Below are 57671 nucleotides of genomic sequence, written 5' to 3'. Positions count from 1 at the left end.
ACCGGCTTGCCGTGAACGGCCACGACGTGGTCGTCTTCGACGCCCGCATAAAACCCGGTGGACTTAACGAATACGGCATCGCCACCTACAAGGCGACGGACGACATCGCCCAGCGCGAGGTGGACTACGTGCTCGCCATTGGCGGCATCGAGGTCCGCAACGGCCAGAGGCTCGGCCGCGACTTCACCCTTGGGGAACTGACCGACAATTTCGATGCCGTCTTCCTCGGCATGGGCCTTGCCGGCGTCAATGCGCTTCAGGTCGAGGGCGAGCAGCTTGCCGGCGTCGATGACGCCGTCGACTTCATTGCCGCCCTGCGCCAGGTCGAGGACAAGGCCGATATCGCGATCGGCCGCCGCGTCGTCGTGATCGGCGGCGGCATGACGGCGATCGACGCCGCCGTTCAGGCCAAACTGCTCGGCGCCGAGGAGGTGACGATCTGCTACCGCCGCGGCAAGGAGCAGATGAACGCTTCGGAATTCGAGCAGGACCTCGCCACGTCCAAAGGCGTGATGATCCGGCACTGGCTGCAGCCGAAGAGAGTCGTCGGCAAGGACGGCCACGTCGCCGGTATCGAGGTCGAATACACCGAGATCCGGGACGGCAGGCTTGTCGGCACCGGCGAGACCGGCATCCTGGCCGCCGACCAGATCTTCAAGGCGATCGGCCAGACGTTCGACCCGATCGGTGTCAGCAACCTGCAGCTTGAAGGCGGGCGCATTGCAATCGATGCGGAAGGCCGGACCTCCGTGGCCCGCGTCTGGGCGGGCGGCGACTGCGTCAAGGCAGGCGAGGACCTGACCGTCACCTCGGTCGCGCAAGGGCGCGATGCTGCTGATTCGATCAACCGGACGCTTGCCGCTGGCGCACGTCCCTCCGTTGCCGTCGCCTGAAGGGAGAACGAACCATGGCTGATCTCCGCAACAATTTCGTCGGCATCAAGTCCCCGAACCCCTTCTGGCTGGCCTCCGCCCCGCCGACCGACAAGGCCTACAACGTCGAGCGCGCCTTCAAGGCGGGCTGGGGCGGCGTCGTTTGGAAGACGCTCGGCGAGGAAGGCCCGCCGGTCGTCAACGTCAACGGCCCGCGCTACGGCGCAATTTGGGGCGCCGACCGCCGGCTCCTCGGCCTCAACAACATCGAGCTCATCACCGACCGTCCCCTGCAGATCAACCTGCAGGAGATGAAGCAGGTGAAGATGAACTGGCCGGACCGGGCGTTGATCGCCTCGATCATGGTGCCGTGCGAGGAAAATGCCTGGAAATCCATTCTTCCGCTGGTGGAAGAAACAGGCGCCGACGGCATCGAACTCAACTTCGGCTGCCCGCACGGCATGTCCGAGCGCGGCATGGGTGCGGCCGTCGGCCAGGTGCCGGAATACATCGAGATGGTGGTGCGTTGGTGCAAGCAGTACACGCGCATGCCGGTCATCACCAAGCTGACACCGAACATCACCGACATCCGCAAGCCGGCGCGTGCCGCCAAGGCCGGCGGCACCGACGCCGTGTCGCTGATCAACACGATCAACTCGATCACCTCGGTCAACCTCGACACCTTCTCGCCCGAGCCGTCGATCGACGGCAAGGGCAGCCATGGCGGCTATTGCGGCCCGGCGGTGAAGCCGATCGCCCTCAACATGGTGGCCGAGATCGCCCGCGATCCGGAAACCTACGGCCTGCCGATCTCCGGCATCGGCGGCGTGACGACCTGGCGCGACGCGGCCGAGTTCCTGGCGCTCGGCGCCGGCAACGTACAGGTCTGCACCGCGGCCATGACCTACGGCTTCAAGATCGTCGAGGAGATGATCACCGGGCTCTCCGACTGGATGGATTCCAAGGGTCACAAGACCCTGGACGACATCACCGGCCGTGCCGTGCCGAACGTCAGCGACTGGCAGTACCTCAACCTCAACTACGTCGCCAAGGCGCACATCGACCAGGACGCCTGCATCAAGTGCGGCCGCTGTCACATCGCCTGCGAGGACACCTCGCACCAGGCGATCACCTCCATGGTCGACGGTATCAGGCATTTCGAGGTGATGGAGGACGAGTGCGTCGGCTGCAATCTCTGCGTCAACGTCTGCCCGGTCGACAACTGCATCACCATGGTGCCGCTGGCCGCCGGCGTCCTTGACCAGCGCACCGGCAAGCCGGTCGACCCGAACTACGCCAACTGGACGACCCATCCGAACAATCCGATGGCCCGCCAGGCCGCGGAATAGTTCCACCCCGCAGCTATCCCAGGCCCCATCCTCATGGTGGGGCCTGGGCACCGGTCCATGCGCCAAACGTTCGCATACCGGCACTCGGGCCGATGCCCAAACATCCGGGCGACGCCCTGCCTCACCTCATGGCGGCGGGCAAGATTTCAGCGAAATTTCAGAACCCGTTCCAGATTTTCTGCACCGATGAGGCCACACTCCCCTATCCGATGGAGGGAGTGGCCATGACGACGCACCGCCACGAACGCACCGCATATCAAGACCGCAGGGATGAACTGATCGACCTGATCGGTTCCGGCATCACCGCCTATCCCGGCAGCGAGATGGGCTATCTGCTCGACATGCTGTCCGACGATGCCACAGAGGCTTCTGCGCCGACGCCCCTGCGCGCCTGGTCCTGGCGAGAAATGTTTACGTTTGGAGCCGTCCTGCGCTTGACTTGATGGCCGCGCGGGGCTCCGATGGAGGGGGTGTTCCGCGGGGACTCCATCGGTGGACGAGAGTGGCGATCAACGGCTGTTCCGCATCGGTGACTGCGTGCTGGATCTCGATTGCGGCACGCTGGTGCGCTCCGGCACGCCGGTTTCGGTCCGCGCCAAGACCTTTCTTCTGCTCTCCCATCTTGCGCGGCATCGCGGCAAGGTTCTTTCCAAGGATGCGCTGCTCGACGCCATCTGGCCGGACGTTTCGGTCACTGAGGATTCGCTGACGCAGTGCATCTGCGATGCCCGAAGGGCGCTGGGCGGCGAGGCGCAGCAACTGCTTCGGACGGTCCCGCGGCGCGGCTACGTTCTGACACTCCCCGACGCCACCGAGCACCCGCCGGCCGTTTCGCCCGAAGAACCCGCCCATGACGCGGCCCTGCATCTCTCGCAGGAACCGACGGTCGCCGTGCTTCCCTTCAAGAATGCGGGCAACAATCCGGATGACGCGCTGTTCATCGATGGTATCGTCGAAGAGATCACAAACGGGCTGGCGCGCTTCAAGACCGTTGCGGTGATCGCCCGCAATTCCGCCTTCGCTTACCGCAGCGAGCCGGGCCCGGCGGGCGAAACGATCGGTAAGGCGCTGGGTGTCGATTTCGTGGTGGAGGGATCGGTGCGCAGGCTCGGTTCGCGCCTGACCATCGCGGCATCCTTGAGCGAGGCGCGCGACGGCCACCGCCTCTGGGGTGAGACGTTTTCCGGCGACGGCAGCGACCTTTTCGCGTTGAACGAAATTATCGCCTACCGCATCATTTCGCGGCTGCTAGCGAACATCGAAGGCGCGGTCCTGCAGCGCCCGGCTGCACCGACACCGGAAAACATCGACGCTTTCGAGCATCTGACGCGCGGCATCGCCCTGCTGCGCAGTTACGGCGAAGGCGTGAACGAACGCTCCCGCATCCATTTCCTTCGCGCCGTCGAGCTCGACGAGCGATACGGTCTCGCCCATGCCTATCTCGCGCTGACAGATCTCATCATCAACGGCTACGGCGGGTCGCCGCGCGACGTCATTGTCGCCTGCCGCGACCGGGTGCTGACGGCGCTTGCGCTGGCTCCGGAGGAAGCCCGATGCCATCGCATCATGGCGGTCGTCCTGCTCTGCCTTCGCGAGCACGCGGCGGCCGAGCAGCATCTGCGTCGCTCGCTGGACCTCAACCCTTACGACGCCGACACGCTGGCGCAGATGGGCTATTTGCTGACGATGCGCGGGCGTCCCAACGAGGCGCTGGAGTGGATGGATCGTGCCGTTCGCCTCAATCCAATCCATCCGCAGTGGTATCACTACGATCGGTCGATACTGCTCTACACGATTGGTGAATACCGGAAGGCGGCCGAGGAACTGGTTAGCATTCCCCAATGCGGCGTTCTGCACGACATACGGCTTGCAGCCTGCTACGCGATGACGGAAATGCACGCAAAAGCCGCCGCGCAGATACGGCAGATTCTCCAAGCAAAGCCCGGCCTATCGATTGAGGAGACTATCAAGACGCGGCTGGAGTTCGAGCGGGATGAGGACATCGAGCATATTCTGCGCGGCGTGCGGCTGGCGCTGGATTGCTTTTCCCGTGACGATGGTTCCTAGACCGGACATTGCGACAATCCTCAATTTGTAAGAACCGTAAGGGGGAGCACCTGCCTGGAGTGACACCCCGTCCGTCATGGAGGGTTTGCGGATAATCGACCTCCCGGAACAAATACCCCTGACGGTACGTGTCACCCATGCTAAGCCGGCAAAGTTTCGCACAACCGGAAGCATCTTCGTGGATCGGACGACGCAGCACACCAGACAGGCCGCTTCAAACCCGCAGGTATCGCGCCGGGAGCGGCTCTTAGGCCACCTTGCCATGCTGCTCTTCTCCGTGCTCATCGCCGGCTCCTTCTCCTTCGGCAGGCTGGCGACACAGCACATGGATGCGGGTCCGTTGATGCTCTGGCGTTATCTCCTGACCATGCTGGTGATGGCCGTCCTTGCCTTCGGCATATTCCGCGCTCCGTTTGCTCTGCCAAGGGAAACCTGGCGCTTCCTGGTCCTCGGCGGACTGATCGCCTTCTACATGCTGACGATGTTCATCGCGCTGGAGTTTACGGATCCGGTCTCGACCGGAGCCGTCTTCACGCTCATGCCGTTGCTGAGCGCCGGCTTCGCACTGCTCTTCCTCGGCCAACGCACCCGCTCGGGCGTCCTGATCGCCCTGGTGATTGCGGCCATTGGCGCTGTCTGGGTCATTTTCCGCGGCGAAATCGACGCGATGCTCTCCTTCGATGTCGGTCGCGGCGAAATCATCTTCTTCATCGGCGTCGCGGCACACGCCGCCTATGTGCCGCTGCTACGCAAATACGGCCGGGGCGAGAACCCGTTCGCCTTCGGCTTCTGGGTCACGGTCGCTTCCACCCTGTGCCTGCTGCCCTTTGGCGCGCGGGAGCTCGCGGCGACCGATTTCGCCACGCTGCCTCTGGTCGTCTATGGCGCCGTTGCCTATCTCGCCGTCATGACCACGGCGGTTACATTCCTCCTTCTCCAATACGCCTCCATGCGGCTGCCAGCGCCGAAGGTACTTGGATACGGCTACCTGACGCCGAGCTTCATCATCGTCCTCGAAGGTCTTCTCGGTCACGGCTGGCCCCATGCAACCGTGTTCGCCGGCGCCCTCGTCACCGCCTGTGGCCTTGTGGCCATGGCGCGCTTGCCGGACTGACGACACGCCCTGGCTGCGAAGGAACGTCGCACCCCATCGCAATTCAGAAAAATTTCACAGCCATGGTGTCAAAGGGGGGCGTTCGCTGCCTTAGCTGGCGCGGCGGGGCGAAGTTGGGGGCATCATATGACTGACGACAGCTGGTCCGTATCGGGCCTGCCGGCGAGTTGGGCGCGCGTTGCGCGTGATGCATTGCTCGTTGCCGGCGTCATCTTTTGCGCAGCACTGTTCGGCATCCTCACCAGGCCCGTCGGTTTTCTTGCAGCGTTCTGGCCCGCAAACGCGGTCTTGCTCGGCATCATGATCCGCAGTCCACGCCTGGCCTCCTTTTCCGGCTGGACCGGCGCCTTCGCCGGCTACGTCGCGGCCGATCTGGTGACTGGCGGATCATTCGGCCTGACCTTGTGGATGACCTGCGCCAATATGGCCGAAGCGGCCGTCGGCTATCTGTTGTTTCGGCGAATCTCCGTGGATCACCAGCGCCTGCGCTGGCCGCAATCGTTCATGCTCCTCTTCGCCGTCTGCTGCAGCGCCGCCGCCGCAGGCGCCTTTATCGGCGCCGGTGCGGCGAGCCTGGCATTCGGACGCGATTTTGCGATCGGCCTGGAGTACTGGTTCGGCACGGAACTCGCCAATGCCATCGTCGTGCTGCCGGTCATCCTGACCGCGCCGCGGCCGCGCGACATCCCTTGGCCGAGGCGAATTTTCGCGACAGTCGAAGGGACGCGCGATGTGATGCCGGTCGCAGCCCTTGCCGTCTCCATCCTGCTTGGCAATCTGATTGAAGGTCCCGGCTCGTTCGCCTTTCCGGTCCCGGCGCTGCTGTGGTGTGCCGTCAGCTACTCGCTGTTCACCACCGCCGTTCTCACCCTTATCTTCAGCATGTGGGGCATGGTGATCGTCACCGGGTCTTTCGCGACGCTGCCGGCCCACATCGACCTGCTCACATGGGGCAAGTCGATCCGCCTGGCGCTTGCGCTGATCGCACTGGCACCCCTCACCGTCGCCAGTGTCACCACCACGCGCAACGAACTCCTCAAACGCCTGCAGGATTCGGTCGATCACGACGCGCTGACACGCGCCCTCACCCGCAGCACATTCATCGATCGAAGCGAACGCCTGCTGGAAGCGGATGCCACCAGACCCGGCTTTGCCGCGGTGCTGATGCTCGACGTGGATCGGTTCAAGTCCGTCAACGACCGCCACGGCCATGCTGGCGGTGACGCGGCGCTCGTTGCCTTCGCCGGTTCGGTTACCGAAGCGCTTCGCAAGGAGGACCTGTTCGGCCGGCTGGGAGGCGAGGAGTTCGCCGTCTTCTTCCCGGATACGATGCGCGAGGAGGCCGCCGCGATCGCCGAGAACATCCGCCGGACGGTCGAAGAACGGCTGGTCGATGTCGGCAACGGCAACCGCATTCCGATAACCGTCAGCGGCGGGCTGGCCTTCCAGACCGATACAGCCAAGCCCTCTCTGGACGCCCTTCTGGCTCAGGCCGACACCGCGCTCTATCGGGCAAAAGCCGACGGACGCAACCGCATCGTTGTTTTCACGACAGCATGTCTTGCGAAAGTGGGAACCGGCGAAGGAACAAGCCCCTAAACAGTGACAAGCGGCCGGTGATCAGGAAGCCTGGTCCCGCACCTGCAAGCCGCCGATGAAGAGCTGCTCGAGAAAGCGAGCGGCATCCTCGAAACGGCCATCGCCCGCCTGATCCTGCCCCAATACCGCGCGCACCTGCACGTCGAAGTCGGCGTAGTGCTGGGTCGTCGACCAGATCGAAAAGATCAGGTGATAGGGATCGCATTTCGCGATCTTGCCGGCCTTGGCCCAGTCGAGGATCACTGCCGCCTTCTCGTCGACGAGCGCCTTGAGCGGTCCTTTCAGCTCGTCCTCGATGTTGGGCGCGCCCTGCAGGACCTCATTGGCGAAGAGCCTGCTTTCGCGTGGGAAATCCCGCGCCATCTCAAGCTTGCGGCGAATGTAGCTGCGGATTTCCGTTACCGGATTCCCCTCTGCGTCAAACTCGCGAAGGGGGTCAAGCCAGGTGTCCAGCACGCGCGTGATCAATGCGCGGTGCATCGCCTCCTTGGTGCGGAAATAATAGAGCAGGTTCGGCTTCGACATGCCTGCAACCTCGGCGATCTGGTCGACCGTCGCCCCCCGATAGCCATGCAGCGAAAATACTTCCAGCGCGGCCTCCAGGATTCGCTCTTCCTTTTCCTCCTGAATTCGCGTGCGCCGCTGTGTCTTCGCCGCTCTCGGTAGAACCATCTTGCCTCTCAGCTTTTGCCCGAACAGAAAAGTGCAGTCAAAATCACCAGTTTAGCCCATGCCATTTTTCTGGGCCAAGCCCGCGGCTTTTCGCTTTTTCGACTTGAGTGCCGCAATGGAAGCTGTAATGTTTACCAACCGGTCAAATTATCGGCGAGTTGCGCTTCAAACGCAACGGCTGTTCGGAGGCGCACAAAAACAAATCGCGCCCCATTGTCCGGCGGGAACACATAGGCGGTTGCGCAAGGAGCCGCTCGATAGAAATGGGAGCTAGTGACATGGCCGCACCCGGCGAGAACATGCGCGTCAATGCCGACCGCCTGTGGGATAGTCTCATGGAAATGGCGAAGATCGGCCCCGGCGTCGCCGGCGGCAACAACCGCCAGACCCTGACCGACGCGGATGCCGAAGGCCGCAGCCTTTTCAAACGCTGGTGCGAGGCCGCCGGCATGAGCATGTCTGTCGACAAGATGGGCACGATGTTCGCCACCCGCCCCGGCACCGATCCGGATGCGCTGCCCGTTTATATCGGCTCGCACCTCGACACCCAGCCGACCGGCGGCAAGTTTGACGGCGTGCTCGGTGTGCTCTCCGGCCTCGAAGTCGTCCGTTCGATAAACGACCTCGGCATCAAGACGAAACACCCGATCGTCGTCACCAACTGGACCAATGAGGAAGGCGCGCGCTTTGCCCCCGCCATGGTCGCTTCCGGCGTCTTTGCCGGTGCGCTGACGCTGGACTACGCCTATTCGCGCAAGGACCCTGAGGGCAAGACGTTCGGCGACGAGCTCAAGCGCATCGGTTGGGTTGGGGATGAGGAAGTCGGCGAGCGCAAGATGCACGCCTATTTCGAGTACCACATCGAGCAGGGCCCGATCCTCGAGGCCGAGAACAAGCAGATCGGCGTCGTCACGCACTGTCAGGGCCTGTGGTGGCTCGAGTTCACACTGACCGGCCGCGAGGCGCATACCGGCTCGACGCCGATGAACATGCGCGTCAATGCCGGGCTTGCCATGTCGCGTATCATCGAGATGGTGCAGGCCGTGGCGATGAAGAACCAGCCGGGCTGCGTCGGCGGCGTCGGCCAGGTCCTTTTCTCCCCCAACTCCCGCAACGTGCTTCCCGGCAAGGTCGTCTTCACCGTGGACATCCGCTCGCCGGACCAGGCGAAGCTCGATGGCATGCGGGCGACGATCGAAGCGGAAGCGGCAAAGATCTGCGAGGCGCTCGGCGTCGGCTGTTCCGTCGAAGCGGTTGGCCATTTCGACCCGGTCACCTTCGACCCGACCCTCGTTTCCGCGGTACGCAAGGCAGCCGAAGCCCTCGGCTACAGCCACATGAACGTCATTTCCGGCGCCGGTCACGACGCCTGCTGGGCGGCCAAGGTGGCGCCGGCCACGATGATCATGTGCCCCTGTGTCGGCGGCCTCTCGCACAACGAGGCCGAGGACATCTCCAGGGAATGGGCCAGTGCCGGCGCCGACGTGCTGTTCCACGCGGTGATCGAGACGGCAGGGATCGTCGAGTGAAACAACGGGCGGTGCGAAAGCGCCGCCCTTTTTCGTCATGGCAGCTTGCCGTCCATACACAGTTGCGAAGGTAGAAAGACATGAGCACAGTCATCAAGGGCGGCACCGTCGTCACCGCCGATCTGACCTACAAGGCCGACGTCAAGATCGAGGGCGGCAAGATCGTCGCGATCGGCCCGAATCTTTCCGGCGACGAGGTGCTGGACGCGAGCGGCTGTTATGTCATGCCGGGTGGCATCGACCCGCACACCCATCTCGAAATGCCCTTCATGGGCACCTATTCCTCCGACGACTTCGAGAGCGGCACGCGCGCGGCGCTCGCCGGCGGCACGACGATGGTGGTCGACTTCGCGCTCCCCTCGCCCGGCCAGTCGATGCTCGAAGCGCTGCAGATGTGGGACAACAAGTCCACTCGGGCCAACTGCGACTACTCCTTCCACATGGCGATCACCTGGTGGAGCGAGCAGGTCTTCAACGAGATGGAGACCGTCGTCAAGGACAAGGGCATCAACACCTTCAAGCACTTCATGGCCTACAAGGGCGCCCTGATGGTGGATGACGACGAGATGTTCTCCTCGTTCCAGCGCTGCGCCGCACTCGGCGCCCTGCCGCTTGTCCATGCCGAAAACGGCGACGTGGTGGCGCAGATGCAGGCGAAGCTCCTCGCCGAAGGCAACAACGGCCCCGAGGCGCACGCCTATTCGCGCCCCGCCGAGGTCGAAGGCGAGGCCACCAACCGCGCCATCATGATCGCCGACATGGCCGGCTGTCCGGTCTATATCGTCCATACCTCCTGCGAGCAGTCGCACGAGGCGATCCGTCGGGCCCGCCAGAAGGGTATGCGCGTCTACGGTGAACCGCTCATCCAGCACCTGACCCTCGACGAGACCGAATACTTCAACAAGGACTGGGACCATGCCGCCCGCCGCGTGATGTCGCCGCCCTTCCGCAACAAGCAGCATCAGGACAGTCTTTGGGCGGGCCTGGCCTCGGGCTCGCTGCAGGTGGTCGCAACCGACCACTGCGCCTTCACCACCGAGCAGAAGCGCTTCGGCGTTGGCGATTTCACCAAGATTCCGAACGGCACTGGCGGCCTCGAGGACCGCATGCCGATGCTGTGGACGCATGGCGTCAACACCGGCCGGATCACCATGAACGAGTTCGTCGCCGTCACCTCGACCAACATCGCCAAGATCCTCAACATCTATCCCAAGAAGGGCGCCATCCTCGTCGGCGCCGATGCCGACATCGTTGTCTGGGATCCGAAGCGGTCGAAGACGATTTCCGCCAAGGCCCAGCAGTCGGCGATCGACTACAACGTCTTCGAGGGCAAGGAGGTGACGGGCCTGCCGCGCTTCACGCTGACCCGCGGTGTCGTCGCGATCGAGGAGGCGGCCGTCAAGACCCAGGAAGGTCACGGGGAATTCGTCCGCCGCGACCCCTTCCCCGCCGTCTCCACCGCGCTGTCGACCTGGAAGGAAGTCACTGCACCCCGCAAGGTGCAGCGTAGCGGCATTCCGGCAAGCGGGGTCTGATGGCGCCCCGGACGGTTGCTTTGATCTTCATGGCCGGCTGTTGCATCTGGGGTCAGGCCCAGGCGCAACAGCGCTTTCCCGATGGCTCCTACGGCGACGCGGACGGCTGTCGTTACGCCCTGACCGGCGAAACGACAGGCTCCGACCTTTTCTTTCTTCTGGATAAGGAAGGCATCACCACCTCCGTTTCCTACTGCGCGTTCAAGGACGAAGTGAAGAAGAGCGGCGACGCCTTTACGGCAACAGTGGCCTGCCACGCAGAAGACGACGACGCGGCGGAAACTGAGTCGATTGCGATTGTTCCGGCTGTCGACGGATCGGTCACCATCACGTTCTCCGACGGGACGGCCTGGGGACCGCTGGTGCAATGTCGATGACACGTCCCGAATCGTTAGACCGGCACCAGCCCGTCCAGTTCCGGCAGCAGCACGACGCTTTCCTGCTCGTGCGGATCGGTGCGGGCAATCACCGCCGAACAGGGGGCGTCGGAGACGTTCGCTGGCAGGTGCGGCACGCCGGCAGGAATGTAGAACATCTCGCCGGCCCTGACGACGACGTGCTGTTCCAGCCGCTCTCCGTACCAGGTGTGCGCCTCACCAGAGAGCACGTAGATCGCCGTCTCGTGGCTCGCATGCAGATGTGCCTTGGCGCGACTGCCCGGCGGAATCGTCAGAAGATGCATGCAGATGCCTGTCGCGCCGACCGTCTCGCGCGCAATCCCCTCGAAATACGAAAGCCCTTGCTTGCCATCATAGCTGCCGCCCGGGCGGATGACGCGGCAGGTCGCTGTTTCACCCCGTTCCATCGCCCTTCCTCCAACAATCGAGTGTGAAGTCACGTGTCCGATCTAGCCATGAAGACAATGCCGATTGCAATGCGCCCGACAGGCATGCAGTCTGGTTACGCCAGCGCCACCGAGGGTAATGGAATGAACAAGGCATCCGCATCCTCCGTCGTCTGCGCAACAAATCTCGGCCTGACCTTTGAGACCGCCGATGGCCCGGTGAATGCGCTTTCTGACGTAAATCTCACGGTCGAAAAAGGTGACTTCGTCTCCTTCATCGGCCCGTCCGGCTGCGGCAAGACCACATTTCTGCGCGTCATCGCCGACTTGGAAAAGCCGACGTCGGGCACGATCACCGTCAACGGCATGACGGCGGAAGAAGCGCGCCACAAGCGTGCCTATGGCTACGTCTTTCAGGCCGCGGCCCTCTATCCCTGGCGCACGATCGAAAAGAACATCGCCCTGCCTTTGGAAATCATGGGCTATCCGGCCGCCGAACAGAAGGAGCGCATCGCCCGCACGCTCGATCTCGTCAATCTCGCCGGTTTCGGCCGGAAATATCCCTGGCAGCTTTCCGGCGGCATGCAGCAGCGCGCCTCGATTGCCCGCGCACTCGCCTTCGACGCCGACCTGCTGTTGATGGACGAGCCCTTCGGCGCGCTCGACGAAATCGTCCGCGATCACCTGAACGAGGCGCTGCTGAAGCTTTGGGAACGCACGAACAAGACCATCTGCTTCGTCACCCATTCGATCCCGGAGGCGGTTTATCTTTCGACCAAGATCGTCGTGATGAGCCCCCGCCCCGGCCGCGTTACCGACGTGATCGACTCGACGCTACCGAAGGAGCGCCCGCTCGACATTCGCGAGTCGCCCGAATTCCTCGAGATCGCGCATCGCGTCCGCGAAGGCCTGCGCGCTGGGCACAGCTATGAGGATCACCGGTAAATGAATCCGCAGTTCATCCTCTGGCTGACCGGCTCCATGGCCGTGTTTCTTTCGGCGGCCACCGCCTCGCGCGCCTACGTGTCGAACAACAACCTGCTGATGCTCGTCTTCTCGCTTGGGCTTTACTGCGTCGGCAACCTGATGATGGTGCGACTGATGCGCGAAGGGGGGCTCGGGCTTGCCATCTCGGCGTCCGCGATCGCGCAACTGCTGCTGATCAATATCATCGCCTTCGTCGTCTTCGGCGAGCGGCTCAGCAGCACACAGCTTGCCGGCGTCGGCCTCGGCGTGCTCGCCATGGGGCTGATGCTGATGCCGGCGGCGGAACGGAGCTGACGATGGAACAGCAAAGCTTTTTCAAGGACCGCCTCGTCCCCATCGGCACCGTTATCGTCGCGATCATCGCGCTCTGGTACGTCTCCGCCGTCTTCCTCAACGCCCCGTTCGAGCGCGACACGGCTGCACGCAACGGGACGACGATCACCTTTACCGAATTGCTGCCGAAGACCATGGCGCAGGAACGGCCGGTGCTTCCTGCACCGCATCAGGTCGTCGCCGAGCTTTGGGACACCACCATCGACAAGCCGATCACCTCGAAGCGCAGCCTCGTCTACCACGCCTGGATAACGCTGTCGGCGACGCTGCTCGGCTTTGCCATGGGCACGGTGCTCGGCATCCTGCTGGCGATCGGCATCGTCCACAACCGGGCCATGGATCGCTCGCTGATGCCCTGGGTCATTGCCAGCCAGACCATTCCGATCCTCGCCATCGCGCCGATGATCATCGTCGTGCTCAACGCGGTCGGCCTCTCCGGCCTGCTGCCGAAGGCACTGATCTCCACCTATCTCAGCTTCTTCCCGGTCGTCGTCGGCATGGTGAAGGGGCTGCGCAGTCCCGAGCAGATCCAGCTCGACCTGATGCACACCTATAACGCCTCGTCCTCGCAGACCTTCTGGAAGCTGCGTTGGCCGTCCTCCATGCCCTATCTCTTTACCTCGCTGAAGGTCGCCGTCGCGATCTCGCTCGTCGGCGCGATCGTCGGTGAACTGCCAACCGGGGCAGTCGCCGGTCTCGGTGCGCGGTTGCTGGCCGGCTCGTACTACGGGCAGACGGTGCAGATCTGGGCGGCGCTGTTCATGGCGGCAGCCGTTGCCGCCCTCCTCGTCATCATTGTCGGCATTGCCCATTCGGCCGTTCTCAGACGCATGGGAGCCCGTGCATGAACTACGCCCCGCTCCTCTCCGCCGTCGCCTTCTGGCTCGCCGCCTGGGCCTTTAACGAATGGCTGGTGCGCCAGCATTTCCATAATCATGCAGCGCAGCGAGCGGCGCGCCTGGCCGTTCCCCTCCTGTTCGGCATCGCCATTCTGGTGCTGTGGGAAGGCATCGTGCGGGGCTTTGGCATCCCGTCGGTGCTGCTGCCGGCACCAAGCGCCATCTGGTCCCGTCTGATCAGTTCGCTCCCCACCCTCTGGGCGGACTTTCGGCAGACGTTCCTGAAATCCGTGATCACCGGTTATGCGCTGGGCTGCGGCCTCGGCTTCCTGGTCGCGATCCTGATCGACCGCTCACCCTTTCTGCAGAAGGGCCTGCTGCCGCTTGGCAATTTCGTCTCGGCGCTGCCGGTGATCGGCGTCGCCCCCATCATGGTCATGTGGTTCGGCTTCGATTGGCAGTCGAAGGTGGCCGTCGTCGTCATCATGACGTTCTTCCCCATGCTGGTGAACACCGTCGCCGGCCTTGCCGCGGCCAGCCACATGGAACGTGACCTGATGCGGACCTATGCCGCCAGCTGGTGGCAAACCCTCGTCAAGTTACGGCTTCCCGCCGCCTGGCCTTTCATATTCAATGCACTCAAGATCAATTCCACGCTGGCGCTGATCGGCGCCATCGTCGCCGAGTTTTTCGGAACGCCCATTGTCGGCATGGGTTTCCGGATCTCCACGGAAGTGGGCCGCATGAATGTCGACATGGTCTGGGCCGAGATCGCGATCGCCGCGCTCGCCGGCTCGGTTTTCTACGGAGCGGTTGCGCTCGTCGAGCGCGCCGTTACCTTCTGGCATCCGTCTGTCCGCGGTGGGCAGGCGTAATAATAATGAGGGAACCGCTATGAAAAAAACAATTGCATCGCTGCTTATGGCAAGTGCCTTCTCGCTTGCCGCCTTCCAGGCCGAGGCCGCCGACAAGGTCACCTTGCAGCTGAAATGGGTTACCCAGGCGCAATTTGCCGGCTACTATGTGGCAAAGGACAAGGGCTTCTACGAGGAGGAAGGTCTTGACGTCGACATCAAGCCGGGCGGCCCCGACATCGCCCCCGCGCAGGTGATTGCCGGCGGTGGCGCCGATGTCATCGTCGACTGGATGCCCTCTGCCCTTGCCACCCGCGAGAAGGGCGTTCCGCTCGTCAATATCGCCCAGCCGTTCAAGCAATCCGGCATGATGCTGACCTGTCTGAAAGAAACCGGGGTCAAGGGACCGGAAGACTTCAAGGGCAAGACGCTCGGCGTCTGGTTCTTCGGCAACGAGTATCCGTTCCTGTCCTGGATGAGCCACCTGAAGATTCCGACCGATGGCGGACCGGAAGGCGTCACCGTCCTCAAGCAGGGCTTCAACGTCGATCCCTTGATCCAGAAGCAGGCCGCCTGCATCTCGACCATGACCTACAACGAATACGGTCAGGTTCTCGACGCCGGCATCAAGCCGGAAGACCTCGTGACCTTCAAGTATGAAGACCAGGGCGTCGCCACACTGGAAGACGGCCTCTACGTGCTGGAAGACAAGCTCAAGGACCCGGCCTTCAAGGAAAAGATGGTCAAGTTCGTGCGTGCCTCCATGAAAGGCTGGAAATATGCCGAACAGAACCCGGACGAAGCCGCCGGCATCGTGCTGGAAAACGACTCGACCGGCGCGCAGACCGAGGCGCACCAGAAGTTCATGATGGGCGAGGTCGCCAAGCTCACCGCCGGCTCGAACGGCGCGCTCGACGAAACCGACTACAAGCGCACCGTCGCCTCGCTGCTGGCGGGCGGTTCCGATCCGGTCATCTCCAAGGAGCCGGAGGGCGCCTGGACGCACGAGATCAGCGACGAAGCCCTCAAGTAGAACTCGGACTTGATTGCAACGAAGGCGCGCGGCGGTTACCTCCTCCGCGCGCCTTCTTCATCGGCCGCAGATGCGCGCCATGCTAGCACGGCCTGTTATGTTGCACGGCGACAACGGTCGATGTAGAATATTGAGGCACCATGCTGTATGGCGCCTTGTAAGGCGGAAGCCATCCCATTACATACATCGCGCAGCTTGGGACCCGGCCACGCAGGGCCGCTGGACGTGCGCCTGAACGCAGCGTCCAGCCAATCTGGGAGAATGGCGCCCGGCCATATCAAGAAGAAACTCCGGCGTGTCTTGCGAATTCACTTGCATCGAGAAGGTCGGCCCATGGCGCGTGGACTAAAGTACATTCTCTGCCTTTCCGTCGCTGTTTCGACTGCGGCCAGCGCAACGAGTTTGCGCGCGGCCGACGTTGCTGCCCAACCCGCAGGCGACCAGGTCCAGAACCTGCCGGCAATCGTCGTCACCGCTGCGGAAGAGCGCACCATCGTCGATCGGGTGATTGCCACCGGCACGATCCAGCCGGTCGAGGAAGTCTATGTAGCGCCGCTCGTCGACGGTCTCTCCATTCGTTCCCTCGGCGCCGAAGTCGCCGACCGCGTGCAGGAGGGCGATACGCTCGCAACGCTGAACGACGATGCACTGCTGTTGGCGAAAAGCCAGCAGGAGGCAATGCGCGCCAAGGCCGAGGCAGCTCTGGCGCAGATCGAAGCGCAATTGATCGAAGCGAAAGCAAACGCCGAGGAAGCCGACAAGGCACGCGAGCGCGCGGAAAAGCTGGTCAAGTCGGGCGCGACCTCCCAGGCGGTTTTCGACCAGGCGACCGCCGCTGCCAAGGCTGCCGTTTCGCGCGTCACGTCTGCAGAGCAGGCCATTTCCGTCTCGAAGGCAGAGATCAAGGTCATGGAAGCGCAGATCGCCGACATCGACCTGAAACTCGCCCGCACGGCCGTCAAGGCTCCGGTCTCGGGGATCGTGTCGTCGCGAACCGCCAAGATCGGCGCAATTGCGATGGGCGCCAGCCAGCCACTGTTCTCGATCATTCGCAATGGCGAAATCGAGTTGAAAGCGGATGTATCCGAGACCTCGATCCTCAAGCTCGCCGTGGGCCAGCCGGCAACCGTGACGCTTGCCGGTGGCACGGCCAAGCTCTCCGGCAGCATCCGCCTGGTCGAACCGACGCTCAGCAACGATACCCGCCTCGGCCGCGTTTACATCAAGCTGGACGAGCCGGAAAAGGCACGTGTCGGCATGTTTGCCAGCGCCGAGATCATCACGCAGGAGAAGAAGGGCGTCGTTCTCCCGCTTTCCGCCGTGACCACCTCGCGCGAAGGCACGGTTGCGCGTAAGGTTGAGGACGGTATCGTCAAACTGGTGAAGGTGGAAACCGGTATCCAGGACGGCCAGGTGATCGAAATCGCAAGCGGCCTTGCCGCCGGCGATGAAGTCGTTGCCAAGGCTGGCGCTTATGTCCGCGACGGCGACAGGGTCAGACCGGTGAAGGCCGTCACACCCGTTGCTGCGAACTAAGGCATGTGCCTCGAAAGCGAAAATCGCTTTCGGAAGAGACATGCGAAAAATCCAGGCCCTAGAGCGCTGCAAGCAAACCTGAGACACCGCGGCTCGCTTTAGGACTGACAACCCGAATCCATGCAGGCGATCTCTGGGACGAGGACATTTGCAACATGAACTTTTCTGCTTGGTCCATTCGCAATCCGATCGCGCCGTTGCTTGCCTTTTTCCTGCTGATCGTCGTCGGGCTGCAATCTTTCTTTTCATTGCCGATCACCCGCTTCCCGAACATTGACGTTCCGGTCATAGCGATCACGGTGACCCAGAGCGGTGCGGCGCCTGCCGAGCTCGAACTCCAGGTGACCAAGGAGATCGAGGACGCGGTCGCCGGCATCTCCGGCGTCGACGACATCCTGTCGACCGTCACCGACGGCAGCTCCGTGACGTCCGTTCTGTTCAAGATCGAGGTGCCGACAAACCAGGCGCTGCAGGACGTCAAGGACGCGATCGACCGCGTGCGCAACGATCTGCCGGCATCGGTTGACGAACCGATCGTCACCAAGATCGATGTCGAGGGACAGGCAATCCAGACGTTTGCGGTTTCTTCGCCGAACATGACCCTCGAAGAGCTGTCCTGGTTCGTCGACGACACCGTCAAGCGCGCGTTGCAGGGCCAGCCGGGCGTCGGCAAGATCGACCGCTTCGGCGGCGCCGATCGGGAGGTGCTGGTCGACCTGAACTCCGACAGGCTTGAATCCTTCGGCATTTCCGCCGCCGATGTGAACAGGCAGTTGCGCAGCATGAACGCGGATGTCGGTTCCGGCCGCGGCCAGATCGCCGGTGCCGAACAGGCGATCCGCGTGCTCGGCGACGCGCGCTCGGTAGAAAAGCTGGCAGCGACGATGATCGCGCTCCCGAACGGGCGCTTCGTCCGCCTGTCCGAGCTAGGCCGGATCACCGACACCTACGAGGAGCCCCGCTCCTTCTCGCGCTTCAACGGCACGCCGGTCGTGACCTTCGCCGTCTTCCGGTCGAAGGGCGCCAGCGAGGTGACTGTTGCCGAATCCGTCGACAAGGCCCTTGCCAAGGTGCGCGAGAAGAACCCCGACGTCGCCATCAGCCTTGTCGACGACGCCGTCTACTTCACCTACGGCAACTACGAAGCAGCGCTCCACACGCTGATGGAAGGCGCGATCCTGGCCGTGATCGTCGTGCTGCTCTTCCTGCGCAACTGGCGCGCGACGCTGATCTCGGCCGTGGCCCTGCCACTCTCCGCCATACCGACCTTCTACATCATGGAACTGCTGGGCTTCTCGCTCAACCTCGTCAGCTTCCTCGCCATGACGCTCGCTACTGGCATTCTCGTCGATGACGCGATCGTCGAAATCGAGAACATCGCCCGTCACATCAAGATGGGCAAGACGCCCTATCGCGCCGCGATCGAGGCCGCCGACGAAATCGGCCTCGCGGTGATCGCCACCACGTTCACGATCATCGCGGTTTTCGTGCCGGTGTCCTTCATGCCGGGGATTCCGGGACAGTACTTCATCCAGTTCGGCCTCACCGTTGCCGTCGCCGTGTTCTTTTCTCTCATGGTGGCACGCCTGATCACGCCTGTGATGGCGGCCTACCTGATGCGCTCCAGCGACGCCGACGGTCACGACGAGGAGACGGACAGCACCTTCATGCGCGGCTACACCTGGCTCGTGACGGTGACGACCAAGCACTGGTACAGCCGTTACGCCACGCTTCTTGGCGCCATTGCCTTCCTTATCGGCTCGGTGATGCTGCTTTTCACCGTTCCCGGCAGCTTCATGCCGCCGGAGGATGCCTCGCGCGTCGTCATGTCGGTCGAACTCCCCCCCGATGCCATGCTGGAAGACACCGACCGCGCGACGTCGGAAATCGTCGAGCGTCTGAAGGACATCGATGGCGTCAGCGACATCTTCGTGTTGGGAGGCTCCTCGCCGAAGGGCGATCTTGAACTGCGCCGCGCGTCAGTGACGGTCATGCTGGACAAGCGAGATCATTCGCTCCTCAACAAGATCGTCAACGATGTCCTCGGCGGCCTGCCGGTCATCGGCCAGCACCTCCCGAAGCTGCCGCCGGCCGGCCGTATCAAACCGCAATGGGATGTCGAAAAGGACATCTTCGCGGCAATCCGCGATATCCCGGATGTCCGCATCATAAAGCTCAACGACCGCGCCGAGCGCGACCTGACGTTCAACCTGCTTTCCAACAATGAAGCAGATCTGAACAACACGGTCGCCGTGCTCGAGGCCAAGCTGCGAGCCGACCCGCTGCTCTCGAACGTGAGCTCCGAAGGCTCGCTGCCCCGGCCCGAACTGCAAGTCCGGCCGCACGACGACAAGATGGCACGCCTCGGCATCACCACCGCACAGATCGCCGAAGTGATCCGCGTCGCCACAATCGGCGACATCGATTCACAGCTTAGCAAGATGTCGCTCGACGGGCGCCTTATCCCCATCCGGGTGCAGGTTGACCGCGAATTCCGCGGCAATCTCGGCGCGATCCGCAACCTGAAGATCAAGACGGCAAGCGGGCAGGTCGTGCCGTTGTCGTCGGTGGCCGATATTGACTACTCGGAAGGCCCCAGTTCGATCAAGCGCTTCGACCGCAGCCGGGTCGTCGCTATCGGCTCCGATCTGAAGCCCGGTGTGGCATTGGATACGGCGACGGCCCGTTTCAAGGAAATCGCCAACAGCATCGACATGCCCGAGACCGTGCGTTTCCAGGAAAGCGGCGACGCCGAAATCCAGGCCGAAATGGTCCAGAGCTTCGGCAACGCCATGCTGCTTGGCCTCCTGCTGGTGCTGATGGTGCTGATCCTGCTGTTCAAGGACGTCATCCAGCCCTTTACCATTCTGTTCTCGCTGCCGCTTGCAATCGGCGGCGTGGCTGCGGGCCTGATCCTGACGCAGAACTCCCTGTCCATGCCCGTCCTCATCGGCATCCTGATGCTGATGGGCATCGTGACGAAGAACGCCATCCTGCTGGTCGATTTTGCGATCGAGATGATGCACCGCGGCATGGACCGACTCGGGGCAATGGTCGAGGCGGGGCGCAAGCGTGCCCGACCGATCATCATGACGTCGATCGCCATGTCGGCCGGCATGCTGCCGTCGGCGCTTGGCGTCGGCGAAGGCGGCACGTTCCGCGCACCCATGGCGATCGCGGTGATCGGCGGCATCATCGTCTCGACGGTTCTGTCGCTGGTGGTCGTGCCGTCCTTTTTCCTGATCATGGACGACCTCTCACGGCTTCTGGCAAGGCTCTTCGGTCGCCTCGTCGGCAAGAAGGACGAGGAGCCCCTGCCGCTCGACAATGAGGCGCTGACGCAAACAGCGAACGAAACAACAAGAACGGTCGAGGCCCTGGAGGATAGGGTGGCAGCACTGGAGAAGGAGCGCACGGCCGGCAAAAAGCCCCTCAGCGTCGTGCACCGCTCCACGCTCGCAGCGGAATAAGGGTTTCAAAACTTGAGGTTAAACGAAAGCCGGGTGGCAAGTTCACCCGGCTTTTTCTCGTCTTCCGGCTATTTTAGAGCCTTGTGACTATTTGACCGAAATCAACGAAGGTCCTGAAAATGCGCTTTACCATCTCTTCTACATCGAGGGATGGGCATTGTTGTTCAAACAACACCCTCCCTTGGAATGATATATGGGGAAAAGGCGGTGTGAAGCGATGAACAGGATGATAAGGCCAAGCGCCTGGGAGCGCGAAACACTGATGGGGCTGCCGCTGCTGTCCAGGCTGGAACTGGACACGCTGTCGGCGATGCTCGAGATTGCCACTGTACGAACGATCGGACCGCGACAGGTGCTGTTTCGCGAGGGGGACCTCGCCGACACGCTCTGCTGCGTGCTCAGCGGCTACGTGCGCAGCTTCCATCTTTCCTCATTGGGCCGCGAGGTGGACCTTCTGGTCCATGAACCGGGCGACCTGATTGGCGCGAGCGCCTGTCTGCATGGGCACGCCTATTGCGCCAGCGCTCAGGCCACCGACAGCGTCAAGATCGTCCAGTTCAGCCTGCAACGGGTCCGGGAGCTCGCCGCCCGAAAGCCAGATCTTGCACTCGCGCTGGCTGCTGGGCTGTCCGGCCAGTTCGCAGGCAGTCTTTCCACCTTGGCGGACGACCGCCTCCACACCGCCCCGCAGAGGGTCGCGCACTATCTGAAAAAGCAATGCCCGCAGGGCTCTCGCAATGTCAGCTTCCGCCTTCCCTATCAGAAAAACCTGTTAGCCGGTAAGCTCGGGCTTGCACCAGAAGCTTTGTCGCGCGCGTTCTCGCATCTGAAGCGGTACGGCGTCAGTGTGCGTGGCCGGCTGGTGCAGGTCAGCGATCCCGAGGCGCTGCAGTCGGTCTGACGCGCCGCTATGGAAACATTTTGCTGCGGCAGGCAATGGCGCGGGGTCACAGGGCGGCCGTGCCCTAACTACCGGCAGAATTGTTTCGTAGCATAGCGGTTATGTGCGGTTTACCCGGCGCCGCACGGTGAAGTTTACCTAATTAGCCGTGGTCATCTCACGGCTTGAAGTGCCAGCGCCTTCCGAGCATGCCCCCGAAGGTTCAGCAGTTCCACACCTTTGCATGCCCCTCGAAGGCAAGGACCGTATGTTCGCAGGCGCTATCTCTGCCATGGTCCGCCGCCCGCCGCGCGACCTCTAGCGCCAAGGAAGCCGGCATATTCGGCGCGACCTCCGCTATGGTAGCCGACAGTGCAACGGCCAATTCCATTCCTCCTGTTGCGATGGTGCGTGCCGCCACCGAACGGCGAACCTCTTCCACAAGCAGAATACAGTCGTCATGACTCTGGGACCCCGCCATGACGAGGAATTCGCCGCCGGGGCATCGCCTGATTGCGTGCGGAGCGCAAAAGGTGCGAGACAGCTCCTCCATAACCCGTCGCGTCGCACCGTTCGCGGCATCCGCGCCATAGCGGCTGGCGATGAACGCAAAATGCTGCACCTGAAAGAGCACCAGGAACCGGTAAGCTTCAGACCCGGCAATTGCCTCAACAAACGCGTCGGGCTCCACCATACCGGCGATCGAACTAGCGGGACCACCCTGATCACGCGCGCCACGCGAGCGATAGACACTCCCGACGCCGAGGCCGACCAGCGCCGCGACCAAAGCGGCGACACTGGTCGCCATCAGCATCGATGGGGCGGGCCCCTGGGAAGCCAGGCTCGGCTCCGCCAGCGGCAGCAGATGGAAGGGTACATGGAGCGCGCTAAAGATCAGGTGGATCGCTGTTGCGAGCACGGCCGCCACCAGAACCCCATAGGCCACAAGCGTCGCAAGGCCGTCCCTCGCAAGGGTGAAGCGGTCCCCTCCCAGCGCTGTCTGTCGACCAACGTCCCGAAACATTACATTCTCCGCATTTCGCCGGTGAACATAACTGGGTGAATTTCATATTCGCCTAATACGAAAGCTAAAAAGCGACGAAACCCGTGCGCTCGTCCCAAGATGGGACCACCACCATGGCAGGCACGACAGCGAGGGCACTAAAGCGCAGCACGCAATCGCCACGCGCCTTGGAGAACAGAGGTGCCGCGGCGGCGGTATCAGGCAACCCGGTCCGGCGGCTCGCGCCCCTCGAAAAAGGCAGTGACATTCTCCACCACCTTCATCCCCATGGCGCTGCGCGTTTCCGCCGTTGCGCTGCCGAGATGCGGCAGAAGCACGACATTCTCCATGGCGCGCAGCGCGTCGGGCACCTGTGGCTCCGCTGCGTAGACGTCTAGACCGGCCCCCGCGATTTGCCCGTTGGAAAGCGCTGCGATCAGTGCCGGCTGGTCGACCACATCGCCGCGCGCAGTGTTGATCAGGAAGGCGGACGGTTTCATCGCCGAGATCCTCGCCGCATCGATCAGATTGCTGTTTTCCCCGCCGCCCGGACAATGCAGCGATACGAAGTCTGCTGCCGCCAGCACGTCCTCGATGGTGTCGAGCTGGCGTGCGCCGTATCGCATCGCCTCCGCCGGATCGACCCGGGAGCGGTTGTAGAAGACGACATCCATGTCGAACCCGAAGTGACAGCGCTTGGCCATGGCCTTGCCGATGCGGCCGAAGCCAATGATACCAAGCGTTTTGCCGGTGACCTTCGTGCCGATCATATGCGTCGGACACCATCCGCCCCACGCCCCTGCCCGCATCTGCCGCTCGCCCTCGCCGGCACGACGGGCGACGGCAAGCAACAGCGTCATGGCGATATCGGCCGTGCAATCGGTCAGGACGCCCGGCGTGTTGGTGACGACGAGGCCTTTGAGGGAGGCAGCCGCCACATCGATGTGGTTGTAGCCGACACCGTAATTGCCGATGATCCTTGCGGTTAGATTCGGCCGTTCGAACACGGCTGCCGGGAGACGGTCGGAAACGGTCGGCAGCACCGCGTCGTAGCGCGCCAGCGCCTCGGCGAGCGCCGATTGGTCCATCGGCTGATCGTCACGATTGAAGGTCGCCTCGAAGCGTTCGGCGAGAACCGCCTCGACCTTCTCCGGCCATCGCCGCGTCACCAGAATGCGTGCCTTGCTCATGTCGTCCCCTGTCTTGCTTTCGCATCACCAGACATGAAAAGAGCCCGGACGCAAGCGCCGGGCTCGAATTCAGTCCGGTCCGGGCGGTCTTTGACGCCGCCCGTGCCGCCAGAACGACTACTGGTTCTGGAAGTAGTTGTACTTGCCGTCCTCACCCTTCTTCCAGGTGTAAAGGACGTAGTCCGGACGGGTGATGTCGCCCTTCTCGTCGAAGCCGAGTTCGCCGATCGCGGTCGGGAACGGGCCCTTCGACTTGATGGCTTCGGCAACGGCCTGCGTGTCGGTGCCGCCGGCAGCCTTGGCGCCTTCAGCGATGACCTGAACGGCAGCATAGGCATAGAGCGTGTAAGCCTCTGGCTCGAAACCGGCAGCACGGAACTTCTCGACGAGTTCCTTGGCGGCCGGGTTCTTGCGCGGATCGGGCGCGAAGGTCATGAGCGTGCCGTTAACGGCGTCGCCGGCGATGGAGGCCAGTTCGTTCGAAACGATGCCGTCGCCCGAGATGAACTGGGCCTTCAGACCCTGGTCGGCGGACTGACGCTCGATGAGGCCGAACTCGGTGTGCAGGCCGCCCCAGTAGACGACCGACACGCCGGCTTCCTTCATCTTGGCGATGAGAGCCGAGAAGTCCTTGTCGCCCACATTGACGCCTTCATAGACCGCTTCGGTCACGCCGGCTTCGTTCATCGCCTTCTTGGTTTCGTCGGCAAGACCCTGACCGTACGGCGTCTTGTCGTGCAGGACGGCAACCTTGGCGTCCTTGAAGTTGGCGGCGACGAATGCGCCGGCTACCGCGCCCTGCTGGTCGTCACGGCCGCAGGTACGGAAGGTGTTCCACAGGCCGCGCTCGGTGTAGGTCGGGTTGGTGGACGCCGGCGAGATCTGCAGTACGCCGTTTTCGGCGTAGATTTCCGAAGCCGGGATCGAAACGCCCGAGTTGAAGTGACCGACGACGAACTTCACGCCATCAGCGACGAACTTGTTAGCGACCGAAACGCCCTGCTTCGGGTCGGAAACGTCGTCGCCCAGGACAACCTTGATCTGCTCACCGTTGATGCCACCGGCCGCATTGATGTCGGCAGCAGCCTGCTCGGCACCCTTCTGAAGCTGTGCGCCGAAAGCAGCGTTCGGGCCGGTCAGCGGGCCGCCGACGCCGATCAGGATGTCGGCCCAGGCGTTGCCGCTGAAAGCGACCATTGCCGCCACAGCAACAGCCGACAAAAGAGACTTCTTCATCTTGTTACTCCCAAGTTTAAGGCAGGCATATTATTGACCGTTCGCAATACCCGCCATCATTGCGCCGGCGTCTTTATTCCACGTCCGGCGCCTACACGCCGTGCGTGGGGTTCCCTCTTATTTGGCGCGCCACGAAAATGGCGAGGCCTTCTCGTAGAGCCAGTAGTAGTTGTTTGTCATCTGCTTGGTGCGGTAGTACCGATACCCGGCCGTAGCAAACAACAAAAGCACGGTCGTGTCCACGAAATAGTACTGAAAAGTCAGCATGCTACCTCCGAACAACGCATGGTGGATGAAGCGGATCGCTATACCGAGCAGAAGTACGTAGAGCGCCAGCGTGCCGTAGTTGTGCCAGTTCTCCGCAACGCTCTTTCCTGTCCGCCAGGCCGTCCAACCGCCCATGATCACGGTGACGAAGAGAAACTGCATGAATGATGCCTCTTCGTAGAGAATTCCCTGCATGTCACATACTCCTCTTGCAACGCCGCGCGTCACTCCTGGTGCGCAAGGGCCGCTGCAACTCCTTGAATTGGCGCATGTTCCTCTGGGTCCGCCTGAGCTGGGAACATGCGCGGGCTCATCCTCAATGCCTTCCGCCTTCGAGATAGGCAGCGCGTACTTCCGGATTTGCCAGCAGTTCCTTGCCCGATCCGCTCATCGTCACCCTGCCGTTGACCATGACATAACCACGGTTCGACAGTTTCAGAGCGGCAAAGGCGTTCTGCTCGACCAGGAACACGGTCAGCCCCTGCTCCTTGTTGAGCACCTTGATGGCGTCAAAGATCTGCTTGACGATCAGCGGTGCGAGGCCGAGCGACGGCTCGTCGAGGAGAAGCAGCTTGGGGCGCGCCATCAGCGCGCGACCGATGGAAAGCATCTGTTGCTCACCGCCCGACAACGTGCCGCCACGCTGGGCCTGGCGTTCCTTCAGGCGCGGGAAGAGCGTGAAGATCTTCTCGACGTCCTCGTTGAAAAACTTCAGATTGTCGAGACTCGCACCCATCTGAAGATTTTCGTAGACCGTCATGCGCGGGAAAATCCGCCGGCCTTCCGGCGACTGTGCGATGCGCATGCGCGCGATCTCGTGCGTCGGCAGCCTGGTGATGTCCTGACCGTCGAAGGTCACGGTGCCGGTGCGTGCCTGCGGGCTGCCGCAAATGGTCATCATCAGGGTCGACTTGCCTGCGCCGTTTGCGCCGATCAGGCTGACGATCTCGCCGCGCTTGACCTCGACGTCGACCCCGGCGAGCGCCCGAATGTTACCGTAATAGGTTTCGACGCCCTGCACCTTGAGGAGGGTCTCGCTCATTATTGCAGTCCCCCCTGCTGGCTTTCGATTTCTTCGATCTGCTCGATCACCTCTTCGACCTCTTCGTCCTCGACGCCCAGATAGGCCGCGATGACCCTCGGATCATTCTTCACCTCGTCGGGTGTCCCGTCGGAAATCTTCTGGCCGTACTCGAGGACGATCACATGGTCGGAGATTTCCATGACGACCGACATGTCGTGCTCGATCAGCAGGATCGATGTCCCGGTCTCGTGGCGGATCGACCGCAGCAGTTCATTCAAGGCCAGCGACTCGCGCGGGTTGAGGCCCGCCGCCGGCTCGTCGAGGCAGAGGAACTCCGGCCCCGTGCACATGGCACGAGCGATCTCGAGACGGCGCTGGGCACCGTAGGGAAGATCCCCGGCCGGGTCGTCTGCGCGGTCGAGCAGATGGGCCTTCTCAAGCCACTGCTTGGCGACCTCGATCGACTGTTCCTTGGCGCGCCTGTAGCCGCTGAAGCCCAGCAGGCCGAGAATGGTGTAGCCGGACGCCCGCATCAGCATGTTGTGCTGCGCGACCAACAGGTTCTCCAGCACCGTGAGGCCGGAAAACATCCGGATGTTCTGGAACGTGCGGGCCACCTTGGCATCGCGAGTGATCTCGAAATCCGGCATGCGCTCCAGGAGGAACCGCTTGCCCGACTTCTGCGTCATCGAAATCATGCCCATCGTCGGCTTGTAGAAGCCGGTGATGCAGTTGAAGACGGTCGTTTTGCCGGCACCATTGGGACCGATGAGCGCCGTGATCTCGCCGCGCCGTGCCTCGAAGGACAGATCGTTGATCGCCATCAGGCCGCCGAAGCGCATCGACAGATGCTCGACTTTGAGGATTGCATCGTTGTTCATTGCGTTCGTCTCGAGGGCCATCAGCCGTGCCCTTCCTTGGTGAAGCTGCCGGACACAGCCTTGCGCTCGTGCAGGAAGGCTGTGGGTTCACGGCTTCCGACGAAGCCACGCGGTTTCCACACCATGACCACGACCATGGCGATGCCGAAGATCAGCATGCGATACAGCTCGGGGGTGAAATCCGGGCCGAAGATCGCCTTCAGGAAAGTCATTTCACGCAGCAGTTCCGTGCCACCAACCATGACGGTGGCCGCAACCGCGATGCCCACGAGCGACCCCATGCCACCGAGAACGACGATGGCAAGAATGATCGCCGATTCGAGGAAGACGAAGGACTCCGGCGAGACGAAGCCCTGGCGCACCGCGAAAAAGGAGCCGGCGATGCCGCCGAACATCGCCCCCGTCGCAAACGCGGTGAGCTTGGTCGTGACCGTGTTGATGCCGAGCGAGCGGCAGGCAATCTCGTCCTCGCGCAACGCCTCCCACGCGCGGCCGATCGGCATGCGCCGCAGGCGGATGGTGACGAAAGCCGTCAGCAGCGCCAGTGCCAGAATCACGTAGAACAGGAAGATCTTGTAGTAGGCCGACGACATCGGCAGGCCGAAGGCCTTGGCGAAGTTGTTGGCCGCGCTCACATCGAAAGACCAGATACCGAAAATTGACGCCTTGGCAATGCCCGAGATACCGAACGTCCCCCTGGTGACCTCTGTCCAATTGATAAGGACCAGACGGATGATCTCACCGAAGGCGAGCGTCACGATGGCAAGGTAGTCCCCTCTCAGCCGCAGAACCGGGAAGCCCAGAATTACGCCCCAGCAGGCGGCGAGGATGCCGGCTAGCGGCAGCAGGAGCCAGAAGGAGAAGCCGAAATGCTGCGACAGCAGCGCATAGGAGTAGGCCCCGACGGCATAGAAGGCGACGTAGCCAAGGTCGAGCAGGCCCGCGAGGCCGACCACGATGTTCAGGCCCCAGGCCAGCATCACGTAGATCAGGATCTGGATGCCGAAGTTGTCGACCCATTTTAGCGAGCCCTGCACACCAACCAGCGAAACGGCGACAGGCGGCATCAGGATGAGCGCGAGGATGGCGATCTTGCTGAAGTGGCGCGCCAGGAAGCCTTCCGGGACCGCCTTCCCGACAACGGCAGCCTTGGCGGTCTTGCGCGCGGCAAGCCATGGCTGGACGTAGGCGACCCCCAGGAACCGGCCGACTGCGGCGACCGCGACGAAAATCGCAAGCAAGCCCCAGCGTTGGTTCAGGACAAGCTCGTTGCGGATGTTCTGGGTTGTCTGCAAGCCGACGAACAGAACGAAAAGGCCAAGAGCGATCAGACCGGCATAAAAGCCCTCGCGCAGAGCCCGCGCCGTCAGGTTCCCGCCGGCGCTCTCTTTGGAGTAGGAAATGGTTGCCATGGAATTATACCTTCTCGACTTCCGGTCGTCCGAGAATGCCGGACGGCTTGAAGATCAGGACGATGGCGAGGATCGAGAACGTCGCGACGTCCTTGTAGTCGATCGTGAAATAGGCCGACCAGAGCGATTCGATCAGTCCGATCAGCAACCCGCCGATCACTGCGCCGGGAAGCGAACCGATTCCGCCCAGAACCGCCGCAGTAAACGCCTTTACGCCTGGCACGAACCCGTCGGTGAAGACGATCACGCCATAGTACATCAGATACATCGTACCTGCGACCGCCGCGAGGGCAGCGCCCATGACGAACGTGATGGAAATCGTGCGGTCGACGTCGATCCCGAGAAGCGCGGCCATCTTGCGGTCCTGCTCGGTGGCACGTTGCGCGCGGCCGAGCGCGGTCTTGTTGACGATATACCAAAAGATCGCCAGTAGGCTCACCGTCAGGACCATGATCAGGATCTGCTTCAGCGAAATCGCGATGCCGAAGACATTGTAGACCGACGACACCAGCGGCGGGATCGGCTTGTTGCGCGGCCCCTGGGTGACCTGGACGAAGTTCGACAGCGTAATGGACATGCCGATGGCAGTGATCAGCGGCGCAAGACGGAACGAACCGCGCAGCGGCCGGTAAGCCATCTTTTCAATAGTCCAGTTCCACAGCGAGGCGGTCAGCATCGCCGCCGCCATCATCACCAGCAGGAGAATGACGATCGGCAAACCGACGAAAATGCTGGTCAGCACCAGAAAGATGATCAAGGCGGCGAACCCGCCCAGCATGAAAATATCGCCATGGGCGAAGTTGATCATGCCGATGATGCCGTAAACCATGGTGTAGCCGATGGCTATCAATCCATAGATAGAGCCCAGAGTCAGCCCGTTGATGAGCTGCTGCACAAAATATTCCATTATCGATCCCCTGGATGCGATCCTGACGGTCGCATCTCTTGTTATTTGAGCCCATTGGGCAGGCTCATGGATAGGCACGATTCCATACTGTTTTCCGATCAAAAGGGAAGCCTAAAACGGCACATCCTTAAACTTCTTCGCTTTTTTGGTGGATTTGACGATTGAACCGACCAAAAGCTGAAAATTCAGCACCGCATAACGGCCGCAGCCCCTGAACACGGTGGAATCCACCGGTTACAACCGGTTCAACGAGGCCGGCACTCTGGAGAGCAGCCCGTGACAGGCGCATCAGCCTTGCCGCAGCGGTTTTGCGAAGCCGCAAACGTCGGGTCTGCCTTGATAATGAGAACGGCGCGAGACGCATACAACAGGCGAGACGCATCGCGACCTGTCATAAAATGACCGGAATGACGCGCCAAAGTTGGCGCGGTCCGCTACCTTGTAACGCAACGGCAGTTCGAATAAACTGGCACACGATCAGGTAGTTAACAAATAATTGCCGCAGCAGCGAGAGTACCAACGTGACGAATGAATCTGCGCCCGCAGCACCGGAGCCGGAAGCAGAGACCCGCGCTCAGCCGCCGGCCAGCAACCTTCTGGACATTGCGAAAGCCCGCATCACGCACCGTGCCGAACGGCAGAAGCAGCGCTTGATGCGTGAAGCGTCCGCTTTTGCCGGCGCGAAGGTGAAGCGTGACGAGTTCGACGAAGGCGACGAACTGCCGCCGGCGAAAGCCAGGCAGGACAAGAAATTCTCGGCACAGTCAATCTTCGAGATGCCGAACCTCTCTTCGATGAAGAAGAAGAAGAGGAAGGTCAGTTGGACTGCTATCTCTTTCGTCCTTGCTGTTTTCGTGCCAACCATCTTGACTGGACTGTATTTTGCTTTCATTGCCAGCCCGCAGTATGAAGTCGAATCGCAGTTCGCGGTGCGGGGATCGAGCCAGAGTTCGCTTAGCGCGCTTGGGCTAAGTACCTTGATGGGCACATCCGCACAGGCCGGCGACTCCTATATCGTGGCCGACTACATCCACTCCAAGCAAGTCCTGCAGGATATGGTGGATCAAGTTGGGCTGGACGTTCGGGAGCTTTATGCGCGGGACGGCATCGATTTTGTCTATCAGATCGCCGGGACCGAACCTCTGGACGAGTTTGTCAGTTATTGGCAGGACATGGTGAATGTCAGCTTCAACTCGACGACCGGCAACGTCACCCTGCAGGTCTACGCATTTACCGCCGAAGATGCGAAGAAGATCACGGACGGCATCCTGCTCGTCGCCGAGAACCTGGTGAACCGGCTCTCCGAAGAGTCGCGCAATCAGTACATCGAGGTGGTCAACAAGCAGGTCGAACGCGCAGAAAACCGACTGGCAAGCGTTCGCGAACAGATGTCGCAATTGCGGCAAACGGAGCAGGCCATCGACCCGACCGCGTTGGTTTCGATGGAGTCCTCGATTATCGGCTCGATCGAGGAGCAACTCGCGTCCGTCCGCACCCGTTACCGAGCCTTGCTGGATACCATCAGCAGGGATGCGCCGTCTGCCAAGGTCCTCGAGCGACAGATCGTTGCTCTGGAAGCACAACTGGCGGAACAAAAGGCGCGCGTCGGCACCGGCACGACGAAGAAGACCGGACGCAACCCTGAATCCGCGAACGGTACGGTCAGCGATGTCATCGACCGCTTCTCTAAACTGACGATTGAGCAGGAATTTGCGGTGAAGGCCTATTCGACATCGTTGGCAGGCCTTGAAACTGCCCTCGTGGAGGCACAGAAACAGGAGCGCTTCTTCGCCACCTATGTGGCGCCGCGAGTCCCGGAAATCGCAATCTATCCGCAGCGTATACTCAATACGATGCTCGGCTTCATGCTGTTTTGTGCGGTCTGGCTGATCGGTTTCTTTGGTTACAAGTCGATCAAGGATCACGCGATTTGACCTGCATTGGCCGTGCCATTCGGACATAGGGTCAGCATATGTACTTGACCGACAAGAGCTTTGGCTACGCCCTGAAAGAAAATGGGCGAGTCATAGCGGCCCTCATCATCCGCAGCAGCGTGACGCGTTTCGGAGAGAGCCGCATCGGCTATCTATGGACGCTTGCGGAACCGGCGATCTATGTCGGGATGTTCCTTTCAATGCACGGCTTTGTCCGGTCGTCGTTGCCGTTCGGCGACAGCGCCATGCTGTTCTTTCTGACAGGTGTTATCGGGTTTCGCATGACAAACCTGATAGCCCGCAAATCAGCGAACGGGTTGTCGCACAACCAAGCCATGTTGACCTACCCCTTGGTCAAGCCGCTTGACACGATTGTAGCGGCCTTCATCCTTGAAGTGATCATCTGGATGATCGTCTGCACGCTTTTCATCTTCTTCATGTATGTAGGTCTTGATCGAAAGATCATCGTCTACCCGCTCCAGTTTGGCGCCGCCATCCTGGCGATCGCCTTCTTTGCGTTCGCGCTGGCGGTGTTCAATGCGACCTTTGGAACTCTGGTGCCTCTCTGGAGCAAGATGCTCAGTTATGCCAACATACCTCTGATGCTGGCGTCCGGCGTCGTGTTCGTGCCTGCAACCCTTCCGCCATCGGTGCTGGCAATCATCTCGTGGAACCCGTTCCTGCATTGTGTCGAATGGTTCCGGTCGGCAACCTATCTCGATTACAACAGCGTTTTGGATAAGTCCTATCTGTTGTCGGCGGCGACGGTATTGCTGGTCATCGGTCTGACGCTGGAACGGGTATATCGCAACAAACTGCTAGAAAACGAATGATAGTTTTCGACAACGTAACCAAGATCTTCAGGAATCCGCGCGGCGGCCAGAAGGTGATTCTTGAGAACTTTTCGGCGGCATTTCGGCCAGGGCTGAATATTGGCATCCTCGGACGCAACGGCGCCGGCAAATCAACACTGATGAACCTCATTTCCGGCATTGATACCCCGAACTCTGGCCGCATCTATCGCCAAGGCAAGATCTCTTGGCCGCTGGGTTTCAGGGGCGGCGTCCACAGCCGCTTGACGGGGGCCCAGAACACCCGTTTCATCGCTGACATCTATGGAAAGGATCGCCACGAGGTTCTGGAATTCGTCAAGGACTTCTCTGAACTCGGAACCTATCTCGACATGCCGGTAAGAACCTATTCCGCCGGCATGCGGGCACGTCTTGCCTTCGGGATCTGCATGGCGATCGATTTCGAGTACTATCTCATCGACGAAGTCATCGCTGTTGGCGACACGAACTTCAAGAAGAAGAGCAAGCGCGTGTTCGACGAGCGCCGCGAAAACGCAACCCTTCTTCTCGTCTCTCACTCGTCCTCCCTATTGCGTGCCTTCTGCCACGTGGGCGGGGTCATGAAGGACGGCAGGATCACTTTCTACGACGATATCGAAGAAGCGATCGACGTTCACGAAGCCAATCTCGCGAACGGAAAATAGCAGTCGAGCGGGGATATTCTCTTCACCGCCGAAAGCGGGACCCAAAGCACGGAAAGGCGTTAAGCTTGTCCGAGGCGGATGGTACCGCCTCTTGCATTGTCGCGTGAAACCAGCAGCTTACGAAATGCGTCGTTCAGCTGTCGTAACGGCGCGGCATTCCGATTAAGCGGCATCTGCGCGCTTCCATCTCATTGTCTGATCGGGGATTTTCCCCGCCTCGTGCGCGAGTTCTATCCTGAATCGAGGCATCGTTGCCGATGACGACGGCGACGGCCACCCGTTCAGGAGATGATGATGCAAGAACATACCACACGACTTGGCCTCCCCTACATTCTGCCCTCGCAAGCGCAGAAACATGTCCCGCACAACGAGGCCCTCGATGCATTGGACACAATGGTCCAACTTGTGTTGGAGAGCATTGGAAACACTCCTCCTGCGTCTCCCTCGGAAGGCGCCTGCTTCGGGGTCGATGCCTCACCATCAGGCGCATGGCATGCAGCGGCGGGCGCGGTCGCGCAATGGCGTGACGGCGGCTGGCACCTCGTGCGACCGAAGGAGGGGTGGCTCGCCTGGTGTACCGCAGAGCAACGTCTGCACGTGCATGACGGCAACCGCTGGCAGAGGTTTGCGCAGTTTCCGTCCCTGGGTATAAACGCGACGCCGGACGGTACCAACCGACTGACTGTTGCCGCCGATGCCAGTCTTCTATCACATGACGCTGCCGACCACCGACTGAAGATCAACAAGGCCACGCCGTCGGACACGGCCAGCCTGATTTTTCAGTCGAACTGGACGGGGTATGCCGAATTGGGACTCGCTGGCAACAACGATTTTGCCATCAAGGTGGTGAACGCAGAGGGAGATTGGCAAACCGCGCTGCGCATCGACGCTACGGGCCATGTCGCCACGCCTCTACGGCCGGCAGTGCGGGCCTGGCTGGCAGGTGGTGTCCAGATGTCTATGCCGGGGTTGGTCGGCTTCACCAACACAGCGTTTGCAAGCGGGGGCTTTCGGATCGGCGACGCAGTGCCATCCGGCATCGGCAACAAGCTTGTCGCGCCGATCACCGCTTACTACCTTATCAGTCTCTCCATGGTCCCCACCTCGTCCTCCTCCGCTCAGATCGACGTCATGGTCAATAGTACAACAAGCGTCCTCAACTCCCTTGCCGTTTCTGGTGGCCCGGTCGGGCGAAAAATCTGCTTCACCGGCATAGCTCCAATCGCCAGGGACGCGTGGGTTGCGCTCAAACACCAGGGAGCCGGAAGCGTTGACTTCGACTTCGACAAGACGGAATTGTCCCTCATTGCGCTGACCTGACAGGGACAGCTAATGCCGGCCGCAGAGACCGGACCGCTATGACCGCGATCGGGTCGAGGCTCACCCCTGCGCGGCGCCCGAAATGCTGTCTCGGAAATTGCCGCCCAACACCTGGGCACCGGAGGCGCCCTGTTCAGATCCGCCGCCCGCAGCAGCATCGGCAATCTTGTCCCGTAATGCCCTGATCGCGATTTCCACCCCATCATAGGCATAGAAATCGCCGGGCCGGAGGGATTGCTCGTGCAGCCACGACAGGTACCGGCTGCGGACCTCGGCGGGAGCCACCTTGTTCCATGTCCAGAACCTGTCGAGGTCAATTCCTCTGTTCACGCAGAAGGCAAGATCCGGATGGCGGTAGATCGCCTGCCCCATGATGGCGAGCGGAATTCCGTGCAGGAGGGCGAAGAATCCCGAGGTGCTGTTGATGGTGATCATGCCCGCCGCATGGCGCGTCAACAGTCCCAGGGAGCCGCCGTCAATGATGTGGACCCTGTCCGCCACATCGTTGAGGAGACTGACCTGCTCGATGAACTGCCGATCCCTGCTATGGCCGCGCTCCAAGGGGTGGATCTTGAACACCAACTGATGGGTTGCGGGGGCGTTGCGCGCAAATGAGACGATCGACTTCAGGATCAATTTCTGGCTATTCCAGGTGCCAGCCGCACGCCCCAACTGGCTGTCGTCGTGAACCTGAAGCGGAATGAGGTAATATTTCCTATCAAAGTGCTCCAGAAGTTTCTCGATGCAGCGATAGTTGCCATTGAGATTGCGAAACTTCCGGTAGTAGTTCTTGATCCAGTAGAAAGCCTCGGATGCGAGCATGCGTTTCCGCTTGTGGAAAAGCTTGCGCTCGGCGGCGGTTGAAAAGAGGTTCCGGAGCGAGAAATAGAGGAACGCGTAGGACGCCATGGCGCCGAACGAAGAGGGGTAGGAGACCCCTTTCGGGCGATCCGACGACGAATACTCCGGAGGCGGCAATTTCCCGGCAAGCGGCGAACACCAGTTGTTGCCGCCGAATTCAATGGTGATGTTGCCGGGGCGCAGATACCCCTCCTCGAGACAGATCACCGGAACACGCAACTTCTCGCAGCGGGCGATCGCGACCCGGTGGATTTCTCTCTCGCAACCGAACAGGACGACGGAGTCGAAGCCATGGGCGCTGATCATTTCCGACAACCAGGCGTCCCAGGCGTCGGCCGTCCCGGAAAAGTTCAGCGTCTTTTCCCGCAGCGCAAACAACCTGTCGCCGATATTGAAACAGACACGCCAGACATCAAAGCCGCTTTCATTCAGCAGGGTTTGCGCCTTGCGAAAAAACGGCCCGACCGGTCCCTGCAAGAGCAGGACGCGCGGGACACTCTTGGCGGGAAACGGGCTGGATGACCGGCGGCGGAGATTGAGGTATACGAGCGGCGCCGTCCTGCGGCCCGCCGGTTGATCCTCGCGCGCACCGCCATTACTCGACCGATTCGTAGAATCGCTTTTACTCGGCATAACGTTCCAGCTTTGCTAGGGATGCGCTTAGGCTGCACGGTCTTTGCACAAAAAATAAACCGCATCAACCGGATTTCATTCAATTAATCTTACCCAATGTCATTTTCCAATCCTATGCTTACGGCAATCCGGCCAAAGCAAGGATGTCCACCAGCACTGGCCAAACCGCCGGCTCAACCGAGCCGGCGATCGCGCATTGCTACGGCAATCCGGTTTACCGCACGCGCAAAATGCGTAGCGAAACGATCTGCGACAGAGCGCGTTGCGCTGCTTCCGTCGGCGATCTCCCGGACCAGATCTTCCGGACGGCACGGCATTCTGCTCAAGGGGTGAACGTAGAGCGGGTACTGGATCAGGGTGGCGGCGACCAGCATCTGCAGATCGATCCGTCGTTTCCGGCGTTCAATCGGACAGCGGTCGTCCGTCAATCCCCAGCCTGCGTAGAACGGGATTCCGTGAACACCCACTTCCTTTCCGCGCAACAGCGCCTCGAACCCAGCAAGGGAGGTCATCGTTTCCACCCGATCACACCAGCGAACCCAGTGCATGATATCGCCGTCGCGCTCGATCCGGTCGGCCGCATCGGGTACAGCCCCGCCAGGACGCATGCCCGACACCACGTCCGGATGCTCCTTATAAACGATATAGGCGTCAGGATAGAGGTGCCGCACCGCTGCCACCAGGGCCGCATTCGACCGGATTTTGGGCGAGCCAAAGCGGATCGATGCGTCCTTTTCCACCTGTCCCGGCACCAGGACTTTCAACCGGTTGCCCGGAACTTCCGGCAGCGCAGCGGTGGTTCCGACGTTGTATTTCGATATGCCGCGTTCGATCAGCGACTGGCGCAGCGCTTCGGCGCGTTGCAACAGCGCACTGTCGAAATCGGTTTCCGCGATGATCTGCTCCAGGCCGCTCGGCATGCGCGCGTCGTAGTAGATGGTGTTTCCGTCAATCGCGACGGAAGACGGCATGACAAGCGCGGCGCCCAGCCCTTTCGAGCGAATGAAACCGTCCTCGATACGGAGGGTCTCGACCCCGGAGGGCAGCGGATTGTCCGATCCCCAGACTGCGACCGCACCGTCGATTTCCGAAGCCCGACGTACGGCACGCTCCAGATTGCGGGCGTGGAGCGGCGGTCCACACATCCCCTTCAGGAAAGGTGTCATCGCCTTGCGCTTCCATGGCGACATGCCTGCGGTGACGACTTTCTTCGGTAACCTGTGCCTCTGGTCGCGAACCACGATCGCCTGCTCAATCGTGCGCTCGATGTCGCAGTCGGCGCGGTCATGGAGATCGAGGTAGCGCGAATACCGAATGTAGGCCGCATCGAATATCTGCTCGAGGTTCGCAGGCGAACGGGTCGTCGGCGCCTCGGCATGATCAATCGTGACACCTCGGCCGGAATAGAAGTTAACACCGAAGCAGTGAACGTTCTTGCCCGCCATCAGCGCCTCGAAACCGAGCTGGCTCGAGACGGTATAGACGGTGTCCGCATCCTCCAGAAGCGGCCATGGGTTCATCGGAGGCGGCACGACGATATCGATGCCGAGGCGGTGCGCGGCCTGCCGTAATAAGCTCCGATCACCAGCTGCCGGATGTGTGCGCACCACCAGCGTTTTACCGGGGTGATGCTCGGCTGCGTGCTGCAACATCGTGGTGAAAGTGCCATCATCGGCCAACGCGCCGGCAATTGAGGCATCACCTGCGACCTGGTCGACGAGCAGCACATAGGGCCGCCCTTGGGGAATCCCCGTGCCTCGCAGCCCGACGATTGCGCCATTGTTGTATTTCGACAACCTGGCCCGGCGTATCGTCGCAATGAGGCTGCGTGCGCGCTCCAGGTCTTTGCCGTCGGTCACCGGGCTCTCGAGCAGGGTCTGCAACCGGCTTGGTCCGGTGGCGTCGAAATACATGCCTTCGTCGTCGATGACATAAGCGTGCGAAGGCTCGCTCGGCCCTGGCGCGAACCCCCTTATGAAACCATCTTCGAGCAGGATTGTAGGCTTGCCGGTACGGGCAGAGAGCGCACTCGCCCGCCGGCCCGATGGCCGCCATCCCCAGCCGACGAAAGCGTCAACGCGTGCTGAACTGCCAAGCGGCCAGAGCTCCACCTGCGCATCGAGCAACCGCGAAATGTCGGCCCGAATCCGCCACAAGCCGAGCGAGGTGACGGCATAGGTTTTGCGTTTCGCCTCGGCCACGATGATCAAGATCCCATCTCCGGCAGGCAAGCCCGCCGGCATCGCATTGAGTTTGCCGGCACGGCCTCACATGCGTTGCACGAGTGCACAGACGCGGGCGCCTCCCCGGAAGCAATGCCTGAGATTATAGCGCGTTCAGCCAGATCAGAAAGTCTGAACGGTCCGGGTCGCGGTACTGACCGGCGCAAGCGTGCCCGTGATCATCCCTACGAACCGGCTGAAATCGGTTGCCGGATGCCGCGACAGGTAGACGACGTCGCGGTTGCGGATCGGGAACGACTGGGCGACGATAAAGCTCTGCGTCTGCGCCAGATCCAGTCGGTAAATGACCGGGTAACGTCCCTGGCCATCCGAAGTCATGCCCTTCGCCAGCAGGTCGCGGAAGCGGTCGTCGCCGACGACGTGGCGATAGACGCTTTCGTTCTCGTAACGGAAAATGAAATAGCCCTTCGGATCGGCCGTCGACAGGTTGCCGCCGCCGGCGAGCGCAGCCGCCTCGATCAGGCTCAGGCTGGCTGCACCGAATGGTACCTTGCCCTTCTTTTCCGTCTGGCCAAGCGCGGAGAAGGTCTGCGGATCATATGTTACATAAACGTGGTCGGCGGGCTTGACGATGATGTCTTCCTTCGGGTTGTCAACAATCGTCTGCAGGAGCACCGTGCCCGTGCGCCCACCGCGCTTGAGCGTGACATAGGTATCGTAAGGCGGTTTCGATGCCCCGCCAGCACGCGCCAGCACTTCGCTCAGGTGCTCGGCGCTGAGTCCGAGCGGAATCATCGCGGCCTGATGGACATCGCCCTGGACGGAGACATTTCGCGACTCGTTTCCGGCCATCGACACCAGCACATCCGGCTCCACGGCCTTGGCCTTCAGCGCGTCTACGATCGTCGAGCGCGCCGTCTCCAGCGTCATCCCGGCGAAACGCACCGAGCCGACATACGGGATCTGGCCACGGCCATCAGGCTGCACCACGACGGGGATTGTCGTCGACTTGCTATCCGTCGTCGAAAACAGGCCATCCGGGCCGGCCTCGAAGATCGTTACCTGAAGCTTGTCGCCGACACCGATCACCGGTACGCCGCCGGCCCCACCGAAGCCGAAGGTGCGCGCAAGGCTGGGGGTTCCGAGCGTGGTCACGCCGTTGGCGACTCGCTGGTCGATGTCGACCACGTCGAAAATCATCTTGGTTTCTGGAATCTTGTAGGAACTGCCTCCCGCCGCGCCGGCTTCGAGCACTTCGCGGGTCAGCGGACCATCACTGGGGACCATACAACCGGAAAGCGTCAAAAGCGCCACGCCGGATGCGAGGCGCGCCAAAGACCGTGCAAACCTCGCCCCCGAGTTGCCGATGCCCTTATTCTTGCTCATCACACTGCGATTCCCTTTCGCCGCACCCTTTTGAGGCAAGGCGCCGAAAACGGACAAGTGTCCGCTCCATCAAATGTGTCGATGGAAAAGTCAATGTCCCACCACGATCTGTCCCAGAGACCGAGCCGCGAACGGGCCTCCGTGTCACCTTGGTGCAAATCCCTTGCATATTCGTTACGCCAAGAAAAGTCGATTTCGCGGCATCACGCTAAAACGGCGCTTTTCCACGAGAATTTCCCTTCCTGTGCGATAAAAAGGGCGCATCCGGCAGCACAGGTTTCAGGTTCGCCCCGTGTTCACGACACCGTTTTTCCGCGGAATCAGCAGCTTCCGACAACCAGTGTGCCTCCACATCGAAGAGCTGGGCCATCCGTCAACTTCGGACACGGCTGCCGGTCGGATCATACAGCGGCACCAAGTGCGGCGTGCACGGCACGCGCTGGCCTGCAACATCCAGTTCGTAAGTGCCGGAAAGCACATAATCCAAGTCGACCCCGTCCCGGTTGCGCACATAGCCCAATCCGACCGCCCCTCCGATCGTGTGGCCGAAACCGCCGCTCGTGAGCCAGCCCGCCTTCTCGTTGTTGCGGTAGATCGTTTCGCGGCCGAGGAGGATCGTATCCGGCTGGTCCGGCACGAAGCAGACGAGCCGCTTGCGCACGCCTTCAGAGAGTTGACGTTCGATAGCCGCCCGGCCGAGAAAATCGATCGCCCCGCCGGCTTTGACGGCCCAGGCGAGGCCTGCCTCGACCGGCGTATGATCCGGGCCGATATCCGAGCCCCAGGCCCGATAGCCCTTTTCAAGCCGGCAGGTTTCCAGCGCCCGGTAACCGGCATTCGTCAGCCCCTCTCCCCTGCCCGCCTCCATCAGCGCGCCGTAGACGGCCGCCGCGTCTTCGACGGAAAGGTGCAGTTCCCAGCCGAGTTCGCCGACATAGGTGATGCGCATCGCCCGCACGGCACGGCCGGCGACGGCGATGGTTCGGACGGTGCCGAAGGGAAAGCCGTTGTTCGACACGTCGTCCTCAGTGAGCCTCGCCAGGATCGTGCGCGAGTTCGGCCCCATCAGGACCAGGACAGACCACTCCTCCGTTACATCTTGCAATGTCGCGTCAAGCCCGACCGGGATGTTCCGCCCGATCCAGTCGAAATCATGGGTGGCGAAGCCGGTCCCGGTGACGATGTAATATTCGTCCTCGGCGATACGCGCGGCCGTCAGGTCGCATTCGATTCCGCCCCGTTCGTTGAGCATCTGCGTGTAGATGACGGAGCCCGGTCGACGCGCGACATTGTTGGCGGCGATCCACGAGAGGGCGCGTTCGGCATCCCTGCCCTTCAGCGAAAACTTGGCAAAGGAAGTCTGGTCGAAGATCACCGCCGCCTCGCGCACGGCGCGGTGTTCGCGCGCGACGGCGGAAAACCAGTTGGGCTGGCCGTAGGTATAGATGTCCTGCGGCTTCTCGCCCGCGGCCAGGTCGGCGAACCAGTTTGGCCGTTCCCAGCCGAGCTTTTCGCCAAAGCAGGCCCCTTGCGCCTTTAGCCGCGCATAGAGTGGCGACGTTCGGAACGGACGCGCACTTGCGTGCTCCTCGGACGGCCAGGCCATCGTGTAGTGCTTGCCATATGCCTCGACGGTGCGCCGCCGGATCCAGTCGGAATCGAAATGCGGTCGGCCGAAGCGACGGATATCGACCGGCCACAGGTCAAAGGGGGGCTCCCCCTTTGCAACCCATTCGGCCAGCGCCATGCCCGCGCCGCCGCCTGAGGCGATGCCGAATGCGTTGAAACCCGCGCCGATGAAGAAATTCCGCAGGCCCGGCGCTTCGCCGAGAATGAAATTGCCGTCCGGCGTAAAACTCTCGGGTCCGTTCAGGAGTTGCTTCACGCCTGCCGTTTCAAGGGCCGGGACCCTGCCAAGCGCAAGCTCCATGATCTGCTCGAAGCGCTCGAGATCGGGATTGAGCAGACTGTAATGAAAGCTTTCGGGAATTCCGTTCACCGCCCATGGCGCGGGATTCGGTTCGTAGCCCCCCATCACCAGCCCGCCGACCTCCTCCTTGTAATAGGTCAGCCGGTCCGGGTCCCGCAGCGTCGGCAGATTGGACGGCACGCCGAAGGGCTCGGTGATGAGATACTGATGTTCCATCGGCACGAGCGGCACATTGACGCCGAAGCGCGAGGCGAATTCCCGCGTCCATTGCCCGGCGCAGACGACGACGCGCTCGCATTCGATCCGGCCATGCGGCGTGACGACGGCGCGAATGCGGCCGTTGTCGATCTCGACATCGGTAACCTCGGTGTCCTCGAAAATGGAGACACCCGCCATCGTCGCGCCTCGGGCCAGCGCCTGTGTGATATCGGACGGATTGGCCTGGCCGTCCGTCGGCAGGAACGCCGCGCCGACGAGGTCATCGATCGCCATCAGTGGCCAGAGTTCCTGCGCCTCCTTTGGCGTCAGCAGTTCCATCTCCAGGCCGAAGGAGCGTGCGGTCGTCGCCTGGCGTTTGACCTCGGTCCAGCGCTCCTCGTTGCAGGCGAGCCGAAGCCCGCCGTTCATCTTCCAGCCCGTTCCCAGGCCGGTTTCAGCCTCGAGTCTCTTGTACAGGTCGACGGAGTAACCGAGGAGTTGGGTGATGTTGGCGCTGGTGCGTAACTGGCCGACGAGACCGGCCGCGTGGAACGTCGTTCCCGACGTCAGCTTCTTGCGCTCCAGCAGAACGGTATCGGTCCAGCCGAGCTTCGCCAGATGATAGGCCGTCGAACAGCCGATGATCCCACCGCCGATGACGACCGCTTTCGCGCTCGCTGGAAGTTCTTTCATACCTCCCGCTCCTATGCTTCTGACTGCTGGAATTGCTCATAAGCCCGTTCGAAGCGGGCGAGATTATCCGCCGTGTAGGCGGCATAGTCGAAATCGATGGTCGAATGGAGCTCCGAAACCATGCTCCAAAGCGTCTCGCGCAGGAGCGAGGCACACTTCATCGCCTGATACCGCCGCCAGAGGTCACCCGGTGCCGCGCGCTCAAAGTAACGCTCCAACAGCCATACTTCCTGGGCCTCGCTGAGTTCGTTATTCGACGCGAGGCCGCCGAGATCGAAGAGCGGCGTGTTGTAGCCGGCATAGTCCCAATCGATCAGCCACAGGCGCTCGCCGTCATCCAGGAAATTGCCCGCGAGAAGATCGTTGTGGCCGAAGACGATGTCGTAGGGACCGGCGACCGCCTCCAGTGCCCTTGAGATCCGAAGCAGGTCCTTCAGCCGGGGAACATGTGGGCTGCCGGCATCGCTAAGTGTTGCGGCATAATCCTCGATCACGTGGAACGCCCAGAAGATCATCGCCGCCCCGCGATAGTGACGCCCGGTCTCCCGGTGACAGGTCTGGATCAGCGGCACGATCCGTTCCAGGCAAGCGGATGATCGGATGTCCTCCGGGGTCAGCGTCCGGCCGCAAATATGGTCGAGCACGAGGACACCGGGCTGGTGGTGGATGACGGCTGGAGAGATGCCGGCCGCGTGGGCCGCCCGGCTTGCGGCGAGTTCGTTCTGTCGGCTGATCTGGTGAATGGGTATGTCGTCGCCCAGCCGGACGACATAGCTACGCTCCCCGTCGACAACCCGATAGTTTCGATTGGTAATTCCCCCCTTCAGAACGGACACCTCCGGCGTGCCATTCCACAGGGGCAGCGAACGGATCGTCTCCAGCGCCGCCAAGTCCATGTCTGTCCGTTCCCCGGCGCGCCTCAGTGACACGCTCGTTTGGAAGCGACGTTCCCGCACCCACCAAACCCTGTCAAGAAAATTCCACAAAAACGAACATAGGCATGGGTTTTTGTTGTAACATTGCGTGCTGCTTTGCTTTGCAGCCGGTTTGAACACGACAGTCATCTGCGAATGCAGACAGGAAACGGAATGGACACCCCAACAAACTCACCCGCCCTATCCAACCACCGCGAGCGGGAGATCCTGGAGGAACTGCGACTTGCAGGCGGCTCCAGCCGTATTCAGTTCCTCGCCGAGCGCCTCCGGGTCTCCGAGGAAACGATCCGCCGCAACATCCGCACGCTGGAAGCCAATGGCCTCGTCACCAAGGTCCACGGCGGCGTCCACATCACCGACAGCGTGAGCGAGCAGCCGCTCCATTACCGCATGAACGTCAATCCGGAACCGAAGCGGCTGATCGCTGCCAAGGTCGCCACGATCGTTAAAAATGGCGACAGCCTGTTTCTCGATATCGGCTCCACGACCGCCTTTATCGCCGTCGCCCTGCAGAAACATCGCAATCTTTTCATCGTCACCAATTCGCTCTCGGTCGCCCATACGCTCGCCACGCGCAACGACAACCGCGTCTATTTTGCCGGTGGCGAACTTCGCGCACACGATGCCGGCTCATTCGGCATAGAGGCGCTGCGCTATATCGAGCGCTTCAACCTGCAACATGCGATCCTGTCGGTGACTGCCATCAACGCTCGCTCCGGCTTCATGCTGCAGGATGTGCAGGAAGCCGACATCTCCCGCGTCGCCGCCAGTCAGGCGCAAAACCGCATTATCGTGGCCGACGCCGAAAAGTTCGGCCGGACGGCACCGATCACGATCGCTCCGCCCGACACCTACGACATGCTCGTGACCGACGCTGAGCCACCGGCGGACATTCGCCAGATGCTGGACCAGAACAACGTCAAGGTCGTGCTGGCAAACGACAGCTAGAATCCAGCCATCGCGCATCAGAGAACAAAAATGCCGCCGTAAGGGCCTCGAGCCTGACGTGGCTCGCTGGCGCTGGACGGCGGCATTTCCGGAGCGTTCTTCGTGGACGCTTCTCTTGGTGAAGCCCCCTCTGGACCTCACAAGCCTGGAAGCAGAAACCGTGCCAGACGCATTTTGGCTCATTTTCGAACGGCTATCGGGCATGGAGTTGATCGAGGCGGACAACCGCGCCCAATTCAGGAGCAATCCGCCCCGCGCCTCGTTGGGCAGAGCCCAAAAAGTGCGCACATCCGGAACAGGTCGCGCAGCGTTTGCCGAAACGGAAACGGCCCGCCGAAGCGGGCCGCAATTGACTTTATCGGTGTCGGATCGGTGCCTGCGCGCGGCTTAGAACTCTTCCCAGGTCTGTTCGGCCGCCGCCGCACCACCGCCGAACGCCCTGGCGACGCGATTGCCGAGCGCCCGCGCGGCTGACACAACCGGACGATGCTCCGACGTTGCGGAAGCCGGTGCCGCGCGCTGCGCCGCAGCGGTATCCGAGAGGCGGAACTGCGACAGCAACGCATTGAGCGAAGAGACTTCGGAGGCGAGCGTGTGGCTCGCGGCCGTCTGCTCCTCGACCATGGCCGCGTTCTTTTGCGTGCCCTGGTCGATGTTGTGGACGGCGGAACTGATCTCGTTCAGCCCGGTCGACTGTTCGCGTGCCGATCGCACGATCGCGGCGACGTGTTGATCGATCTCCTGTACCTGCCCGACAATTTCTTCCAGTGCCGTGCCCGTTTGGTTTACGAGCGTCACGCCCGTGTGCACCTGCTCTCCCGATTTGGTAATGAGGGCCTTGATTTCCTTGGCTGCATTAGCGGAACGCTGCGCCAGTTCGCGCACCTCCTGGGCGACGACGGCAAAACCCTTGCCCGCATCGCCGGCCCGCGCTGCCTCGACGCCGGCGTTGAGCGCCAGCAGGTTCGTCTGAAACGCAATCTCGTCGATCACGCCGATGATGTTGGAGATTTCGCGCGAGGAGGTCTCGATGCCGCTCATCGCAACAACGGCCTTCTTGACGATTTCTCCCGACCGCTCGGCACCGCCTCGCGTGCGATCCACCAACTGGCCGGCATCCTCGGCGCGCCTGGTCGCGTCCTTGAGCGAGGTCGTGATCTCCTCCAGCGCCGCTGCGGTTTCCTCCACCGATGCTGCCTGTTGCTCGGTGCGCGTCGCCAGTGCGTCGGATGCGGTGCGGATCTCCTCCGTGCCCGCATGGATCATCTGCGCATTGGCCCCGACCGACTGCAGCGCCTGCTGCAGTTTTTCGACCGACGCATTGAAATCGTGGCGGATCTGATCCAGCGATCCGCTGAAAGCGGCATCGATGCGATGGGTCATGTCGCCATCAGCCAGCTTTTGCAAGCCGTTCGCCAGCGCGGTAACGGCGAGCTGTGTCTGGCGCTCCCGCTCCGCGGCCTCTTCCGCCCGCTGGCGACGTTCCTGCTCCGAAAGCGCGCGATTTTCCTCGGCCTCGGCCTCCAGCCGCAACTTGGCGACCGTCGCATCGTACAGCACCTGAAGCGACCGGGCCATCTCGCCGATCTCGTCCTTGCGGCTCGATTCTGAAAGGTCGATATCCGAACCGCCGCGGGCGATCTCACCCGTCGCGCTGATCACTTTCTCCAGACGCTTGCGGAAGCGCGCCGAGAGCATCCAGCCAATCGCAATCAGCAGGCCGGCAGCAACGGAAATGATGACGATGGAGGTAATAGCCAGACTGGTCAGATGCGCAAACAGCGTCGCTTGCGGGACGGAAACCACCGTGTACCAGGTCGTTCCCTCCAGCAGGTTGACCGGCACGGCCACCGCCATGTTGTCCTGCCCCTTGCCGTCCGACAGATCGAAGGCCTTGCCGGGGTTCGCCATCAGCGCGTCCCATGCGGAAACATCGAGGCCCGAATCCTTCAACGCCTTGCCGAGCAGGCTGGTGTCCGGATGGCTGACGATTGCGCCGTTCTGGCTGAACAGGGCAACATAGCCGTCGCCGAGCGGCTTGAGCTTGGCCATATCGCCGGCCAACGCATTGAGCGCCAGATCGACGCCGGCAACACCGGCGAACCTGCCATCGAGCGTGAGCGGCACCATGAAGGATGCCATCAACACGTCCTTGCCATTGATCGAATAGGTATAGGGCTCTGTCAGGAGCTCTTTGCCCGTCCGCTTGGGAACTTGATAGTAATCGCCGGCGCCTTCCTTGTCGTAGTCGACGAGCGCCTCGTGCACGATCCCGTCACCCGTACGCGGGAAATAGGGTATGTAGCGGCCCGTCGCATCGTGGCCGGGTTTGTTGGCGTATTCGGCATCCTTGCCGTCAAAGGCATTGGGCTCCCAGCCGGTGCTGAGACCGAGCGCGAAAGGATTGTCGACCATCAGATTGTGCAGCAGCGCGTCCGTACCTTCGCGCGACGGCATGCCGGCTTGCTTCATCGCATAGAGCGACGAGCGCAGGTTCTGGCTCAACGCCTTCGCGGTGGCAAAATAGGTTTCGACGTTCGCGGCGCTTGTCTGCGCGGCATTGGTCATTTCGGCGATCGAACGGGCGCGCACTTCCTCGAACGACAGATAGAAAAGCGTACCGGCAGTGGCCACGGTCGTGGCGACGCCTGCTGCCACGATGGCAAACATATTGCGCGCAGTCGCAGTCTTCAGAAACATCAATTCGACTCCAGACCCCTGCCAACGGGTAGCGGCGTGGGGAACTTGCACTGAGGTGGGGGAACATGCCGAGGCGGAGGAAGGGCGCGAAGTCATTTCGCATCACAACCTTATTGGGCAATTCCTTGCAGAAAGAATAATGCGGCGACGCCCGAATGCGACTAAAGTCGAGTGGAACCCTGATCGTTCAAGAAAGAAGAACTGACCGTTCGCCGCCCGCCATCTTCAAGTGAACGGCCATTGGCGCGATATTCCGGTCGAGAAATCCTTCGCACTGAGGAAGGGAGTTTTAGATGACCATGCAACTGACCGGCATTCACCACCTGACCGCCATCACCGCCAATGCGCCTGAGAATCTGCGCTTCTACACGCAGACGCTGGGCCTGCGGCTGGTCAAGAAGACCGTCAACCAGGACGACACCAGCGCCTATCACCTTTTTTATGCTGACGGATTGGCATCCCCCGGCACCGATCTGACCTTTTTCGACTGGCCGGTCGGCCGCGAGCGCCGTGGCACCCACAGCGTTTCCCGCACAGGGCTGCGCGTGGGAAGCCTCGAAACGCTGAAATGGTGGAAGGACCGCTTTGCCGAACTGAAGGTCAAGGCCGGCGAAATCCGTGCCGTCGGCGGCCGACAGGCGCTCGACTTCGAAGATGACGAAGGCCAGCGCTTCCGCCTCACCGTCGATGACAGCGGCGCCCCGTCGCACCCATGGGAGAAAAGCCCGGTTCCGCCCGAGCATCAGATCAAGGGCCTCGGCCCGATCACGATGAGCGTGCCGGACATCACCAACACCGAGACTATCCTCGTGCATGTGATGAACATGACCGAGACCTCGAAATACCCGTCTCCGGACGGCAAGGGCGCGGTGCACGTCTTCTCCATGGGCGACGGTGGGCCGGCGGCGGAACTGCACGTCGCGGTCGAGCCGGACCTCCCGGCCGCCCATCAGGGCGCCGGTGCCGTCCACCACGTGGCCTTCCGGGTCCCGGACATCGAGGCTCTGCACGCCTGGACGGAGCGGATCCGCGGTTTCCGTGTGCCCTCGAGTGGTGAGGTCGAGCGCTACTATTTCCGCTCGCTCTACTTCCGCGAGCCGAACGGTGTTCTGTTCGAGCTCGCCACCGACGGCCCGGGATTTGCGGTCGACGAACCGCTCGACAAGCTCGGCGAAAGCCTGTCGCTGCCGCCGTTCCTGGAACCGCGCCGCGAGCAGATCGAAGCCCGGCTGAAGCCGCTGGTCACCGAGTAGCGCGTATCTCGACGTCCTCACCATGGCCAAACGCGCGGGGATAGACCGACAGGAACATTGCTATCCTGGAAAGGTTTTCGTTTGATACCCGAAATGAGATTCGGCCGGGCTGCGACTAGTCAAGGGCAGCCCGACCGACGATTGGAGAAATGAAGATGACCAAACTGGTCGCGATTTCCGGAAGCCTGCGCAAGGCCTCGTTCAACACGGCACTGATGCGTGCGGCGATCGCCATGGCGCCGGACGGCGTGCAGATCGTCGAAGGCTCGATCCGCGGCATCCCGCTCTACGACGGCGACGAAGAAGCGGCGAGCGGCGTGCCGGAAGCAGCAGCAAAACTCAAGGACCTCGTGGCCGCAGCCGACGGCGTGATGCTGTTCACACCCGAATACAACAACTCCATCCCGGGCGTCTTCAAGAACGCGCTCGACTGGATGACCCGACCGGCGTCCGACATTCCGCGGGTCTTTTCCGCCAAGCCTTTTGCCATCACCGGCGCCTCGCCCGGCAATTTCGGCACGCTGCTGTCGCAGGAGGCCTGGCTGCCGGTCATGCGCACGCTCGGTACGCGCCCGTGGTTCGGCAGCAAGCTGATGGTCTCGAAGGCCGGCTCGGTCTTCGACGCGGACGGAAAGCTGGTGGACGAGGCGATCGAAAAGCGTCTGCGCAACTTTGTCGAAGGGTTCGTTGCTTTCGTGCAGGAAGCGAAAGGGTGAGATCAGCCGGTCTTGACGTAAAGATCGCCCGCACAAGCGTGCTTAGGGATTGAACTCCGCGGCGGCGAAGCCGGGCAAAGGCTCCGTCGCCCGGCAAACGGTTAGAAGATCGCTGCAGCAGGACCGCGCAAGCGCCCCTACCCTGGCACCCTCTGCATAAACTGGCGGACCAGTTCCATATCGGCCGCGCCGATGTCATGTCCGGCAGGCAAGGCGCGGTTCTCCACGCTGGCGCCGGCGCGCTCCAGGAAAGCCTCGATGTCCGCTGCGTAGGGACCGTAAGGATCCGACTGGCCCGTCACCATCAGCACGTTCGTGCCTGACAGGTCTGCCATGGGAACGTCCTCGAGCACATTCATCGCCCTGAGCAGCACCGCGTTGCGGACGATGCCCGGATGCAGAAGCATCAGGGCACCCAGCATGTTCGCCCCGTTGGAATAGCCGAGGAACACCGTCTTTTCGGGGATCAGTCCATAGGCGGAGTTCGCCTCGCCGATGAAGGCCGCAAGGGCGGTCGCCTCGCTCGCGATCTCTTTTTGATCGAAGGTCACGGCGGTGATGCGCCGGAAGAAGCGTGGGTAGCCCTCATCCATGCTACGGCCCCTGAGGCTGACCAAAGTGGCGTTCGGCGCAACGCGGGCACCAAACGGCAAAAGGCTCGTCTCGTTGCCACCGGTGCCATGCAACAACACGAGCGCCGTACCGTCGGCGTTCTCCGGCCGGTGGACACGATGGACGAAAGGCAGATCGCGCTCGGTCATTCTTTCTTCTCCTGGAAGGGAAAACTGCGGCAACCGGGCCCGGATATCGTCCGGATCGGCCAGGAAATGCCGGGGCACGAACAGCTTGCTGCCCAACGCCTCCGGCGTTTCGTCGACAAGCATGCCCGGCGCGTCGGTGGCATATTCGAGCAGTATTCCGCCCGGCTCGCGCACGTAGAGCGAATAGAAATAGGTGCGGTCGTGCATATTCGTGGCGCCCGCCTGCTCAGCGCGAAGCGAAGCCTCGACCCGCTCGACGGCAGCCCGGTCGGGCGCACGCAGCGCGATATGATCGATCGTGCCCGTTCCCGGCGCCGACGTCCAGAAACCGCCGGCATCACGGATATCGAGCACGTCGGCTGCCTCGCTTGCAAGCCGGCGTATCCCGCCCGCTTCGGCCACCGGACGGAAACCGAAATGGCGTACAACAAAATCGGCCGTCGCCTGCGGCTGATCGGAAAAGATCGTTGCGCCGCGGATCCGCTGGACGGCATCGGCAGCAAGAATACCCTTTGCCGTCCAAGGCGACGTCCCCGCGACACCGGCCTCGCCGACAAGCTTGACGATGATCCCGTCCGGATCCTTCAAGCGCAGCACCGGTTCGCCGAATTCCTGGGTCGGACCCGTGATCTGAACGTTGAAGGTCAATGCGCGTGTCAGCCAGAAACCGATTGCCTCGGGCCGGATCGACAGGGCGATTTCCGCAGGCTGGCCGATCCCCAAGCGCCCGGGCGAGCCGTCTTCCCAGGCCAGAAAGGTGATCAGCGTACCCGGCGCTCCGGTGCCGTCCCCATAGAAAAGGTGAAGCTGGTCGGAATCCTCGAACCCCGCCGTCCGCTTGACGAGCCGCAGGCCCAGGAAGCCGACATAGAAATCGACGTTAGCCTGGATCTTCCGGGTAATCGCCGTAATGTGATGAATGCCGCTGGTCATGATCGTTCTCCGTTGAACGACACCCAATCAGAAGCCTTGCCTGCAGGCCAGATCACCAGCAGTGAATTCATTGTCTACCGTTCGCGCATGTTTTTAAAGGTGATCAGTTCTGATCAAGAAACGCCTTGAAGGCTTGACCGTAATCGGGATGCCACCGCGACAGCGGCGGACGATTCTCGATGATGTCGCCGGCGGCCCACTGGATGCGCTTTTCGTCTGTCGCCCGGTCAACCTCGTTGTCGGGACAGAGGATATAGAAGTCACCGCGAGCGACACTGGTCATCATGAAGTCCACCGTCTGTGCCGGCGTCCACGCGCCAGCCGGCTTTTCAGTTCGGTCTTTGGCCGCCAAAGGCGTGAAGACAAAACCAGGAATGAAGAGATGCGCGCTAACCCGGCAGCCGTCGCGATTGCGCAGGTCATGCTGCAGCGCCTCGGTGAAGACCTTCACGCCTGCCTTTGCGACATTGTAGGCCGGATCTCCTGGCGGTGTCGTGATCCCCTGCTTCGAGCCGGTGTTGATGATCAGCGCCGGCTCGCCGTGGGCAATCATTCCCGGCGCAAAGACCTGGCTGCCGTTGATGACGCCCCAGAGGTTGACCGACAGCACCCTCTCCCAGTTCTGCCTCGGCCCGGTAATCCCGCTTCCAGGTTGGATGCCCGCGTTGTTCATGAGGACATGCACACGACCGAACCGGGCAAGCACGGCGTCGCGCAGCGCTTCGACCGAGTTCAAGTCGCCAACGTCGGTCACGACCGCCAGCACCTCTGCCGCCCCAGCGGCCGCAACGGCGGCAGCCGCCGCGTCGAGGCGATCACCGTCGACATCGGCAAGCACGACGCGCATGCCGAGGCCGGCGCAATGCTGCGCAGCCGCAAGTCCGATCCCGGAGGCGGCTCCGGTCACGATGGCAACGTTCAATGGCGAGAAAGCAGCAGGTGTCATGACAGGGATCCATTCGGTGCGTTGTGACGGCGGCTAGCAGCTCATTCCCGGCAACTGGCGGCCCATGTCCGAATGGATAGCGGCGGGCGCCGGCAGTGTCCACGCCGGCGCCCGCCGAAAAAGTGCCCTAGGCGGCGGTCACGTCGCGCACCATCGCGCGCGGTCCGGCGGCCGATGGATCGCTCATAAGCTTGCGGATCGCCACGCGAACTTCGTCCGCGGAATTGAACCGCTGCGAGTCAAGGTCCCACACGTGATACTTCACGGCAACGAACCTCAACCTATCCTGGTCCGGAACTACAACGCCGACGGCCTCGCCGCCGATCTCAATAACTTGCTTTTCCATAGTAACTCCTGCCATGCGGAAGCACAGCGAATGCCAAACTTGCGTTTCAATCGAAGTGGAGAAAGTTACATTCGGCAGAAAGCCGGAAGCATAATCTCTTGTTTCGTTCCGCGACAGGAGAACACATCACCAGCGGAGGCGATGTTGGCATTGTGATGCATGTCACACTCCCTTGGTTAGGCCACACGCCAAGATGGCTGTGGGTCGACCCTTTTGAGTTTCTGCGAGGGCCCTTGCGCATGGTCGATGAGATAAGTCGAGATGGGCATCTTGTCAACTCGAAGCGAAATTTTTTGGGAAATTTTTGCGTTGGGACAGGACCACGATCGCCGAAAGAGAAAATAGTTCGCACATGCAGCAAATCTGGGAAATGGACTTGCCCATGATGAAAAATGGGCAGTCGCTCCAACTTTAGGCGCATTCGCCTTTCTGTCGCCTCGAAATTTTCGCGCAAAAGGCGTATTCGAGGCGATCCCCGCCCCCATCTCAAGGCGTATCCGCACGAACTACCGGGACCAAAAGGCCACACGCAGCGTGAATCGGCAGGATTCAACCGCCATTCGCAAACAAAAACCGATTGGCAATGTTTTCACTGTAGCTATGGTGATCGGGATGATTCTGGGCATAGTCCGCTTTGCCCTTGCGATGTTGTTTGTGCGTTAACCATAAGAGGGGAAAATGCGCGGACTGCTTTCTGGACTCAAGAAAATTGAGCCGCCGTTTTCAGGGGCTCGGGGAAGACCATGAAGATTGCAAAATCCCTTTTGCCCCTGACGATGCTGCTCTTGTCGGGATGCGTCGTCGGGCCTGATTACAAGACTCCTGGGACTGCCTTGCCGGCAAAGTTTACCGAATCGGCTGGCAAGTCTGCGGGCGACACGACGCTCGATCCCTGGTGGGAGAATTTCCGCGACAAGCGCCTGACCGCCTATGTGGCGCAGGGCATGAACGAGAATCTCGACGTTCTCACGGCACTGGAGCGCATTACCGAAGCCCAGGCGAACGTCGTCCTCGCCGGTGCCGGTGCCTGGCCGCAGATCAGCGCCAATGGGGCGGCGACTGCCGAGGGTCAGGACGGTTCGCTGTTGCGACGCGGCGGCGCGGGCGGCGTAGGTGGCGTAAGTCACACGCAGTCGAAGAACCTCAACGCCGGCCTCGGCGCTTCCTGGCTTCTGGACCTGTTTGGCCAGTACGCACGCGCCCGTGAATCGGCCAATGCTTCGCTCGACGCCGCCTATGACACCGTCAACGTGGCGCGGCTGGCATACCTGTCCAACCTGACGACCACCTACATCAGTGCACGCTTCTTCCAGGAAGCGCTGGCGTTGAACCGCCTGAACCTGGCGTCGCGGCGCGAAACGCTGAAACTGACGGAGGATATCCGCGCGGCCGGTGCTGCCTCGAGCCTCGACGTCGTGCAGGCGGAAGGCCTGGTCAACCAGACGCTGGCCGAGATCCCACCGCTCGAAATCGGCTTCTACCAGGCGGCAAACAGCATGGCCACCCTGCTTGGCGTCCCGGCCGGCACGATCACGCCGGACCTGATCAGGGGCGGCGGACAACCGATGCCGCGCTATTCGGCCAAGACCGGCATCCCGGCCGATCTGATCCGCAACCGCCCCGACATTCGTCGCGCCGAACGGTCCCTCGCTGCCGCGACCGCCCAGATCGGCGTCGCCGAATCGCAACTCTACCCGGCCCTCACCCTTGACGGGACGATCGGCGCCGCTCGCGTCTTCAGCGCGACCACCGGCAACCTCACAAACTGGTCCTTCGGTCCGACGCTGGTGCTGCCGATCTTCAACGGTGGCGCCTTGAGGGCACAGGTCGATATCGCCGATTCCCAGGCCAAGCAGCAGTATTTTGCCTGGAAGCAGACAGTTCTGAATGGCGTGGAAGAGGTCGAAAGCGCTCAGGCCGCCCTCATTCGCGATTACCAGACCGTGGCTGCATTGCGCAGGCTGATCGCTTCCAACGAAGAAGCATTGTCGCTTGCGCGCGAAAGCTACAAGGGCGGCGCAAGCACGATCCTCGACGTCCTCGATGCCGAGCGCAACGTCGCAAACAGCCGGCTGACGCTGGCGGCAGCGATCCGTACGCTGGCATCGGACTATGTCGCCCTCAATGCGGCGATCGGCGGCGGTTCCTCGATCGAAACGCCGGTCCCGACGCCGTCCCCGACCCGCGTCGCCTCGGCGGAAGCCACCAAGTAGACGACCGCGCAGAACTGACAAACGCATTCATCCCCCTGAGAGCCTAGTGCCCTCAGGGGGATTTTCTTTCCGGATGAAGATAGGCGCATCGGACAGGATGGAACCGGCGACTGGCGGTCGCGGCCGCACGGCTTCCCGCGATCGGCGCAGCTGCCGAAAATTGCCTCTGGCATCGGCAGTCATTTTGACAACGCGCCTCCATCGCCCCTCCCCCATCCCGCGTCATTGACACCACCCAGGACTCGTGGAAGGTGGGCAGCAGGTATCGTCAGTCGACCGCCCCGTTGCGGCGGCCACCGTGGGAGGATTTGGTCCATGAAACTCGTTCGCTTTGGAAAGCCGGGGGCGGAGAAGCCCGGCCTGGTCGACGCCGACGGACAGGTGCGTGATTTGTCCGCCGTGGTCGCCGACATCGCCGGCGAGGTCCTCCGCCGCGAAGGCCTGAAGCGGCTGAATGCGATCGACCCTGCCAGCCTTCCGCTTGCGCCGGCCGGGGAGCGGCTTGGCGCCTGCGTCGGGCGCGTCGGCAACTTCATCGCCGTCGGCCTGAACTATGCCGACCACGCGGCCGAGAGCGGTCTGGCCGTGCCGCCCGAACCGGTCCTGTTCAACAAGGCTCCCTCCTGCGTCGTCGGCCCGGACGACACCATCCTCATTCCGCGCGGTTCGGAAAAGACCGACTGGGAAGTGGAACTCGCCGTCGTCATCGGCGAACGCGCATCCTACGTTTCCGAGGCGGACGCGCTCGACTATGTCGCCGGCTATTGCATCTGCAACGACATTTCCGAGCGCGCCTACCAGATCGAGCGCAGCGGCCAATGGATGAAGGGCAAGGGCTGCCCGACCTTCGGCCCGATCGGTCCCTGGCTCGTCACCACCGACGAGGTGGACCCCGGCAATCTCGCCATGACACTCAGCGTCAACGGCGAATTGATGCAGAACGGCTCGTCGGCCACGATGGTCTACAAGGTGCCATTCCTCGTGCACTACATCTCGCAATTCATGATCCTGGAGCCCGGCGACGTCATCACCACCGGCACGCCGCCGGGTGTCGGCATGGGCATGAAGCCGCCGCGCTATCTCAAGGCCGGCGATCGCATGGAGGTTTCCATTGCCGGCCTCGGCGTCCAGCGGCAGCCTGTCGCCCAGGGCTGAAGAGCGAACACGGTTTGCCTTTACCAAAGGAGCCGCATGAAACCGCGCGGCTCTTTCGAAACACTGCTATGCCAAGCACCATTGCGCCGATCGTTCAGTTATCCGCCGGTCCGCTTGCGGCAGTACATACGCCCATCAGATTTCACCTGGCGTAAGCAACGGAACCGCCTCCAAACATGCTAGAAGAGATCCAGGCCGACGCGACGTGCACCGGGCGACGCGCAGCAAAGAAAACGATTGTATAAGGAGCCATCCTCATGAAGCGACACAACCTCCTGGCAACCGCCACACTCGCGGCACTCATCGGTATCGCCGCTCTGCCTGCTGCAGCGCAGGAGCGGGTCGTCAATGTGTATAACTGGTCCGACTACATCGACAACACGATCCTCTCGGACTTCACGAAGGAAACCGGGATCAAGGTCGTCTACGACACGTTTGATTCCAACGAAACTGCGGAAGCGAAGTTGCTCGCCGGCGGAACCGGCTACGATGTCGTCGTCCCGACCGCGGACTTTCTGCAGCGGCAGATCCAGGCGGGCGTGTTCCAGAAACTGGACAAGTCCAAGCTGCCGAACCTCGTCAACATGTGGGATGAGATTTCGGCGCGCGTCGCCTTCGCCGATCCCGGCAACGAGTATGCCATCAATTACATGTGGGGCACGAACGGGATCGGCTACAACGTCAAGAAGGCCGCGGAGATCCTCGGCCCCGATGCGGCGCCGGGATGGGACGCCATTTTCAATCCGGAGATTGCCGCCAAGTTCAAGGATTGCGGCATCTACTTCCTCGATTCCCCGACCGAGATGATGCCTTTGGCGCTCCACTATCTCAAGCTTGATCCCAACTCACACGACCCAGCCGACCTTGAGAAGGCCGGCGAACTGCTGCAGTCGGCTCGCCCCTATGTGCGGAAGTTCCATTCCTCCGAGTACATCAACGCGCTCGCGAACGGCGACATCTGTCTGGCGGTCGGCTGGTCCGGCGACGTTCTGCAGGCGCGCGATCGCGCTTCCGAAGCCGGTGCCGGCGTCGAAGTCGGCTACTCGGTTCCCGCCGATGGGACGATGATGTGGTTCGACATGATGGCGATCCCCGCCGACGCCCCGCACGTGGAAGAAGCGCACGTCTTCCTCAACTACCTGATGAGGCCGGAGGTGATCGCCAAGGCCACGGACTATGTCTTCTACGCCAATGGCAACAAGGCCTCGCAGCAGTTCGTCAGCAAGGAAATCCTGGAGGATCCGGCGGTCTACCTGTCCGAGGATACGATGAAGAAGCTCTTCACCCACGGTCCGTACGACGCGAAGACCCAGCGGGTCGTCACCCGTATCTGGACCAAGGTCGTCACCGGCCAGTGACCTTGGCGCTCAGGGTCACGTCCAACTCGCGGTTCGGGCAGCCTCTACAGCCTGTCTGCCGAATGGGAACCGAATTCGGGAGACATGCGTAAGAACAAGGTCCTAAAGCGTGGTCTGTGAATCTGAAGACCACGACGCGCTTTAGGTCTGTTCTGGAACGAACGGCTCGAGCGTCCTTGCCGTGGAGCCTCAAGCTCAGAGGTCCGCCGCAAGGCTATTCCACGAGTTTTCGCAGGACGTCGACCAGTTCGTCGGGGTCGAATGGTTTGGAGAGGACGGGCGCGCTTCCGGTGATCTCATTGATGGCCTGCGCGCCGTAGCCGCTCAGGACAAGGAAGGGAATGGCCCTTTTGGCCGCCGCTTCAGCGATAGGTCTTGCGCTGGTCCCGTTGAGGTTCATGTCCAGTACGATTGCGTCCACGTGCTCGTGCTGGAGAGATTTCAGTGCCCTTTCCACACTGACGCTGGGTCCGACCACTTGGGCCCCAGCATCGACCAGGGCATCCTCGATCGACATTGCGATCAGCGCCTCGTCTTCGACTACGAGAATGCGTCGTCCTGCCAAGAGCGCAGTCACGTCTGGATTCCCCTGTCCCTGGGCGTGCTGCGCTGCGGATCGCCTCCGACGAAGTCCATCCTGATCGTACAGATGACACCGGTCGGCTCGAACCTGAGATCCGCCGGATAGCCCAGTTCATAGGCCAATGCCCGGTTCAGAACGCGAATTCCGAAGCCTTGCCGATAAGGGGCGACCGCCGGAGGTCCGCCACGTTCTTCCCATCGAACCGTGCAGACGCCGTTGCACGCCCAGGAAAGCATGATCCTGCCTTCTGGTCGCGATAGCGCTCCATATTTGATCGCATTGGTCAGCAGTTCATTGAATGCCATGGCGAGCGCCAGGGCTTGCTTCGGGCTTATGCGAATTGGCGGCCCCTCCAGGACCGCTCGGCCGTCTTCGATCCATGCTTTCAGGACCGCACGGGCAATATCGCCCAGTTGCACGGCCTGCCAAGCCTCGCGGGTTAGCAAATCGTGTGCTTCGGCGAGGGCGAGCAGCCTGGTGGTGAATGCCGTTGCGAATGTCTTTGGCGTGTCAGCATTCTTCAATGTCTGCTCGGCAAGCGACTGCACGGTTGCAAGCGTATTCTTCACGCGGTGATTAAGTTCACCGATCAACAGTTGCTGACGCCGCTCGGCTCGGCGCTCCTCCGTCCGGTCCCGGAAGATCTTCAAGTATCGGTCCGGGCTGCTGGCCTCGACGGGAAGCATGACGCCCGATCCCCAAAACCGCGAGCCATCCTTGCGATGGTGCCAGCGCTCGTTGGCCGCCCGACCGTCGTGAAGTGCGGACCACATTTCGCGTTCTGGAACATTCGCCGCGCGATCCTCCGCGCTAAAGAA

The 57671-nt window shown here is 61.8% G+C and carries 48 protein-coding genes (1 of these 48 running past the window's edge); 27 read left to right on the top strand and 21 right to left on the bottom strand.

Annotated elements, in window-relative coordinates; translation table 11 throughout:
• The 6 genes from AC1DDS_RS15475 to AC1DDS_RS15450 form a co-directional block, all read left to right on the top strand.
• Nucleotides 1-893, top strand: the 3' portion of a protein-coding gene (locus AC1DDS_RS15475) for an NAD(P)-dependent oxidoreductase (RefSeq protein WP_477479721.1). Its footprint begins 469 nt before the window's first position; the window shows 893 of its 1362 coding nt (coding positions 470-1362); its start codon lies off the left edge, out of view; its stop codon occupies nucleotides 891-893.
• A gap of 14 nt (nucleotides 894-907) precedes the next feature.
• Entirely contained in the window at nucleotides 908-2221 is a 1314-nt protein-coding gene (gene preA / locus AC1DDS_RS15470; RefSeq protein WP_310419044.1) for an NAD-dependent dihydropyrimidine dehydrogenase subunit PreA, read from the top strand.
• A 92-nt stretch (nucleotides 2222-2313) separates the two neighbouring features.
• Nucleotides 2314-2664, top strand: coding sequence for a hypothetical protein (locus AC1DDS_RS15465; protein ID WP_477479720.1), 351 nt, complete (start codon nucleotides 2314-2316; stop codon nucleotides 2662-2664).
• 49 nt (nucleotides 2665-2713) lie between these two features.
• Nucleotides 2714-4288, top strand: a complete 1575-nt coding sequence (locus AC1DDS_RS15460) for a winged helix-turn-helix domain-containing tetratricopeptide repeat protein (RefSeq protein WP_477479719.1) — start codon at nucleotides 2714-2716, stop codon at nucleotides 4286-4288.
• A gap of 178 nt (nucleotides 4289-4466) precedes the next feature.
• Nucleotides 4467-5402 carry a DMT family transporter gene (locus tag AC1DDS_RS15455; protein ID WP_477479718.1) on the top strand — a complete coding sequence of 312 codons (936 nt, stop codon included), beginning with the start codon at nucleotides 4467-4469 and terminating at the stop codon, nucleotides 5400-5402.
• 126 nt (nucleotides 5403-5528) lie between these two features.
• Nucleotides 5529-7001, top strand: a complete 1473-nt coding sequence (locus AC1DDS_RS15450; protein WP_477479717.1) for a GGDEF domain-containing protein — start codon at nucleotides 5529-5531, stop codon at nucleotides 6999-7001.
• 21 nt (nucleotides 7002-7022) lie between these two features.
• Here the strand turns inward: AC1DDS_RS15450 and AC1DDS_RS15445 are convergent, their stop codons facing one another.
• The gene (locus AC1DDS_RS15445; protein ID WP_477479716.1) at nucleotides 7023-7673 is read right to left on the bottom strand and encodes a TetR family transcriptional regulator C-terminal domain-containing protein; all 651 of its coding nucleotides are present in this window, start codon (nucleotides 7671-7673) and stop codon (nucleotides 7023-7025) included.
• A 278-nt stretch (nucleotides 7674-7951) separates the two neighbouring features.
• Here AC1DDS_RS15445 and AC1DDS_RS15440 point away from each other — a divergent pair, with 278 nt between their 5' ends.
• The 3 genes from AC1DDS_RS15440 (at nucleotide 7952) to AC1DDS_RS15430 (ending at nucleotide 11114) form a co-directional block, all read left to right on the top strand.
• A complete protein-coding gene (locus AC1DDS_RS15440; protein ID WP_477479715.1) occupies nucleotides 7952-9202 on the top strand; it encodes a Zn-dependent hydrolase in 1251 nt (416 codons plus the stop codon).
• A gap of 80 nt (nucleotides 9203-9282) precedes the next feature.
• Nucleotides 9283-10737 carry a dihydropyrimidinase gene (gene hydA, locus AC1DDS_RS15435; RefSeq protein ID WP_477479714.1) on the top strand — a complete coding sequence of 485 codons (1455 nt, stop codon included), beginning with the start codon at nucleotides 9283-9285 and terminating at the stop codon, nucleotides 10735-10737.
• Between the two features lie 29 nt (nucleotides 10738-10766).
• A complete protein-coding gene (locus tag AC1DDS_RS15430) occupies nucleotides 10767-11114 on the top strand; it encodes a hypothetical protein (protein WP_477479910.1) in 348 nt (115 codons plus the stop codon).
• 14 nt (nucleotides 11115-11128) lie between these two features.
• Here AC1DDS_RS15430 and AC1DDS_RS15425 read toward each other — a convergent pair whose 3' ends face one another.
• Nucleotides 11129-11542 (bottom strand): cupin domain-containing protein, encoded by a 414-nt coding sequence (locus tag AC1DDS_RS15425; RefSeq protein ID WP_477479713.1) that lies wholly within the window; start codon nucleotides 11540-11542, stop codon nucleotides 11129-11131.
• A 123-nt stretch (nucleotides 11543-11665) separates the two neighbouring features.
• Between AC1DDS_RS15425 and AC1DDS_RS15420 the strand changes: the two genes are divergently transcribed.
• The 8 genes from AC1DDS_RS15420 to AC1DDS_RS15385 all read left to right on the top strand — a co-directional run bounded on the left by AC1DDS_RS15420 (nucleotide 11666) and on the right by AC1DDS_RS15385 (nucleotide 21474).
• Nucleotides 11666-12466 carry an ABC transporter ATP-binding protein gene (locus AC1DDS_RS15420; protein ID WP_477479712.1) on the top strand — a complete coding sequence of 267 codons (801 nt, stop codon included), beginning with the start codon at nucleotides 11666-11668 and terminating at the stop codon, nucleotides 12464-12466.
• On the top strand, nucleotides 12467-12802 hold the full coding sequence (locus AC1DDS_RS15415) for a hypothetical protein (RefSeq protein ID WP_477479711.1): 336 nt from the start codon (nucleotides 12467-12469) through the stop codon (nucleotides 12800-12802).
• Between the two features lie 2 nt (nucleotides 12803-12804).
• On the top strand, nucleotides 12805-13689 hold the full coding sequence (locus AC1DDS_RS15410; protein ID WP_477479710.1) for an ABC transporter permease: 885 nt from the start codon (nucleotides 12805-12807) through the stop codon (nucleotides 13687-13689).
• Nucleotides 13686-14555 (top strand): ABC transporter permease, encoded by an 870-nt coding sequence (locus tag AC1DDS_RS15405; protein WP_477479709.1) that lies wholly within the window; start codon nucleotides 13686-13688, stop codon nucleotides 14553-14555. Before AC1DDS_RS15410 ends, AC1DDS_RS15405 begins: the two co-directional genes overlap by 4 nt.
• A 19-nt stretch (nucleotides 14556-14574) precedes the next feature.
• Nucleotides 14575-15567, top strand: coding sequence for an ABC transporter substrate-binding protein (locus AC1DDS_RS15400; protein WP_477479708.1), 993 nt, complete (start codon nucleotides 14575-14577; stop codon nucleotides 15565-15567).
• Between the two features lie 333 nt (nucleotides 15568-15900).
• Nucleotides 15901-17103, top strand: a complete 1203-nt coding sequence (locus AC1DDS_RS15395; RefSeq protein WP_477479707.1) for an efflux RND transporter periplasmic adaptor subunit — start codon at nucleotides 15901-15903, stop codon at nucleotides 17101-17103.
• A 155-nt stretch (nucleotides 17104-17258) separates the two neighbouring features.
• Entirely contained in the window at nucleotides 17259-20573 is a 3315-nt protein-coding gene (locus tag AC1DDS_RS15390; RefSeq protein ID WP_477479706.1) for an efflux RND transporter permease subunit, read from the top strand.
• Between the two features lie 262 nt (nucleotides 20574-20835).
• On the top strand, nucleotides 20836-21474 hold the full coding sequence (locus tag AC1DDS_RS15385) for a Crp/Fnr family transcriptional regulator (protein ID WP_477479705.1): 639 nt from the start codon (nucleotides 20836-20838) through the stop codon (nucleotides 21472-21474).
• A gap of 202 nt (nucleotides 21475-21676) precedes the next feature.
• Here the strand turns inward: AC1DDS_RS15385 and AC1DDS_RS15380 are convergent, their stop codons facing one another.
• The 8 genes from AC1DDS_RS15380 to AC1DDS_RS15345 form a co-directional block, all read right to left on the bottom strand.
• Nucleotides 21677-22381: a hypothetical protein gene (locus tag AC1DDS_RS15380; RefSeq protein WP_477479704.1), complete on the bottom strand. Its 705-nt coding sequence runs from the start codon at nucleotides 22379-22381 to the stop codon at nucleotides 21677-21679.
• Nucleotides 22382-22674: 293 nt separating this feature from the next.
• The gene (locus AC1DDS_RS15375) at nucleotides 22675-23646 is read right to left on the bottom strand and encodes a 2-hydroxyacid dehydrogenase (protein WP_477479703.1); all 972 of its coding nucleotides are present in this window, start codon (nucleotides 23644-23646) and stop codon (nucleotides 22675-22677) included.
• Between the two features lie 117 nt (nucleotides 23647-23763).
• Nucleotides 23764-24882 carry a branched-chain amino acid ABC transporter substrate-binding protein gene (locus tag AC1DDS_RS15370; protein ID WP_477479702.1) on the bottom strand — a complete coding sequence of 373 codons (1119 nt, stop codon included), beginning with the start codon at nucleotides 24880-24882 and terminating at the stop codon, nucleotides 23764-23766.
• Between the two features lie 117 nt (nucleotides 24883-24999).
• On the bottom strand, nucleotides 25000-25344 hold the full coding sequence (locus AC1DDS_RS15365; protein ID WP_310418984.1) for a DUF6867 family protein: 345 nt from the start codon (nucleotides 25342-25344) through the stop codon (nucleotides 25000-25002).
• Nucleotides 25345-25465: 121 nt separating this feature from the next.
• Nucleotides 25466-26191 carry an ABC transporter ATP-binding protein gene (locus AC1DDS_RS15360; protein WP_310418981.1) on the bottom strand — a complete coding sequence of 242 codons (726 nt, stop codon included), beginning with the start codon at nucleotides 26189-26191 and terminating at the stop codon, nucleotides 25466-25468.
• Nucleotides 26191-27075, bottom strand: coding sequence for an ABC transporter ATP-binding protein (locus AC1DDS_RS15355; RefSeq protein WP_477479701.1), 885 nt, complete (start codon nucleotides 27073-27075; stop codon nucleotides 26191-26193). Before AC1DDS_RS15355 ends, AC1DDS_RS15360 begins: the two co-directional genes overlap by 1 nt.
• The gene (gene livM / locus AC1DDS_RS15350; RefSeq protein ID WP_477479700.1) at nucleotides 27075-28466 is read right to left on the bottom strand and encodes a high-affinity branched-chain amino acid ABC transporter permease LivM; all 1392 of its coding nucleotides are present in this window, start codon (nucleotides 28464-28466) and stop codon (nucleotides 27075-27077) included. Before livM ends, AC1DDS_RS15355 begins: the two co-directional genes overlap by 1 nt.
• Before the next feature lie 4 nt (nucleotides 28467-28470).
• Nucleotides 28471-29373, bottom strand: coding sequence for a branched-chain amino acid ABC transporter permease (locus AC1DDS_RS15345; RefSeq protein WP_310418971.1), 903 nt, complete (start codon nucleotides 29371-29373; stop codon nucleotides 28471-28473).
• 521 nt (nucleotides 29374-29894) lie between these two features.
• On the opposite strand from AC1DDS_RS15345, the gene AC1DDS_RS15340 reads away from it, so the two are divergent.
• The 4 genes from AC1DDS_RS15340 (at nucleotide 29895) to AC1DDS_RS15325 (ending at nucleotide 34122) form a co-directional block, all read left to right on the top strand.
• Nucleotides 29895-31307: a KpsE/RkpR family capsule polysaccharide export protein gene (locus AC1DDS_RS15340; protein ID WP_477479699.1), complete on the top strand. Its 1413-nt coding sequence runs from the start codon at nucleotides 29895-29897 to the stop codon at nucleotides 31305-31307.
• Between the two features lie 44 nt (nucleotides 31308-31351).
• Nucleotides 31352-32140, top strand: coding sequence for an ABC transporter permease (locus AC1DDS_RS15335; RefSeq protein WP_477479698.1), 789 nt, complete (start codon nucleotides 31352-31354; stop codon nucleotides 32138-32140).
• Nucleotides 32137-32802 (top strand): ABC transporter ATP-binding protein, encoded by a 666-nt coding sequence (locus tag AC1DDS_RS15330; protein ID WP_477479697.1) that lies wholly within the window; start codon nucleotides 32137-32139, stop codon nucleotides 32800-32802. The genes AC1DDS_RS15335 and AC1DDS_RS15330 overlap by 4 nt, the downstream gene beginning before the upstream one ends.
• Before the next feature lie 288 nt (nucleotides 32803-33090).
• Nucleotides 33091-34122, top strand: coding sequence for a DUF2793 domain-containing protein (locus tag AC1DDS_RS15325; protein ID WP_477479696.1), 1032 nt, complete (start codon nucleotides 33091-33093; stop codon nucleotides 34120-34122).
• Nucleotides 34123-34182: 60 nt separating this feature from the next.
• Here the strand turns inward: AC1DDS_RS15325 and AC1DDS_RS15320 are convergent, their stop codons facing one another.
• The 5 genes from AC1DDS_RS15320 to AC1DDS_RS15300 form a co-directional block, all read right to left on the bottom strand.
• Nucleotides 34183-35460: a capsular polysaccharide export protein, LipB/KpsS family gene (locus AC1DDS_RS15320; RefSeq protein ID WP_477479695.1), complete on the bottom strand. Its 1278-nt coding sequence runs from the start codon at nucleotides 35458-35460 to the stop codon at nucleotides 34183-34185.
• Between the two features lie 329 nt (nucleotides 35461-35789).
• Nucleotides 35790-37817 carry a capsular polysaccharide biosynthesis protein gene (locus tag AC1DDS_RS15315; protein ID WP_477479909.1) on the bottom strand — a complete coding sequence of 676 codons (2028 nt, stop codon included), beginning with the start codon at nucleotides 37815-37817 and terminating at the stop codon, nucleotides 35790-35792.
• Between the two features lie 144 nt (nucleotides 37818-37961).
• On the bottom strand, nucleotides 37962-39185 hold the full coding sequence (locus AC1DDS_RS15310; RefSeq protein WP_477479694.1) for a polysaccharide biosynthesis/export family protein: 1224 nt from the start codon (nucleotides 39183-39185) through the stop codon (nucleotides 37962-37964).
• Nucleotides 39186-39558: 373 nt separating this feature from the next.
• Nucleotides 39559-42006, bottom strand: coding sequence for a GcvT family protein (locus AC1DDS_RS15305; protein ID WP_477479693.1), 2448 nt, complete (start codon nucleotides 42004-42006; stop codon nucleotides 39559-39561).
• A gap of 11 nt (nucleotides 42007-42017) precedes the next feature.
• Entirely contained in the window at nucleotides 42018-42902 is an 885-nt protein-coding gene (locus tag AC1DDS_RS15300; protein WP_477479692.1) for a phosphotransferase, read from the bottom strand.
• A 192-nt stretch (nucleotides 42903-43094) separates the two neighbouring features.
• Here AC1DDS_RS15300 and AC1DDS_RS15295 point away from each other — a divergent pair, with 192 nt between their 5' ends.
• The gene (locus AC1DDS_RS15295; protein WP_477479691.1) at nucleotides 43095-43889 is read left to right on the top strand and encodes a DeoR/GlpR family DNA-binding transcription regulator; all 795 of its coding nucleotides are present in this window, start codon (nucleotides 43095-43097) and stop codon (nucleotides 43887-43889) included.
• Between the two features lie 387 nt (nucleotides 43890-44276).
• Here the strand turns inward: AC1DDS_RS15295 and AC1DDS_RS15290 are convergent, their stop codons facing one another.
• Nucleotides 44277-46589, bottom strand: a complete 2313-nt coding sequence (locus AC1DDS_RS15290; RefSeq protein WP_477479690.1) for a methyl-accepting chemotaxis protein — start codon at nucleotides 46587-46589, stop codon at nucleotides 44277-44279.
• A gap of 293 nt (nucleotides 46590-46882) precedes the next feature.
• Here AC1DDS_RS15290 and AC1DDS_RS15285 point away from each other — a divergent pair, with 293 nt between their 5' ends.
• Both AC1DDS_RS15285 and AC1DDS_RS15280 read left to right on the top strand, forming a co-directional pair.
• The gene (locus AC1DDS_RS15285; RefSeq protein ID WP_477479689.1) at nucleotides 46883-47842 is read left to right on the top strand and encodes a ring-cleaving dioxygenase; all 960 of its coding nucleotides are present in this window, start codon (nucleotides 46883-46885) and stop codon (nucleotides 47840-47842) included.
• Between the two features lie 155 nt (nucleotides 47843-47997).
• Nucleotides 47998-48558 carry an NADPH-dependent FMN reductase gene (locus AC1DDS_RS15280; protein WP_477479688.1) on the top strand — a complete coding sequence of 187 codons (561 nt, stop codon included), beginning with the start codon at nucleotides 47998-48000 and terminating at the stop codon, nucleotides 48556-48558.
• Nucleotides 48559-48695: 137 nt separating this feature from the next.
• On the opposite strand, the gene AC1DDS_RS15275 is transcribed toward AC1DDS_RS15280, so the two are convergent.
• The 3 genes from AC1DDS_RS15275 to AC1DDS_RS15265 all read right to left on the bottom strand — a co-directional run bounded on the left by AC1DDS_RS15275 (nucleotide 48696) and on the right by AC1DDS_RS15265 (nucleotide 51544).
• The gene (locus tag AC1DDS_RS15275; protein ID WP_477479687.1) at nucleotides 48696-50252 is read right to left on the bottom strand and encodes a VOC family protein; all 1557 of its coding nucleotides are present in this window, start codon (nucleotides 50250-50252) and stop codon (nucleotides 48696-48698) included.
• 103 nt (nucleotides 50253-50355) lie between these two features.
• Nucleotides 50356-51198, bottom strand: a complete 843-nt coding sequence (locus tag AC1DDS_RS15270; protein ID WP_477479686.1) for an SDR family NAD(P)-dependent oxidoreductase — start codon at nucleotides 51196-51198, stop codon at nucleotides 50356-50358.
• A gap of 127 nt (nucleotides 51199-51325) precedes the next feature.
• Nucleotides 51326-51544: a hypothetical protein gene (locus AC1DDS_RS15265; protein WP_477479685.1), complete on the bottom strand. Its 219-nt coding sequence runs from the start codon at nucleotides 51542-51544 to the stop codon at nucleotides 51326-51328.
• A gap of 743 nt (nucleotides 51545-52287) precedes the next feature.
• Here AC1DDS_RS15265 and AC1DDS_RS15260 point away from each other — a divergent pair.
• The 3 genes from AC1DDS_RS15260 to AC1DDS_RS15250 all read left to right on the top strand — a co-directional run bounded on the left by AC1DDS_RS15260 (nucleotide 52288) and on the right by AC1DDS_RS15250 (nucleotide 56270).
• Nucleotides 52288-53757: an efflux transporter outer membrane subunit gene (locus AC1DDS_RS15260; protein ID WP_477479684.1), complete on the top strand. Its 1470-nt coding sequence runs from the start codon at nucleotides 52288-52290 to the stop codon at nucleotides 53755-53757.
• Between the two features lie 315 nt (nucleotides 53758-54072).
• Nucleotides 54073-54912 (top strand): fumarylacetoacetate hydrolase family protein, encoded by an 840-nt coding sequence (locus AC1DDS_RS15255; RefSeq protein WP_477479683.1) that lies wholly within the window; start codon nucleotides 54073-54075, stop codon nucleotides 54910-54912.
• Nucleotides 54913-55169: 257 nt separating this feature from the next.
• On the top strand, nucleotides 55170-56270 hold the full coding sequence (locus AC1DDS_RS15250; protein ID WP_477479682.1) for a polyamine ABC transporter substrate-binding protein: 1101 nt from the start codon (nucleotides 55170-55172) through the stop codon (nucleotides 56268-56270).
• Between the two features lie 214 nt (nucleotides 56271-56484).
• Here the strand turns inward: AC1DDS_RS15250 and AC1DDS_RS15245 are convergent, their stop codons facing one another.
• Together AC1DDS_RS15245 and AC1DDS_RS15240 are read right to left on the bottom strand one after the other, a co-directional pair.
• Nucleotides 56485-56847 carry a response regulator gene (locus AC1DDS_RS15245; RefSeq protein WP_477479681.1) on the bottom strand — a complete coding sequence of 121 codons (363 nt, stop codon included), beginning with the start codon at nucleotides 56845-56847 and terminating at the stop codon, nucleotides 56485-56487.
• A partial coding sequence (locus tag AC1DDS_RS15240) for a sensor histidine kinase (RefSeq protein WP_477479680.1) occupies nucleotides 56844-57671 on the bottom strand: 828 nt, incomplete at its 5' end. The genes AC1DDS_RS15245 and AC1DDS_RS15240, both read right to left, overlap by 4 nt.

It is taken from the genome of Mycoplana sp. 10N416 (assembly GCF_056394765.1).
This window is presented reverse-complemented; position numbering and strand designations above follow the sequence as displayed.

Bases quoted from the DNA above. Each gene is read 5' to 3' on its own strand.
- preA (WP_310419044.1), top strand. From the start codon at position 908: ATGGCTGATCTCCGCAACAATTTCGTCGGCATCAAGTCCCCGAACCCC.
- AC1DDS_RS15465 (WP_477479720.1), top strand. From the start codon at position 2,314: ATGCCCAAACATCCGGGCGACGCCCTGCCTCACCTCATGGCGGCGGGC.
- AC1DDS_RS15450 (WP_477479717.1), top strand. From the start codon at position 5,529: ATGACTGACGACAGCTGGTCCGTATCGGGCCTGCCGGCGAGTTGGGCG.
- AC1DDS_RS15445 (WP_477479716.1), bottom strand. From the start codon at position 7,673: ATGGTTCTACCGAGAGCGGCGAAGACACAGCGGCGCACGCGAATTCAG.
- AC1DDS_RS15440 (WP_477479715.1), top strand. From the start codon at position 7,952: ATGGCCGCACCCGGCGAGAACATGCGCGTCAATGCCGACCGCCTGTGG.
- hydA (WP_477479714.1), top strand. From the start codon at position 9,283: ATGAGCACAGTCATCAAGGGCGGCACCGTCGTCACCGCCGATCTGACC.
- AC1DDS_RS15430 (WP_477479910.1), top strand. From the start codon at position 10,767: ATGGCCGGCTGTTGCATCTGGGGTCAGGCCCAGGCGCAACAGCGCTTT.
- AC1DDS_RS15425 (WP_477479713.1), bottom strand. From the start codon at position 11,542: ATGGAACGGGGTGAAACAGCGACCTGCCGCGTCATCCGCCCGGGCGGC.
- AC1DDS_RS15420 (WP_477479712.1), top strand. From the start codon at position 11,666: ATGAACAAGGCATCCGCATCCTCCGTCGTCTGCGCAACAAATCTCGGC.
- AC1DDS_RS15415 (WP_477479711.1), top strand. From the start codon at position 12,467: ATGAATCCGCAGTTCATCCTCTGGCTGACCGGCTCCATGGCCGTGTTT.
- AC1DDS_RS15410 (WP_477479710.1), top strand. From the start codon at position 12,805: ATGGAACAGCAAAGCTTTTTCAAGGACCGCCTCGTCCCCATCGGCACC.
- AC1DDS_RS15405 (WP_477479709.1), top strand. From the start codon at position 13,686: ATGAACTACGCCCCGCTCCTCTCCGCCGTCGCCTTCTGGCTCGCCGCC.
- AC1DDS_RS15400 (WP_477479708.1), top strand. From the start codon at position 14,575: ATGAAAAAAACAATTGCATCGCTGCTTATGGCAAGTGCCTTCTCGCTT.
- AC1DDS_RS15395 (WP_477479707.1), top strand. From the start codon at position 15,901: ATGGCGCGTGGACTAAAGTACATTCTCTGCCTTTCCGTCGCTGTTTCG.
- AC1DDS_RS15390 (WP_477479706.1), top strand. From the start codon at position 17,259: ATGAACTTTTCTGCTTGGTCCATTCGCAATCCGATCGCGCCGTTGCTT.
- AC1DDS_RS15385 (WP_477479705.1), top strand. From the start codon at position 20,836: ATGGGGCTGCCGCTGCTGTCCAGGCTGGAACTGGACACGCTGTCGGCG.
- AC1DDS_RS15375 (WP_477479703.1), bottom strand. From the start codon at position 23,646: ATGAGCAAGGCACGCATTCTGGTGACGCGGCGATGGCCGGAGAAGGTC.
- AC1DDS_RS15370 (WP_477479702.1), bottom strand. From the start codon at position 24,882: ATGAAGAAGTCTCTTTTGTCGGCTGTTGCTGTGGCGGCAATGGTCGCT.
- AC1DDS_RS15365 (WP_310418984.1), bottom strand. From the start codon at position 25,344: ATGCAGGGAATTCTCTACGAAGAGGCATCATTCATGCAGTTTCTCTTC.
- AC1DDS_RS15360 (WP_310418981.1), bottom strand. From the start codon at position 26,191: ATGAGCGAGACCCTCCTCAAGGTGCAGGGCGTCGAAACCTATTACGGT.
- AC1DDS_RS15355 (WP_477479701.1), bottom strand. From the start codon at position 27,075: ATGGCCCTCGAGACGAACGCAATGAACAACGATGCAATCCTCAAAGTC.
- livM (WP_477479700.1), bottom strand. From the start codon at position 28,466: ATGGCAACCATTTCCTACTCCAAAGAGAGCGCCGGCGGGAACCTGACG.
- AC1DDS_RS15345 (WP_310418971.1), bottom strand. From the start codon at position 29,373: ATGGAATATTTTGTGCAGCAGCTCATCAACGGGCTGACTCTGGGCTCT.
- AC1DDS_RS15330 (WP_477479697.1), top strand. From the start codon at position 32,137: ATGATAGTTTTCGACAACGTAACCAAGATCTTCAGGAATCCGCGCGGC.
- AC1DDS_RS15325 (WP_477479696.1), top strand. From the start codon at position 33,091: ATGATGATGCAAGAACATACCACACGACTTGGCCTCCCCTACATTCTG.
- AC1DDS_RS15310 (WP_477479694.1), bottom strand. From the start codon at position 39,185: ATGAGCAAGAATAAGGGCATCGGCAACTCGGGGGCGAGGTTTGCACGG.
- AC1DDS_RS15305 (WP_477479693.1), bottom strand. From the start codon at position 42,006: ATGAAAGAACTTCCAGCGAGCGCGAAAGCGGTCGTCATCGGCGGTGGG.
- AC1DDS_RS15300 (WP_477479692.1), bottom strand. From the start codon at position 42,902: ATGGACTTGGCGGCGCTGGAGACGATCCGTTCGCTGCCCCTGTGGAAT.
- AC1DDS_RS15295 (WP_477479691.1), top strand. From the start codon at position 43,095: ATGGACACCCCAACAAACTCACCCGCCCTATCCAACCACCGCGAGCGG.
- AC1DDS_RS15290 (WP_477479690.1), bottom strand. From the start codon at position 46,589: ATGTTTCTGAAGACTGCGACTGCGCGCAATATGTTTGCCATCGTGGCA.
- AC1DDS_RS15285 (WP_477479689.1), top strand. From the start codon at position 46,883: ATGACCATGCAACTGACCGGCATTCACCACCTGACCGCCATCACCGCC.
- AC1DDS_RS15280 (WP_477479688.1), top strand. From the start codon at position 47,998: ATGACCAAACTGGTCGCGATTTCCGGAAGCCTGCGCAAGGCCTCGTTC.
- AC1DDS_RS15275 (WP_477479687.1), bottom strand. From the start codon at position 50,252: ATGACCAGCGGCATTCATCACATTACGGCGATTACCCGGAAGATCCAG.
- AC1DDS_RS15270 (WP_477479686.1), bottom strand. From the start codon at position 51,198: ATGACACCTGCTGCTTTCTCGCCATTGAACGTTGCCATCGTGACCGGA.
- AC1DDS_RS15265 (WP_477479685.1), bottom strand. From the start codon at position 51,544: ATGGAAAAGCAAGTTATTGAGATCGGCGGCGAGGCCGTCGGCGTTGTA.
- AC1DDS_RS15260 (WP_477479684.1), top strand. From the start codon at position 52,288: ATGAAGATTGCAAAATCCCTTTTGCCCCTGACGATGCTGCTCTTGTCG.
- AC1DDS_RS15255 (WP_477479683.1), top strand. From the start codon at position 54,073: ATGAAACTCGTTCGCTTTGGAAAGCCGGGGGCGGAGAAGCCCGGCCTG.
- AC1DDS_RS15250 (WP_477479682.1), top strand. From the start codon at position 55,170: ATGAAGCGACACAACCTCCTGGCAACCGCCACACTCGCGGCACTCATC.